The organism is Oceanobacillus saliphilus (assembly GCF_023522835.1).
Classification (GTDB): Bacteria; Bacillota; Bacilli; order Bacillales; family Amphibacillaceae; genus Oceanobacillus; species Oceanobacillus saliphilus.
Genome location: NZ_JALCZU010000008.1, coordinates 1 through 57,671, shown reverse-complemented (window position 1 = coordinate 57,671; position 57,671 = coordinate 1). Strand labels below are relative to the sequence as shown.

Here is a 57,671-nt window from a genome sequence, read left to right as displayed (position 1 = left end):
GTTTTCATCTATAGGAACTCCTTTTATTTCGTTTTCTTTCTCGCGTTTAAACTCAAGTTCGCCAGGCAAAAATGTTTCTTCTACGCCAGGTGCTTTTTTTGAATCTTTTACAAAAGAAGAAAGCATATTCATCCGCTGTTCATAATCTTCTTTCTCCATAAAAAATGAAGTGTCTAGTGCAAGCATAAAATATGAGATAGATTGTTTTTCCTCTAAACCATACATTGTTGGTATCGTTTTAGAAAAATCTCCTCCAGAAATAACACCTGTAAGAACTTCTGTTAACAGAGCTAAACCAAAACCTTTTGGACCGCCTACTGGTGATAGAAAACCTCCATTTACTACCTCGCTTGGATTGTTAGTTGTTTGCCCATTTTCGTCAACACCCCAACCATTTGGAATAGTATCACCTTTCTTTTCTGCTACTAATATTTTCCCTAACGCAACGTTACTTAGTGCCATATCAAGCACTAATGGATTCCTCTTATTATGATTTGGTGCAGCAATAGACACCGGATTATTCCCAATTACCTTTTCTGCTCCCCCGACAGCTGGCATTAAAGCTTCGGCATTACTAATAGCTAAACCAATCATATTTTCTTTTGTTGCCAAATGGGAATAATACCCTGCAATTCCAAAATGATTACCATTTTTTACAATTGTTAAGCCTAATCCATATTCTTTAGCTTTTTTAATTGAATTTAACATTGCAGACTTAGCTACTACTTGACCCGCACCATAGTCTCCATCCATTAAAGTGAGGGAGGTACTCTCTTTAACGGATTTAATAACTGCATTGACATTAATAAATCCCTTTTTTATCCGCTCAATATAAATTGGTAAACGTATGAATCCGTGACTGTGAATTCCGCGATAATCGGCAACCAACATTGTTTCTGTAATTATCTTTGCGTCTACTTCTTTCATTCCAACCTTTTTAAAGCAATCGATTGAAAACTCACTAATTTTTTCTTCAGCTATATTCATGTATTATTCACTCCAAATAATCTTATTTTCACACTATGATTTGATTTATTTTATTTATAATTTACGATTACATATTCGCTAGACTCAACACTAAATGAACTATTTATTCAAACTTCTTCGGTCGATAATCAGGAACTGCGCCAGGTGCTCCTGCATATTGTTTAGCGGCAGGACCTACTGCTTCCATATCAACCACAATTAATGATGGTTTTTCCATTGACACTGCTTCTGAAAGCTCTGTTGTAAATTCATCCACAGAACCTACTCGTTTCGATACAAACCCCATGCTCTCTCCAAGTTTTACAAAATCTGGACTTACTAGATCCACGGCAACCTGCTTTCCATAAGTAGCATCTTGGATACCACGTAAAACGCCGTACCCTGCATCATCAAACAAAATAACAGTTATTGCTAGGTTTTCCTGTGCAGCTGTTGCCATTTCACCTAAGTTCACAAGAAATCCACCATCACCTGCTATTAATACAACAGGGCGATCCTTACGTCCTACTTGAGCTCCGATTGCTATAGGCAATCCCTGCCCAATTCCTCCTCCGGCAATATAGATAGACGTTCTTGGCAATAATGTTTCTACCACACGACTTCCCCACAGATTTGCCGGAACCGTAACATCACGTACCAAAATAGCCTCGTCAGGTAGAATTTCTCGAATTCCACTTGCAAAGTATTTATAAGGTCCGAGCGTATCAATTAACTCCGCACGTACATTTTCGCGAAGCTGTTTAATTTCTTCACCATACTCCTCGTCTGGTGTATAACCTTTGATGTCAGTGTTATTTATTAATCTACTTAAAATAGATTTAGCATCAGCAACTATTCCGTGAGTAACTGGATAATTCAGATTAAATGCATGGATATTCGTATTTATACTAATATGTTCTTCCGGAACAAAGGAATCCCACAGTGCTGTTTCTGTACTACGGAATTGCGTACCAACACTTATCAATAAATCCGAATTTCGAATGAAGTCACGAACCATTTTATTAGAAGAAAAATACCCTACACATAGTGGATGGTTTTCAGGAATAGAACCTTTACCGGATTGACTCGTAATTACCATTGCTCCAAGCATTTCAGCTAGTGTTATTAATTCATCGGATGCTTCGGATTTAATTACACCACCACCAGCCCAGATTACCGGTCTGCGTGCTGCTACTATTTTAGTAATAAGATGTTCGGATAAATGAATTTCTTCTTCATTTTTATTAGAAGCGGAGGTTTTATTCATCTCTAAGATTTCACTGTTTGGGATAATTGCTGATTGAAAGTCAATAGGGATTTCTAGCGTCACCGGTCCGGTTGGGGCATCAAAAGCTTTATCAACAGCTTTTCTTATCACCGAGATAGCTTGCTCCGGTTTACGCAGACGGTATGCTTTCTTACTTGCACCTTCCATCATAGAAAGTTGATCCTTTGCTTCATGAATATAATGCCTGCCTAAATTGATATAAGGGCTTTCAATTTCACCTGTTAAATGTAGAAGCGGAGTGCCTCCACTCCAGGCTTCTACTAACGATCCCGCAGCATTCCCTGCCCCAGTTCCGGTACTCGTTATTACAACCCCAAGTTTGCCGGTAGTTCTAGCATATCCATCTGCCATATTTACCGCTCCACTTTCTCCACGGGCCGTTATCAATTGAATACTGCCATCTCGTAAGATAGCTTGGTAGATTGGCAGATTATGAATGCTAACAATCCCAAAAGCCACTTCTACACCATTTCTAACAAGTTCTTTTACTATCGCATCTGCTACTGTGAATTCTTCAATCTGTATTCCCATTGTTGAAACCTCCCTCTAAATAGTCAATCTGTATTCCATGTTATTTTGATCAAGCTCGTATTTAATATTTTAAGTAATAATTAAACATCAACGGAAAGCGTTTACAAAATATTGATTTTTTCAAAAAAGTAATTTAATGTTTCTCGTTAGATATGTTAATAAAAAACTGTCTTACTGTTTTAATTATGAATTACAATATTCAGTTCATATTGACCCCTTTTTATATCGTCAATTACTTATAGCTGTGGAAATCATTTTCATTTCCAAGTAGTCTTCTAATCCATAACGGCCACCTTCACGTCCTTGTCCGCTCTCTTTAACGCCTCCAAATGGAATTTGAGTAGCAAATGGAGCAGGATCATTAATTCCCACCATCCCATACTCTAAACTTTCGGAGACACGATAACTTCTACTTAAATCATTTGTATAAAAATACGAAGCGAGACCGTATGGCGTATTATTTGCCTTCTCAATAACCTCTTCTTCGGTTGAGAATTTAATTATCGGAGCAACCGGACCAAAGGTTTCCTCATGGGTAATAACCATATCTTCCTTTACATCTCCAAGGACGGTCGGTGAATAATAAAAACCATCTCCATAGCTCTGCTCTGTTAAGCGTTTACCGCCAACAAGAACCGTTGCACCCTTTTTAATTGCATCCGTTACTTGACGTTCAACCTTAACAACAGCTCCTTCATTAATTAGTGGACCCATATCTGAATGTGCATTCATCCCATCTCCTACTACCATTGCTGAAACTTTTTCTGCCATCTTAGTAGAAAATTCTTCGTAAATAGATTCATGAACATAAATCCGATTCGCACAAACACATTGTTGCCCTGTTGAAGCAAATTTGCTCTTAATCGCTCCGTCGACAGCTAAATCAATATCAGCATCCTCAAATACAATAAACGGTGCATGACCACCTAATTCCATCGATACACGCTTCACATTATCTGCTGATTGGCGAATTAACATTTTACCGACTTCAGTAGACCCTGTGAAAGATATCTTTTTCACCTTTTCATTTTGTAAAATTTCATCAACTATTTCTGTTGAACCGATTAAAAGATTAACTACTCCTTTTGGGATACCTACTTCTTCAAATACTTTAAATAACTCTACAGAAGCTAAAGGAGCTTCTCTCGATGGACGATATACTACTGTACACCCAACCGCTAAAGCAGGTCCTAATTTCCTTGCTGCCATGGATAAGGGGAAATTCCATGGAGTTATTGCACCTACTACACCTACTGCCTGTTTAATTACAGAGATACGCTTATTTGATGTAGAAGGCGGAACGATGTCACCATATACTCTTTTAGCTTCTTCTGCATACCACTTGAAAAAACTAATGGAACTATTTACTTCATAGCGCGCACTATTGATTGTTTTACCCATCTCTTTTGTAATTGTTTGCGCTATTATTTCTTTCTTTTCCTCTAATTTTTCAGCTACTTTTTGTAAATATTCTCCACGTTGTTCACCAGTCAATGATGACCAGCTTTTAAAAGCTTTCTCGGAATAATTAATTGCTTCTTTCGTTGCTTCTTTTCCTACAACATGAACTGTATCAACGACTTCTCCAGTAGCAGGGTTGGTTATGTTCATCGTTTCATTTGTTATTATCCATTCGCCATTTATATACATACAAGATCTACTCCTCTTTTACTTTTTATGCGAAATCCAACTTCATACTTGAAGTGTTTTCGGCAAATATTAAATTGCAAAATCTACAACTAATGTATCCTTGTGACCGATTTCCTTTAAGTAGGTTTTAACTTCCTCATGATATTGGTCTATTGCAAATTCCTTTAAGGCTTCCTCATTTTCAAATAGAATGGTCATTCCAATTGAAAATCCCTGGCTTCTTTCAGAAAAATTTATCCCAGCTTCAATATTTACAAGACCTGGAACATTCCCTTTCATTTCCCTACACCTTTTAACAGCTTCATTTTTTTGCTCATCCGTTGATTGTTCGCTAAATTTTAGTAAGACAATATGTTCAATCATTAAGATTCTCCTTTATATACTTAGTAAGTTCTCTGCACGATAAAATAAGAATGACAGGTAGTAATCTAAGTTATTTCTTTATCCTTTATAGATCACCACCTAATGATGATTGATACGTTAAAACGATGAATGATGAAGGGTTATAGATTGCAAGCTCTATTCTCATTCCAAATTGCGGAATATTAATTCTATTTTAATTAATTTAAATGTTATAATAGTGAAGCGTCTAAGTCAACCTTAATTTTTAATTTTTTAAAATTTTACAGAATCTTAACTTTTATGAAGAAAGTACATTCGTTCAAAGAATTGATGTATAACCTTATCTAATAAAATATCAGTAGGTTTGTCTTACGAATTGATTTTTATTCCTATCGTTGCTTAGCTGCATAGTTCCTTTGATATAGTAACAAAAGTAACTGTGAATTTAGTCAGTACAATATGAAGGTAGTCATAAAGGTATAATAATAAAATGAATACTTAAGTGATAAATATAAACATAAAAAAACACTCCTAAATTTTAAGGAGTGCTTTTCTAATAGAAATTGTGACACAGTGATATTTCACTAAATAATAAAGAGTTTTTTATTTGAGACAAAGAAGTCACTACCAATAGTTGCATCAAATCCAGTATCTACATCTACTTCAAAATTCGTTACTGCTTGCCGAAGAATGAATATTAATTTTTAAATGTAGTATACCTTGTTTGATAGAGAGTATTTTAGAGAGGTAATCTAGTCACTGTAGTGTCAGGAGTGGACTTTTTACTCTGAAGAACGTTTATTTGTAGTAACAAAATTGAGGAATTCAGTAAACAACCTCGAAAAATCTCAGCCAAAAAACACGCTTACATTCTCTTCTTTTTGTACTGTTGCTAAACAGTTTAATAGAAAACTCCTGATTTGTTTTTGATCCCAATTTTTGGAATCTGACAGCGCAGAATCACTATTACTATATAATTGTTTATAATCACTCAAAGCTTTTTCAATTTGTTGTATTGTAAAACTAGTACTGTCGCCTGATCCACTAACTCCCGCATAGTAATCATTTGCATCAAGTAAACTGTACAGTATAGTCGCATTATAATTCCCCATGCTAAAACGTGCATAAGCAATTTCTTCTCCAGCTTTATTGTATCCTGAAATACCATGGCCCATTTATAGTCCTCCTTTCTGCTTTAATCTGTAAACCAAAAACGATATACATACCCCTCTAGGGTGAATACATATAAGTATTTTGGGTTTATTTAGGTTTGTTTTTTCGGAACCGTTTTTATTGAAAAGTGTGGTGAATAAGGGTGTAAGTAGGCTAAATCAGAGTTTAATATTAAAAAAGAAGGTAAGAGCTAGAGGTAAATCGAGGTTGTCTACATAAATAATTCCATAATCTACTAATTTTGTCAATAGTCAATGATTCTATAAAAATGGTTACATCATGCCGCCCGTAAGATGAGAGTGTGTAATATCTTTTACGATAGGTAAAAAGTGTTCAAGGTTTTAGGGAATCTAGGAATTATATGCTTTTTCCGTATAATTCCTAGATTCATTTTTATTCCCCTAACTATGCCACACGAAATCAGAGCGCGAGTCGTCCTTATTTCCCCTTCAACCGATAAACTTCCTGCAATGGAGGAATATTTTCAAACATTCCAGCTTCAAGCTTATCCCAAATGATTCCTAATGTTGGTTTAGGATGGTTATTCTCTGTTTTTAGCAGGCGAGTTGGTGTCACGATATAATCAACAACGGTATCATATTCCTCTGGGTCAATTTCTGCATCGACAATTTGGCAGTCATGACCAAGACCAAAAACAATCGATTTTGTACTAACGATTCCTATTTCCCACATCATTCCCCACTCCAAGTCAAAGTAGCCATGCCCCTTTCCAAAACGAAGTCCATTTGGTTTCATTGCAGAAGCTCCAGTGAAAAGAAGTGGAATATGTTCGAACTCATCTTTAATTTCCTTTAACGTAATTGGAGTTAGAAAAAGCTCAATCCCGTCTAATGTGGAAGCTAATTCTTCCTTACCCTCAGGTACATCCCCAGGGCGAACAATTTGGAAACCACGGTTAATTCCGTATGTTGTCATAATTAATGTCTTCTTATCTTTTAACGTGTACTCTCTTAATTTCCTCATGTTGTTATCCGGCGTAATAAATACAACCGACGCCTGTTGATAAGCCTTCTGTTCGCGAACAATTTCCGCTCCTTGGTCACTGCCTTCATAATCTGCTATAAATTCGGCAAAATCCCAATGAAAACGAGTATCTGGCTTCCCTACTTTTCTAAGTTCTGCCCAAATTTTTTCTCTTGCTTGTTCTGCGTTCATCATCATTCTCCTTTAGCTTTCTTATTATTTTTATAATCTACTAATGTAAACCAAACCTGAAATCCAAAAACCACCAATAATCCAACAAGGGAAACCCAGATTAGTCCATTAAAAAATGCTAAAGAATACATAGATTCCATTCCTTTCCTTAATCTAGATTTTTAATCGTTTCTTTTAATTGATCAAAGTTGTATCCTGTTTTTGTGAACCTCGCACCGATAAAAATAATAAGCGAGGAAATCAAGATGGCCACTATAAAACTATTTAAATATTGTCCCATTAAATAAAGTGGAACCCCTAAAATCAACCCAAATATCGTTCCTCCTGTCGCTAATTTTCCGCTGATTCGCTTATGATACAACCCAGCAATTACTGGAACTACTGCAGCTGCTGCAACTAAGTCTGCAAAAAGTAGTATTTGCAAGATAGACGGCGCCTGAAATGCTACGAGCATTGCAGCTATTGCGAAAATAATCGTGGAAATTCGTGCAACTTTTACCGCTACTTTAGAATCCATGTTTGGCTTAAGACTTTTCACAATATCTAAAGAAGCCGTAGAAGAGAAAGCAGCTAAAGCGTCAGATCCTGTTGACGTTGTTGCAAGAACAATAATTAAAACGAACAACATCGATCCCCATTCTGGTAATACCGTATGCGCAACGAGTGCCGTACCGATAGAAGTGTGTGGTAAATCCATTGCCATCGAAATAGCAATTAAACCAAAAACACCAGCAATAATTGCCATCGGGAATGTCATAATCGATGCATTGATTAGACCTCTTTTTACAACTTGAACATTTTTAGCAGAATATACACGTTGCCACAATGCCTGGTTCAACAATTCAGCTGAAGCAACTGCAATAATAATCATAATTGCAAACTCTACACCAGGTCCGTGGAAAATATTCATCAGCTCTGGTGCATTTTCGACTACCCCTTCATACACAGCACCCGTACCACCTAGATTACGGAAAGCAAAGAAAGCAACAACGAATAATAATGGCGTTAACAAGATAGCTTGAATACTATTCGTAAAAATCGCAGCACCAAGTCCACCATATGTCGTGTAAATCATCACTGGAATCCCGATAATTAATACTCCCACGTAAATTGGCATTCCACCAAGATATTGAAATGCAATTCCTGCACCAATCAAGTTCGCAACAAGTAAACAGAATAGATACACAATAATGACAAACAATACGACAATAAACATCACATTTCCATAACGAGCTTTTACATATTCGCCAATTGTATTTCCCTCTGGAAGAAGCTCTTTAATTCTACGAGAAATCGGAATAAAAATTAGGTAAGCAATTGAAAGTGCTAGCGCATATCCGATCATTGCCGTCATACCATCTAAATAAGCTGATTCAGCTGGCGAAAAAACTAAACCTGTGCCAACTGCATATGCGATGAAAGTCGCTGTCATAAAGGAAACGGTTATGTTACGACCAGCCGTGAAATAGGAATCATTATTTTTCATTTTTCTTTTACTAAATAAATATCCAAGAATAGAAATACCAAGCATAAGAATGATGCTAAATACAATCATGTATAAACCAAATGTGTTCAAAAGTGTGCCCTCCCTAGTTGTATTCGAAAAAGTGAACGACGATTATAAAAATTTATTAATCATTCGCTTTTTGCGGAAAAAATGTATATTTATTAGAACAAAAATAATAATAACAGCTAATAACCTAACAATCAACCCAAATACTATAAATGTGAATATTTAATTTTCGCCTCTAAAATTAAATATCGAGAGTCTCTTTTTTTAGAAAACTTGGTTGTCACCAAGCCTTTCGGTGACAGCCTTAGTTGCACTTATGCAGAAAGAAAAGTTTTATACTTTCCTTTCTGCCAAGCATAAAATGTTCAAAACTACTTGACGGTTACACACCACAGTCTAAATAGAAAATAAAGGACTTTTTAGGGGTGAATTTTTTATGAAGTGATAGGACGTTTTTTCGTTAGCGCAAAATAGCCCACACTTATTTTTAGATGTGGACTATTGTTATGATTTAGTTATGTTTATTTGGAACGTGACATTCTGGAATTGTTGGAGACAATGTTAAAAGTTGATCTAACTTGCTTTAATCTGCTAGAAAAGGAAGTCGCGAAAGAGGATTATGTGGACCAAGAGGTGATTAATGAATTGATTGTTCGAAAAATATTCGCGATTAAAACAAATCTGAATGAATAGGGTGCTCACTATTGCAAGAGTAAATTAAGAATTAACACCACATAACCTATGACACACTCATACGTCACATCTCCATGGCTGGTGTCTCACTTGAATAAATCATAGCAGACTTAGTCACACCGATGATCAAATAACAAAAGATGTTTATCTCCATGTTATGCAAGAAATGAAAATGAAAAAGAAGCCTCCCAAAAGTTCAGTGAACTCATGAGAAGCCTCCGTTGATTTACTTCAATGTTAGCGAACCACTCTCATCTAACTTTAAAACCCACTCATCTGAAGGGTTTGAACGGCTTCCGTTAGCAAGATAAGCATTTACCTAATGAAATAACTCTTATATCATTTATATAACAGAAAATTATAATCAGGAATATCGATTTGGTATAAAATACACTAACTACTTAGCCTTTTACTCAATTGAGTTAATACTAGTAGTGACCAAATCAAAACAAGACTGAATCATGCATATTCAGTCTTATCCACCAGCTTTTCTATGGTAACAATACCTTATCAATAACATGAATCACGCCATTAGAAGCTTCTATATCCGCTATAACAACATTTGCTTTATTGACCATTACAGGATCTAGTGATATTTTCACTTTTTTATCTGCAAGCGTTTTGACCTTCATTCCATCTTTTAAATCTCCAGACATCACTTTATCTGGTACCACATGATACAGTAGAATTTCCTTCAAATCATCCCTTGCTAATAGCTCTTCAGCTGTTATACCTAGTTCCTTTAGTAGCATTTCAAATGCTTCATCTGTCGGTGCAAATACAGTAAAGGGTCCCTCTCCTTTTAATGTATCAACCAAACCAGCTTTTTCTAATGCTGCAATCAATGTATTGAAGTTACCTGCTTCTTTCGCAACATCGACAATATCTTTTTCAGTTTCAGAATTCTCTCCAGCAAATACACCACTTTCAAATGACAGAACCAGCATAACAGCAAACATCATCATCGCTAACTTTTTCTTTAACATAAGTAAATTCCTCCTATATTAATTTTTATAGAGCTACACAACATGACTACTATATTCCTTTATTCTAAAATTCCACCCCCAAATACGTTCGCTCTAAAAGGTAGTATTCTAATAATCAATGTATTTATTCTAATTTCAACCAACAAATTCTATAATTTTACGTCTTTTTAAGATAATTAAATAGCTGTATCAAGTTAATCAGTACTATGCTCCTCTTGTTAAACGAACAATGTCTAAAAACCTCTAACGTAAGCAAAAAGAAAAGGCTTCTCAAAAAAATGAGAAGCCTTTTTTATATACCTGATGTTAGCATTTCGTTAGCAAATTGCACATAAACCTTTATATATCAAGGGGTTGAGCAGTCATTTTTCTGGGTTCCTGTCACTTCCCGAACTATGTCGAATTTTGCGTATGGATGGAATGGGGGTTTTGCGGACGATTTTCACCTCACTTTGTAAGGGAATTTTCCAAACGTTGCTTATTATTGCAGATGAATTGAGCGACGAGTGCGGAGTTTTGAGCCTGTGAATGCGGAAGAATGAGCCACTATCTGCGGACCAGGGAGGATTGTGCTTGCATGTCATTCCCGAATGACTCTTTGAATGGTGTTTAAATCTGCCGGTGCAAATAAGGTATATAACTGTAGTGTCATCAATATATTTTTCAGATACAATAAAGCTAGGAACGATGAATATATAATCATCAGTCTTAGCTTTATTTATAAAATTATTTTAATTTTAAAGTTAAACGACCACAGCTCATGGAATATTGGGCTATGGCCGTTTAACTTTTTTATTATTTCCCTTTGTACTTGACCGGGAGCGTGACTTCGAGTTTAAACGCTCTTAATTAAGCAAAAACTTTTACTTGAACGTCCGCATCGATATGTTCTTTTTCTCCAACTTCTTGTTCAATGGAACCAAATGGCATTTGTGCAAGCATTTCGTATGATTCTGGTAGATTGAACATTTGTTTCGTTCCTTTATCGAAACCTTGTTCATAGCCAACGTTAAAGTGTTGTAAGCTTGCGCCTAAGTCCATTTCTGTAAGAGCCAACCAAACACCGTATTGTGCGTTAGCATTGTTGTTTTGTTTGTAAGCTTCTTCACGGATTCCTTGTGCAGGCATTTCTTTAACTGCATCCTTATCTTCAAAGAATAGAACTGTACCAATCCCATTTTTTGCGCCAGTCATAATTCCTGACATCATATCCCAAATTTCACCTTCAAGAACATCTTTTTGAACATCATAAATATGATCCCAGAATTTATCGTTTGCTTCATCGAATAATACAACTACACGTGTTGTTTGACTGTTGAAAGCTGTAGGTACTTGTTTAACGACCTCGCGAATTCTTTTCTCAATTTCCTTTTTTGAATACTGGCTATCCGTTCCTAATGCGTAAATCGAACGGCGTTTTTCTACTAATTCTACAAATGTTGACATAATCAATCTCCTCTAGGTTTTTAAAATGTAGTTTTCTTTCCTTGTTGGTTCTTGTCGTTTTTTGTCTTACAAAAGTAAGTATAACAAATCGAAAAGTATAATCAATTTACTTACTTCTAGTTTCATTTAATGAACTTTCCACTATACTAGACCCCACTGTGTATCATCTAATTGCACGGATATCACTAGAAAATATGTGTTCTCAAACTACAGTCCGCTCCATCTGTGCTTCTAGTATGTTAGAAGGAATATCAATCGTTATACTATTTCCATACTTGAAGAGCGGATCATGCCGCCCATAATTGACTTGGTTATTTACTGTCAAATTGATACTCTCCTGTTTCAATCATTTCTTCTGATGCTCTGTCGAATTCTAAAACAGGCTCAGCTTGCATTGATCTATCCGATATATCCTTCAATCTTTTCAGCACCCAATAAGCATCAAGTTCTAACTTCTCGGCGCGTTTGTCTTTTAACTCTTTCACGCGCGCGGAAATGTTAGCTTTTGCTAGCAACTTTGACGCTGTCACCCTTGCAGTTCTTTCACTATATCCTGCTCTAATAGCTGCTTGAGTTGCATTTAAGTCAACAATGTATTCATGACAGAACAACTCTTGTTTTGCTGTTAATTTAGCCATTAAGTCATCACCTTACCCCCTAATTTGCTGTCTTTGAGCAAAAGAAAAAGCACCTCATTGGGTGCTATTCTCTAATCTTGTTAAATTGTTCAGTATTATAATCCTGTTTAATTTTTATTTTTAGGCTACTTATCTTTTCAATAGCTTCATCAACTTTTTTAATAGAATCCTTGCACAACTTGGTATATTTATTTTGGTCAGTTAATTTCGGAAACCCACGTTCATCTACCCCTATAAGTTTTTTATACTCAGGTATAAAATATAAGGTTAAATGCGGCTCCAAGTCTTCAATTACATTAAATGTTGTTGCATTCACTTGCGAAGATTCATCTAACAGATTGTTTATAATTGCCTCGATTTTTTCTGTATTAATATTTGTGAAATTATTATCGTTGTTCAACATAATTTCATCGGATAATTGATTTAATTTTTTATTAATACTGTGCAATATTCTTATCTTTTTCGGTGCGTTATCTAAAAAATCCTGCCTTTCTTGTTTTTGAATAGATAATTTAATACCTTCAAAGGAAGCGTTAATAGTAAATAATACACCTACTAAAGTTATTAAAGCACCAACTAATGCTCCGAGAAATGATAATAAAGCTGCTCCATCTACATTTCCAAAAGACTTGTAACCTACTATTAATAATACAATAATTAATATAGCTACATAAGTAATTAAATTTAGTAATCTCTTTTCAAAATCTTTCATATTTTCATCCCCTTTATTAATATATTACGGCAAAAAGGGATGTTATCCTACTTATTTTTCCTTATATTCCGTTATCCATTGCTCATTGTGCTCACCTAATACTACCCAGCTAACACGCCATAGAATGTATTCGTCTGTCTCAACAATAATTTCTAATGATTGCTTAATTTTTAAATCGTCCATCGCACCTCCACTTGTTCTAATTCGTCAAAAGTAACTTTATTTATTCCTGCTTTTATGCAAAAGAAAAAGCACCTCGATGGGTGCTAAAATAACTATTATTCTATTTCAGTATGCTTTTTCATTTTACCTGGCATTTCATACACAAATCTAAGTAACATTTCAGTAAAATCCAGCAACTCTATTGCATCTTCTTTAGAAATGCTAGGTATTTCATGAGTTGCTTCGTTTCCTTTCTTTCTTATATGATCCACCCATTCTCTACTATCGGGTGGGATAAAATGATTATCTTCTAAAAAATCAACGTAAAATGCAAATCTTTTCCCAGGTTCTGCACCCTTCATAACCGATACGTTCATTAGTAGTTTTCGACAAGATAAAACCGATGAAGTATAGGCGTTCACTTTAATACAATTTCTCGCCTCTTCATATAGTTCTTCTATGCCATTTGGCAAGTGTTCAACTTCGTTACCGAATATTGGCCCAGGAGTTTGTTCATCTGTGTAGCTGTTCTTATAAGTAGGTCGATTGCAAGTCGGGCAAATATAAATGTACCCCTTACCACCATTGCTCTCTGTTTCATAGTATCGGGATGGTCCAGCGATGTTTCCACAATATCCACACTTATATGATACACCTAAAGTGCCAGTACTTGTGTTACGCCACATCCCCCCAAGTTTATACATTTTACGTCCTCCTTTTATCTACATTATACGATAAAAGAGGACTATTTTCCTGCTAATAAGAGGATTCGCTTATCTTATGTTGAATAGTTATTAGAGAAAGGAGGTGGAAATTATTAATATGCAATACGTTAGTTCATCAAATTTAGTTGCTGTGGGTTATGATTCATCCTTACAAACCCTTAGAATTCAATTTCGTAGCGGAACTTATGATTACTTTAATGTTCCTGTGCGGATCTATCAAGGTTTAATGAATGCTAGTTCAAAGGGAGGGTAACATGCTTCTTATATAAAAGACGCCTGATTTGTAAGTTGAGTCATTTACATACCTCCTATATGATTTGTTTTGTATGAGAAACTTGTACATTGCTACCAAATAAAAACTCAACTTCTTTGTTTAGTATCTCCGCTATCGCGATTGCAGTAGATAATGTCGGTGTCGAGTGACCTTTTTCCCAATTGGCGACTGATTGCTTTCCTTTGAAACCTAGCATTAGAGCCAATTGAGTTTGATTTAAGTGTTTTTGCTTTCGGACTTCAATCAGTCTTTGATTTTTCATGTAATCCCTCCTTCAAGTATGAGTATCTTGTACCTAAAACCCCAATACAAGTACAAGTATGTTGAATGTCAATAGTTTTTAGTACAAAATTTTCATACTTTCGTTTTAATAATTTTATACATAGAGTACAATATACTTGTACGTAGGGGATAGGAGGAATTCTGGTGTTCTCGAAAAGATTAAAAATATGTTAGGAAACTCAGAAAACTATCGCAAGAGGAACTAGGGAAAAGAATAAATACCACAAAAAGTACTATAAGTAATTACGAAAACGAGTACAGCACTCCTTCGAATGAAGTTTTAAAAGATTTAGCAAATGTCTTACATACAACAACGGATTACTTACTTGGTAGATCAGAGAGCGTAAATAACGCTGAGGAATCAGAACTAGAAAAACTTATCAACGACCCATCAACCCAATTAATGTTTGAGAATTGGAAAAACATGTCTGATGAACAAAGAGAAGAAGCTCTAAACATGATTAAGTACATAATGTATAAAAAAAAAAGGGGGATTAAAGTGGCTCAATGTAAATATTGTAGCAAGAAAGGGTTCTTTTTAAAGGTGTCTAATGCGGGTTTATGTAATAATTGCCATGGTCCAGTAGTGATGTCGTTAGAAAGTATAGTTCGGGTGTTAAACGACTCTATAAATCTAATAAACACTTCTAAGAATTTTAATACGAAGATTGGCAGAGTTGATTTAGCTATTGAAAAGTGCGACGATTTGATTAATGAGTTTTGGTCGAGAGGAATTACTGTGTTTGAACCTAACCCTCACGACGCAAAAGCTAAATTACTGAAAGAAAAAGAAGAAATGATTGAACAAGAAATCTATGTTTTAGTGGAAAAGCATATCGAAAAAGCAAAAAGAGCGAAAACTGTTAAAACGAAAATGTCGAACGCCGACAAAGCGCTTGATGAACTTCTTAAATTTAATCAAGAATTTTCATACGAAAATAAAGACTTAGAAAACTCGATACACGCTTTTGTTCACAAAGCGCAATTTGACGACTACATAGAAAACGCAGAAAAAAATGAGTTTAAATGAAATGTTAAAAAAGCAATCGATCAATACCAGGAGGCTTTATTCTTTTTAAAAAAAGATGATATTCCAGATGAATCGCAAAAACCATTGATTGATGAGTTGGAGAAAAAAATAACCCATTTGCAGTCAAATACATTGAACAATAATTTATAAGAGGGAGTAGATAATCATTTCAGAAGTCGTAAAGATACAAGTTAGCAAAGGTAAGATATCCTATTTTGATGGTGGTTTGTTGCAATTTATAGGATGGGTAATATTAGGTACGATAGTAACTGTAATTACGCTTGGCATTTGTTATCCTTGGTCAATTACCATGATCTACGGCTGGAAAATAAATCACACTGTAATTGAAGGGAAAAGAATGCAGTTTAACGGATCAGCGGTGGGCTTGTTCGGTCATTGGATAAAGTGGTGGTTTTTCACTGTAATAACTTTAGGTATATACGGATTTTGGGTATTCATCAAATTAGAAGATTGGAAAGCTCGCAATACTACATTCGTTAACTAATCCCTTTTAGGTGTGCATTAACCTGTACACCATATTTTGTACATTAAAAGGGAACATACATTCTATATAAAAAGGTGATGACAATTAATTATACATATTTGGAAGATTACATCATTTCTTTATACAAGACAATGCGAATCAGTAAACCGCATCAGTTAGAGATAAACCATATTGCTAACCATTTACAATTGAAAGTACATTACTCGTCCGTCAGCTTTAGATTAGGTAACGTTATTGTTCTCCAAAATTCAAGCAAACAGAGAGAGTGGCAGTCGTTTGGTCATGAAGTTGGTCATTGTCTTGGCCATGTTGGAAACCAATTGAAAATGTTTTATATGTTTCGTGAGCTACAGGAATGGCAGGCGAATACATTTGCTTATCACTTTTGCGTACCAACCTACATGTTAGAAGAAATAAATAACCCAACTGTCTACGAGATTATGACTCAATTCAACGTAGAGGAAGACTTTGCTCACCGTCGTTTAGAATGAAAGGGTGAACCGAAGTGTATTGTGAGGAGATAAAAACAAAATCAGGCCAAAAACGCTGGATGTGTGTAGAAGATGGACCAAGAGATCCAGCAACTGGAAAACGGAAACAAATCAGGCGTAGAGGGAAATCAAAAGGAGAAGCCAAGAAACGTGTGGAAGCTGCTATTCGGTCATTAGAAGAAGATATGTTTGATGAAAATATGGGAAAAAAAGTTCCTTTCGAAGCTGCAGCAAAACATTGGCTGGAAATATATACTTTAACCGGCGTTAAAAGAAGTACGATCCGTATACGTGAAAAGGAAATAAAGATATTAAATCGATTTATAGCAAAAACTCCAATCGCTAAGATAACGCATGCTCAGTACCAGAAGTTAATAAGTACGATTGCTCCTAAATTTGCCAGAACGACCGTGCAAGGTGTTAATACAACAGCTGGTATGATATTCAGACAGGCTATAAAAGACAGACTCATTAAACATAATCCAAGTGAAGATGTAGTTATCCCCAAAAAAGCAGGACTGTGGAAGAAATAGAAACTGACCCAATCGAACAGAAGTATTTAGAACGGGAAGAACTGGAAGAATTTTTAAAGGCTGTTCGTGAACATGGTCTTGATCTGGACATAGAGCGATTTTATTTATTAGCATTTTCTGGGATGCGGTCAGGTGAACTGTGTGCATTGAAGTGGTCCGATATTAATTTTAATACGAATGAGTTAAGGATTACAAAAACACTATACAATGAAGATAATAATTCGGAAATATGAGTTGACTCCACCAAAAACGGAAGGATTCATCCGAACTATACCGGTAGAAGATGAAATAATGGCATTACTCAAGTCACATCGAAAGCGACAGACAAAAAATTAAAATGAAATACCGCCATGAATTAGACGAGTATCACGATGCAAATTTCATATTCTGCAGATCCAATGGCTATCCGTTTATCCAGAAAAACATTATTATGCGTATGAATCGGCTTCTGGGTTACACGAAAATAGAAAAGCATGCTACTCCACATATCTTCCGGCACTCCCATATTAGTATGATGACGGAAGCTGGAATCGATTTGGCAACCATTATGGAGAAGGTTGGACATGAGGACATGAAAACAACAATGAAGATTTATACACATGTTACCAACAAGATGAAAAAGGACGCTTCCGCCAAAGTGAGAACTTTGTACGAAAACGCCCTTTCAGACATAAATATGAAATAAATGTGACTTTCATGTGACTTTTTCACTCTTTTCGATGAGTGAAAGGCTGTCAAACTTTGATAAATCAGTGTTTTATAGGCAGATGATTACATCATGCCGCCCATATATTAACCATATAAACATGAACAAACAATCTCTGGAAACCCCATTAAATCAATGTTTTTTTGCTTTCACTAAACATGAAAAAAGCCAATAATAAACATAAACATGAACAAAACATGAACAATTATCTTTATCCTATTCTTTATGTGACTACCTTAAAATCTTGTCTATTTTTGTCTACACATTAATAGAATAACAACCGAATATACGAATAAATACTGGCTTTGTTTAATCATATTATTAAAGGGTATTCAAGGGGTATTCAAAAAAATACGCTGGCAGGCTATATACCGGGAACCTATTTGATTTATTGTCTTTTTAGATTTTCTGCTCAATTCATTATAAGAATTGGAGTATCTATTTGCTTGCGTTTCTAACCTTTTTGCTGCTTTTTAAAACGACTTCTCAAAGAAAACATTTACTGCCACAAGGATATCCTCAAATTACTAATGTGCGGTATAACATCCTAGCTTCATTCTTATCCCCCAGTAACATGCTTATGCTTCACCTGTGATGAATGGTTGAGTGACCACCACCAGACATAGGAATAGACAATCTATTATTAATGTAACTGTTATTGATTGCACTACGACTATAAAACTTGCATAACCTTTCATCATGGGCGCATTTATTACGACATTACGATAAGATTTTTAAGTTGTTCGATTCATGATCAATCACGCTATAAATACGAGCAACGTTGTTCCTTTCTCTTGGCTGCATGTACTCATAAAAATGACTTACTCTCCGAATGTTAGAATGGTAATTAAAACCCACAGAGGAATATAACCATGTATGAATGTTTATTATAATATGGATATTAGTTTAATGCTAATCGAGGGAAACAAATCATCCGTGAATGATTTTTAAAAAAAGTTTGAAAAACAATATACTGAAAAATTTAGTCTGTCCCGTTCAAATGTTGATTTTCCATACCTTATTCAACATACGCAAAATGTGTGGGGAGGCTGGTTAAATGGGTTTAACGATGGAAGTCTCAAGAGCGTTGCGCTTTACGGAGATAGAGTTAATTCGAGCGATGATTACAATAGATATGAAGCTGCAAGTAAACTGAGCTCATTAAATTGTTCAATCGCTTTTGAAAAAAACAAGTTATGATTTTATGATAACGGCTAACAAAACAGTGGTTATCATGCAAAATAGAACTCCTGAAGAAGACTTGGATTTATTATTGTTTATAAGACCTATGTTATATAAAGTTATTTAAAGCCCTCACTTCGAGGGCTTTTCTCTTATTACAACCTCCCCAGACAACTCCGCACAAATCCTGTCACATTCCTCTTTACTCGGTGTATCATCATACCCACTATAATGTCTCTTGCTTCTTGAACATTCCGATTCACCATAATCTTCATAATCTACCCAGTCCTTCCAGTCGCCGATACCTGTTAAATGATTATTAAATTTTTTAGACTTTATAAATCCCCTCCTAACCATACAATCGAATCGAATGGCTAAGAGGGGGTAGAAATTTTAAAATTAATTTAACAAGGACTTTTTGCCTAACTGTAGAATAACTAATTCAGGGAGATGATAATATGTCTGTGATTGGCCGTCTGTGCTGTGGAGTTTGCCAAAACGTTGTTAATTTTAATGAACCCGTGATTATTGGTGAATTTTATACAGTAGTACATTTAAAGTGTTTCCATCTTACGAAAGAACCTGCAATGGATCGAGGAAAATTTGGATACATAGCAAATAAGTATTTTAAGTAGCCATCCCAAAAGGATGGCTTTTATGTTTGAATCGTTAATTAGCAACGTTATCTAGTGTCTGAATTAGATTACTAAAGTTAGGCTTAATGATAAAATCCTTGGCACCTAAGGATAAACATTCCTGTATAGATGAGTATTGTGCAAGTGAAGAACACATAATAACTTTAATACCCGAAAATAAATATACAAGGTGTCTTAAAGTTTGTATTCCGTCCATATCATCCATGACGAGATCCATAATTACAATATCAGGATGAAGTTCATTGTATTTTAAAATAGCCTCTCGACCATTTGAGGCTTCTGCAATTACTGTATATCGACGTGATTCATGCAGTATATTAGTAATCCATTTACGCATAAAAGTTGAATCATCTACTAGGAGTACTTTGTAAATAGACTTACATCCCTTTCTTAATACCTCATAATAATTTATTTCTTTTAATTTTGTATTTATTATTATCTTTGGTTACAAACCCTTTATTAATTAAACTACTAATGCCTTTTCTTACCTGCCAATATCCCTTTTCATTTGTAATCATTTCTTCTACAGAAGCCGCATTTGGAAATTTACGATTTAGAAAAACAAGTATACTGATTTCAATTACATTTAAGCGATTTTCTTTTGCGATTTCCAAGAAATTCATTAATGTATCTCCTTCAACTGTATTATCACTCTGGATAATTTTAACAGATTAAAGAAAGGTAGGAAAATGTAAATATTCCTACCTTAGTTTTTATATATAATACATTTTCCCCGGTATACTAGGACCACACTCAGACTTTTCGTTCAAGGTCGGTCTGATTTCAACAACTTCTTCATCATCAAGCAAGTCAAACATATCAAGTTGCTCTACTTTTACTGATACGGAATGTGTTGAAGGCTCTCCGCTATCTTTTTCTACGCTATCAAGAATTTCACCAATCGTGTATTCAGTGCGTTGAACTTTAATTGACAAAATAAACGGGTTTATCCATAAATTCAAGTAGTTGATTATTAGAATAAACTAGAACAAAAATAACGGTATAAAAGAGATAATAAAAGATAATATTCCGGAGAAAATAATAGCTAATAAGTATAGTATATAAATAATTTTATGTATATGATTGTAAAATTTTTCTATAAAAGTTATATCAATCAAACTTAATTTACTAAGGCATGTTAAGAAAGTATATGGTTTTTTGCTCAATATACCTACCAGTATCCCTGACAGCTAAGTAGACTAAAATAAAAAATGTAAATTAAAAATGTTGCTCTTTGGTGATTAATCTTCAGTTTCTAATGGTGGTAAGCCATATACAATTCTCCTCTGTTAGTGATTTATCGTTAGTTGCACGTTTTGTTCTATATCATTATCGACATCAGAACTATAACTATAAATCGGGTGTTAATCATAAATTACTTATTTTTCATTTACCAGCACTCTTCTAATTTCTTGATGTGTATCTTCTATATATTTTGCAATACTTGAATGATCGCCATAGATAAATTTACTATTAATATTTAATTTATCTAATGAACCATCTCCCCCAAATAAACTTTGGCAATGATTTATTGCTTTCTCTATAAATAGCAAAAAAGTGGTATTTTAAACCTGATAATTGCTGTAAGCTTTAGGAAGTCTACGTTACCCTAAAACAATAAACGCCAATACTATTATAATAATAGGAATCAATATCACAAATGTCATTACAATATTTACTATCGCCTGTCTTCCAATATTATTTTTTAGTTTTCTTAAATAGCTCTCTATTTGCATATAGATAAACCAGTAACCCCTATTTTTTGAAATCAAGTAATGAAGGGTATACAACAGAAATAAACAAACAATAAAAATAGTTGTATAACCCCATAAATTTTCTGAAAGGTGATCAGGAAAATAAGCAGGAGAATTATACTTAAATGTCACTTTAGATGCTATCTTGCACCTGTTTTAAGTCGATATTTTGCATGTAGGGGTGTCACCACCAACATTTCTTGAAATTTTGTACACTAAGTGAATTCCAACCTAAAAAAGTCGAATTCCCGTAAGTTAGGATTCGACTTTTTTAGATTAGCTTATTCCCCTAAAGCACCAAATAGTTCAAGTAGATTCCTTCACAACATCTAAAAATTTAAACGTTAAAGAACATATCTTATCCCTTATTTATTAAATATTACTTGAGCAATTTGTTTTTCACCATTTTTCTCAAATATCTTATATGTCTGCATTCCTAATTTTTCTGCAACCTTCTGTGATGATATATTTTCAAGTGTAGTGTATGAAAATATCTTCGGGTAATTCAAAATATCAAAAGCATAATCTTTACAGGCAATTGCTGCCTCTGTTGCATACCCTTTATTCCAATACTTCTTTATAATATGGAAACCAATCTCTGGTACTATTTCATTCTCTATTGCTTGCATTGTAATGCCACAGTCTCCAATAAATTTTTCCCCATCTTTTAAAATAACTGCCCATAAACCATGGTTATATTGTTTATAATTATCAATATTCCACTGGATCCATTTTTCCACTTTCTCCTGATTAAAAGGCTCAGTATAGTATTGCATCGATTCTGGATCTGAAAGAACTTTAGATAACTCTTGTACATCCTCCATTATTAGTTCTCTAAGATACAGCCTCTCTGTTTCGATTATTTTCTTCATGAATTATACCCCCAATACTCTTTGGCCCTTTAGTAAATAATTCAGCAAAAAAGGTGGTAATCCTTCTTTTAGGGTGGCACCATTTAGTTTATTAATATTTGAATGAAGGATTTTCTCTTATATTCAGAAAGATTTCATCTAAATCCGATGGCTGTAAGTAGGTTGTATTATAGAGAAAGCGTTTATCTATTCCTTTACTTTCAAATTCATTCACTAATTCTAAACATCTTACTCCCATCTGTTGTTCTTTAATCCTTAATGCATCTCTTCTTAACAGTTCATCACTATCGACCCATAAAACAACATATATAATTTCAACGTTTTTTACCTCAGCATAAATCTTTCGAGAAAATTTTTCTACTTCTTCTGGGAAAGCAACATAATCAATGATTACATTCTTATTCGCCTGAACAAAATTGATACTTAAGTCGGCTATATTTCTCCAAATTAATGAAGTTAATTCTTCGCTTTCCCACGGTGGAAGGTATCCACCAATAACCATATGATTGATTAAATCACCTTCAATATAAGCACTATGGTCAAACTGTTCAGCAAGCCCCTTTGAAGTTGTGGATTTACCAACTCCTGCTGGTCCAGATATAATATAAATTTTATTCATTATTTTCCACCCACTTTTTATATTCAATATTAAAAGCTTGAAGTCCTACTTAAACTAAACTGCCCCAAGAGTTTAAGTGCTTTTCCTCACAATCTCCCCTTTACATCTTCAGTTATTTATATAGGTTCAATTTACACTAATCTAATTGATTAGTTAAGAACTTATTTTTTTAAAAATTGTTCAATTTGAGTATACTCAAGTTGAACAGTAGTGGTATACTCTGTCATAAGGGTGTCACTTTAGGAGTTATTTTGCACCTCTTTTATGTGCTATTTTGCACTATAAATTATTAAAAGCTATCTCCTTTTAAAAGATAGCTTTTTAATGCTTACTTGATTCCGATTACTAAACTGTCTCGTGCAGCTTCAACAACCTCTGTTGTTATGGTTTCAAGATTATTAATTTCAAGTATCCTTTCAATTTGAGTGAACAGTCTTTGTATAAGCCTAAAATTTCCTCCAGTAATCTTTATGATGCTAGTTATTGCCTCATAATCGGAAAAGTCCTCAAGTTTTATAGAAAGTCCTAGTTCTTCCCATTTAAACTCCAAGATATGATGGGTTTCATCTTTACTGAGTTTATCAAATTCATGAGCAAATCCAATTCTAGAATAGAGTTGGGGATATCGAGCCAATCTCTTTTCAATTCCAGGCATTCCGATTAATATCATTGCTATATCATTTCGATCATATATATCCCTTAGTTGCTCTAAGTTTTGCACTTTTAGTCGATCTATCTCATCAACAATAATCAGGTCAATTTCTTCAAACGTACTAGTAGAATACTCTTCTTCTTCACCTCTGTTAAGTACTTTATACATAGTTCTAACCATACCCATTCTAGTTCCAATACTATGAATTTCATCTGTCATTTTAGTAGCCCGTACTGCTGGGGCTGTATAAAAAATCGTTCTAGCATCAAGAATCTTTTCATCTGCATTCGCACCGATTTCCTTTGCGTTTTTATAGGCTATTTGTTTTTGGATAGAGTCCCAATTTGAATAATACCTTGAGGATAATGTTTTTCCTACACCGGGCAGACCATAACAAATACCTATATATTTATATTTAATACACGCATCACAAAACTCTGCAAATCTTTTATATTCTTTTGTTTCAATAAACTTCTTTGTTTTATTCATTGAAATACCTCTTGAGTTTTGACTTTTTAGAATCAGATTTATTCGACTGGTTCTCGAAATCTTTTTGCTTTGATAAAGCTATTTCTTCTGCAACAGTTTTTCCAGTATCAAGTTGTTTCTTGAGTTTTTTTCGTACTTTATTTCGTGCTGAAACAATATCTTTTAAATCTACTTGGTAATCAGAAATTTCAGGGGAAACAGCAGTGCATAAGTATTTATCTTGATAAAACACCCGAATCTCTGCGATATCCCTTGGATCATAACGAATAATGACTGTTTCACCAATATATGCAGCTAGGTTTGTATCTATATACCTTAAACCTTGGAAGTGAATACCATCCGAATGAACCTTCCTTGGTTTTGCTACATTTAATAATAATAAATCCAGACTTTCCAAACTAGCTGGCATATTAGGGAGAAATCCAGAATTACTCCAGGATTTAATAGGTTCTTTTTTTGTTGTACCATGAACCCTATGATGATAGTTATATATGATGAAATTTGATAATTTATCGTCAAGTTCTTTAAAAGTAAGAAGTGCCGTGTTATTCTGATTTCCGAAATAGCCAGGTAAATCTTGTAGAAACAATTGATTGATGGTTGAAAAGAATCTTTCTATTTTTCCACGCCCTCTTGGAACTCCTACTGTAGAGAAAACTAGATTAATCTTTAAATCAATAGCTACTTGTTCCAAATGATTGGAGGTAAAGTCACTTCCGTGATCTGTATAAAACTTTTCGGGGATACCACATATTTGCCAATCGGGGTTTCTTTTTCTCCATATTGCTTGGTGTAAGACCAAAGATGTTTGTATAGCAGACGGGTCTTGAAAGGTTAAAAAGTATCCAGCAACTGCTCGACTATAGTCATCTAAAATAATTGTTAGCCAAGGTCTTTCTGGTTTTCCTTTTTCATTTAAAACAATTATATCTAATGGGGTATGATCAGCTTGCCATATCTCATTAGGATAATTAGCCTCTCGTCGGTGAATTAAATCATAAGTGTTTTGATATTCTTTTTTCCCTTCATAGGCTAGTTTTTTTAGTCCTGGTGATAAAGACTTTGAGATAGCATAAACCTGATAGTAACTGGGTTGCTTCCACTTATTCTTTTTGCATATCTCACAAATCTTCCTATGAATAGAAGTGACTGAATTTCTTTTGTGACTAATTATTAAATTCTTAATTTCCTCTTGTACTTCTTTTTCCACTTTAAAAATTCCTGAATCTGTTCGATTCTTTCGAATCAAACCAATTAATCCAAATTGCTGGTACTTACCAATCCAATATTGAAGTGTTCTTTTTGAAACACCAGATTCCTCAGCAATAGTTTTCAAATTTTTCTCATGGTTAAGATATGGTGAAATTAACTTGTATTTATTCATAGCCTTTTGTCTTTGATCTTCTGAATAAGAAGTCAATGGTGGAAGTTCTTTTTTCATTAAAAACAGCTCCTTCCAATAAGTGAAGCTAGTACCATTAGGTTACTCTAATTTTTATCATTATCTAAATATCGATAAAGAGTGGCTCTACTAATACCAGTCATTTCAACAATTTCTTTTATACTGTATTCTTCAGTATTATAAAGATTTATGGCTTTTGTAATATCCTTAGTTGCTACTCTTGGTCGTCCTCCTTTTCTTCCTCTTGCTCTAGCACTTTTTAGTCCTTCCTTTGTTCGTTCAACGATCAAATCTCTTTCAAACTGACTAAAAGCTTGAAAAACGGTCATCATTAACCTTCCTTGTGGAGTAGTAGTGTCAAAACTTTCTTTCACACTAATTAATTTCACATTATTTTCTTCAAAATAATTAACTAGATCAATTAAATCTTTCGTGCTTCTACCTAATCTTGAAAAACTTTCTACAACAACAATATCCCCTGGTCTCAACTTGTCTTTTAAACGATTTAACTCTGGCCGGTTTGATTTTGTTCCTGTCATTTTTTCCGTCAGAATTTCATTACAATTATATTTTTCTAATAAATCCAATTGACGTGCTAATTCTTGTTGACGAGTACTCACTCGTGCATACCCATAAATATACTGACTCATAAAAAAATACCACCTTTTCAGTAAAATTATATCACAAAAGGAGGTATATGATACATAGATTTTGAGCAATCTTTAAAGACTGAATTCCCCATAATTATAAGCCATTTAATCGTGAAAGAAAAAAGTCTCAAAAACATTCGTTTTTGAGAAGAAAAGTTTCTTATTCTACAAATTGCTTTTGTGCAGGGATGTCTCTGAATGAATTTACTAAATCAGGTAGTTTAGTGTAGACTAAATTTACAGAATAATTATAAATAACTAGTTTGTGAATAAGTTCACTTAAACTAACTGGCAAATGTAGTCCGAAAAGTAAAGGGGTAATTAAATGAAGTTAAAAAATGTAACATACCTAAATAGTAATATGAAATTTGAAACACAAAGTATTGATATCGAAAATGGTGAAATTCGTTTAAACATTAATGATGCAAACGATGAGGGGGCAATAGATTGCTCGGATTATTTTGTAATCCCTGGTTTGGTTAATGCTCATTTCCATAGTTATTCGCCTCTAACTAAAGGATTGATGAAGGAAATGTCACTTCAGGATTGGAGCAGTGGCTCGGAACAAGGAAAAATACAGGAACTGTTCTTTGATTATATCGACAATGAAGTCTCTGAAGAAGATTTTGTGTATGTTGCTCAAAAGAGCTATATTGATATGGTTAAAAATGGGGTAACCTTTGTAAGTGACTCAGATCCACAATCGCCACAATTACTAAGCGATGCAATAAACGAGATTGGAATACGAGGAATAATTGATACATATGAGGAAATTGGAGATTATTATAGTAAATCTGAAGGAAATGTTTTATTTGGCTCTCATTTATTAGAAGAAGAAGACTTTACCAATGCTGATTTATATAAATTGAAAGAAACAAAGGATGAATATAATCCTATAATGATGACGCATTGTTTAGAGAATGAGTGGAGATACAACATAGTAAAGTCTAAATTCGGAAAATCAAGTATCGACATTTACAATGAACTGGGTTTACTCGATGATAAAACAGTACTCTTTCACGGTGTTTATATGTCAAAAAATGATATAGAGTTAGTTGCCAAACATAAAAGTTCTGTTGTTCATTGTCCAATTTCAAACTTAGATACAGGAGCAGGGGTTGCAGATGTTAGTTATATGCTTGAAAATGGTGTAAATGTTTCTTTAGGTACTGATTACGGTCATACGAACATGTGGGAGTTAATGCGGTTAACTTACTATTTATTAAAAATAACTAATCCCGTTCATAAATACTCTGCCGAGGATATTTTTAAAATGGCAACTGTAAATGGAGCAAAAGCATATGATTTACAGGAAGGTATAGGACAAATAAAAGAAGGTTATAAAGCGGACTTAGTATTTATTAGGAAAAACTCGGATTTAGAACCATTGCTGAACAATGAAAACTTTTCTAATTACCTCCACAACATATTGTTTTATAGTAAAGAGGATTCAGTTCAACATGTAATGGTTGATGGTAAGTGGGTTATGAAAGATAGAAAACTGGTGACAGTGGATGAAGGAAAAGTAGAGAGTAGATATAATCAAATTGCAGAAGGTTTTTTAAGCTATTTAAAGGCCCAGTCTTATTGAATTAACGGGTGCCAATGTTTAATAAGGAAAATCACCTTTTTTTGAATTTATACAGTTTGGGTAGGATTGTTGAACAGACAAAAACACTAAAGGTAAAGGGGATATCAGCTATGTATTTAGCAAAACCCACATTTGACTTGAAATCGAAATATATTGATTTCTATCAAGAGTGGAAGGAAAGTGGAGAGGAAATGATACCTTTCGTAATAAAAAAGGACCCTAAGAACTTTCAATCAATGCTAGACTATTTATCCGACTGTGAAAAAGGGATAGAACCACCAGAAAGTTGGATTCCAGAAAGCTCCACATACTGGTTAATCGATAATAACGAAATGATCGGTGTCGTAAATATTCGCCATCGCTTAACAGAGCCACTGTTTAATGCTGGGGGGCATATCGGGTATGGTATTAGACCCTCAAAAAGAGGAAAGGGCTATGCTACTCAAATTCTGTCATTAACTTTAGAAAAAGCAAAAGATTTAAAGTTAGAGAAAGTCCTATTAGTTTGTAGCTCAACTAATAAAGCTTCAAAAAAGGTGATATTAAATAATGGTGGAATAAGTGATAAGGATTTTACTGATGAAAATAATAATACTTTAAAAAGGTACTGGATTGACTTAAATAATATGGTATCCATTGTTTAGCTATATGGTGCTTTAGGAGAATAAGCTAATCTAAAAAAGTCGAATCCTAACTTACGGGAATTCGACTTTTTTAGATTGAAATTAACTTAGTGTACAAAATTTCAAGAAATGTTGGTGGTGACACCCCCACATGCAAAATATCGACTAAAACAGGTGCAAGATAGCATCTAAAGTGACACTACATTTCCATTTGTTTAACCAGGGTGTACTCAAATTGAACAGGAGTGGTAACAAAGATGGCTTCCTTCATTTCAGGTTGTAAAGTCAAATTATTTTAGGAATGTCTCTGAATGATTTACTTAACTAGAGAGCTTAGTATAAAATGAATTTACAGAATAATTATAAATATATATTGTGAGGAATTTCACTTAAACTAACGGGGCAGATTATGGAACAAGAAAAAGGATTTAGTATAAACCGTTGTAATGAAATCGATAAGATAAAAATATCACTTCATATAAAATGTTGGTATTTTAAGTTATGTGTATTTTGAGTTAAGATTTAGAAAAGTAATACAAAAATCCTGAGATGAGGTATACAAGATGAGTATGGATTTTCATAACAAGAAAAATCAAGTTACTTATACAACTCGAGATGCTGACAAGTCGTGGATTGAAAAAATAAAAAAACTTGTACCTATTGAAAATATTTCTAACGCTTTAGATGTTGGTTGTGGCGGAGGAATCTATTCTAAGGCTCTATCGGAAATAGGTGTGGATTTTGTTACTGGTATTGATTTTTCAGAAGCCATACTTGAAGGTGCAAGAGACAATTGTAAAAGATATGAAAATATTATTTTTAAACATGGAAATGCTCTCGAAACAGGTTTAGATAGTAATAGTTATAATTTGCTACTTGAAAGAGCGTTGATTCATCACATCGAAGATCTAAAAGCCTGTTTCAAAGAAGGTTATCGAGTTTTGAAGAACGAAGGATTTTATATTATACAAGACCGTACTCCTGAAGATTGCTTATTAGAAGGTAATGATAGTCATATTAGAGGGTATTTCTCTGAACTCTTTCCAAGATTAAGTGAAATGGAGACCAAACGCAGATACACTAGTAAATATGTAATGGACTCCCTACAGGAAGTTGGGTTCAAGTCTATAGAAGAAGTTAAGTTATGGGAAACAAGAAAAGTTTACAGTGATAAAGACGAACTACTAAAGGATTTAAGTGAAAGAACTGGACGAAGTATATTACATGAGTTAAATGATGAAGAATTGCAATTACTAATAAGTCATATAGACAAATCGTTATCAACAAATACTAATATAATTGAAAATGATAGATGGACAATTTGGAAAGCAGTAAAAGTCGATCAGACATAGTTTGTGAAGAAACGTACTTAAACTATATGGTGCTTTACTTTAATAAGAAAATTGACTTGAACCTCTTAATAGAGGTTCTTTTTGTACAAATTCAAACACGAAACTTTCTCTAAATTGACAGGGCAATTGACTCACTTTATTCTAAATACAATATCGATTTCTATGTAAAAAAGAACTGAAATATCTTATGCAAAATAGTCAAATTGTAACTAAGCCAGTGGGTATTTGCATAACATTACACCAGATTTTCATAGATAGTGATCCTTTTAGTTGCAAGATATGCCTGGTTTTCAACTTAATAATTCATTACTTTAGAAACCTAACGATGTAATTATCTAATTCTAACAATATATAATCGCATCTATAAAAGGGGATAGGTTCCTTACTACCTGTTATTTCTGTCAGATGACGAGACATAGAAACCTTGAAAATAGTTATGTCTTCTTTTGCCTTTCTAACAGCTTCACCACAAGATATAATGCTCGTATCTGTCCCTTCTTTGTCATTATCTATTATGATTTTACGAATTTCTGTAATAAACTCGGCACTACTAATTTGTCCTTCAACTAGTTCAGAAACGAAAGCTGTTTGAAGAAGTAAATGATAATGTCCTGCATGTCCACCTAATTCACACACTGCTGCTTTTAATAAAAGTTCATATCCTTCACTAAATTCATCTGTGGTATGTATTGATGCAATATCGCCCCCGGTACAGTCACTGAGGTCGTCCATTAAGTCAAAATCTAGTTTTAAACATTTTTTATATATTTCAGTAAGCCATGAAACGTTTTTTGAGTATAGAATCTGAGTTGTGAATTGCTTTTTCATTAATTGAAACTCCTTTTTAACAAAGTTTAAATATATGTTGAAATTTTAATCATACTATATAAACGATCCCGAATGTACACATTAACACATTATTTTGGATTTAAAAATACTAACAAAACTAGCAATATATACCATTCAAGTGTCCCACACCATGCTCAAATGAAATATAGGTTTTTACACTAACGGATGCGATTACAATCCACGTTGCTTTACGACCGATAAGTAATATAAAGGTGTTATAATAAACCCAGGAGAGTAATCATTATGCAAAAGAAAGATTAAGAATCATCGATGACGTGAGTTGCGTTAATTGCATATGGGAAATAGCTGAAATATTCGATAAAGAAGATGATATGTATGCTGTTCCTATTGTGCAGTGACATAGCATAGAATAATAAAAAGACAATAAAGGAGTGAATCATATGTCCACAACTGCCCAAAATCCGAAAGACCCAACATTAGAAGAATTAATGGCGGGAGTCACAGAAGAAAATCAGCACGAAGAAACTGATTGGGGCAAGCCAGAAGGGGACGAAATCTGGTAATAATACTTATGTGTGATACCTCCATAGGATCATTGTGAAAATCGGCATGCCGAATAAACCGCTTTGCCATATGCATTCAATCGAAGCTTGCACAATCCCACAGAAAAAATTCAGTTATCGTATACAAGGGGGTCGTCCGAAATAAGGAAATTCTTCTTCATAAAAGCAAATGTACCACTTGTACCACTAAGAAACTACTTATTCTTTTGTATTTATATATATACTATTTTCTTTTCTTATATCTAATTAGTATAAAATAAGTGGTACAAGTGGTACAAAACACTGTAACCCTTGATATGATTACGTTTAGGCTGTACCACTTTTTGAAAATAGGCTGGTACATTTGCGGTACATTGGATGCTTTAGTGGTACAACCCCCCTCCTTTTCCCTGTGACTCCCGGAGCGATTCTGTCACTTTTCCTGTTTTGTACCATTTAGAAGTGGTACAAATCGACTTTTAGTGGTACAGAAATGCTCCGTAGTGGTACATTAATGGTACAAATTTTTTAGATTCTGATGAACCCCCGGTATTTTGTTTTTCTAGGGAATTCCCTTTTTTTCTGTGATTGAGAGCCGTTGTATGTAGGGCTCATCCAATCTGTCGGTTGTCCATTATGCTCTACCCTATCCAACCCGTACTGACTAATCAACGGTTCATCGTCATCCATTTTCCCGTTTGACCGTACCCCGGATTTACTTTGTGTTTCATCCCCCCACGGATCACCTTGCGAGCTAATCACGCTCCGTAATTGCTCCGACAATTTAGTTTTAGATATCGGCCCCGCGCTCGGGTTGTTCTTCATAATCCATTTGAGATACAAGTCGTACAAAAACTGCGTCGGTAACAGATCCCAAACAAACTCGTCTTTATGTTCGTTCCAAAAATCTAACACAGAATTGTTCCGCTCACGGTACTGATCAAGCAGTGTTGCCGAACGTGCTGGCATAATAAACTCGTCAAAGTCCATGTTTAAAGCCTTGTGTAACACGTACTCCAATACTTCTTGACGGTTAATATAGTCACTCTTGATATATTTCCGCTCCCCATTGTTCGTGAACGACTTCATAAACGGTACAGGGATAATCCTGCGGTAAAACGACTCGGACTTATCCTTGGTCTTCGGTAGACCATTCATCATCTGGATGTTTGTCCCGTTAAATTGGATACGTAATGGCGCCTTGTTTTTTATATTAATGTTGATATCATCACCTGTGATTGACGCCTTGTAGTCCTTAACGCTATCAATATGCACATCCACATCGTTTTCATCTGCAATATTCGCAGCAACATTCAGCAAAGTTTGCTTCAAAAATTCATGTTTAAAGTCCGCAACGGAAAGCGACGCGTAATTCCCTTTACCTAATAGGTTCTTAATTAGCTGACCGACAGTCCCTTTCCCGTTGTTTCCTTTTTCCGAATAGAACCATATACTCTTGTGACGTGAGTGGTTAGGCTGTAGGCAATCCGCAATAACCTGCCACATTAACGTTATCGAGTCTGCGTCATTGTCCATAATATCCCTCATCCATGAATCCACGTCCCACCGGTACCCGTCCGGCGCTGTCAAAACACGGTTAATTGGGTGTGGCTTATAATCCACAGGAATCTTTGTGAGATACACATATTTAGAATGAAACGGCATGAGCTGCTTCTTTCTCTGATTGTAGATCCCATTGTTTACCGCGAACAAGTGGCGTTCCTTCGTCTGCTCGACTGTCGGTACTGCCCGCCCGATCTTATCGATCACTTTATCCATTTCGCGTTGATCAAATTTAGGCGCCAGCCGCTCCATGAGTTTGTAAAAGTGAGCACGACTCGAATTATATGCCCCTTTTTTTGGTGAGGTTGCGTTACCGTCAAACATAGCCAGCAACGTATCCTCCTCACGGTCCGTCATCTGAATGTTTTTAAATTTGAAGATAGACATCATGATAATCGCCACGTCATCAAACTCTAATTTAGTCGGCACGCGTTTTCTCAGTTGCGCCGCGCATACCAGATTGTGTTCTTCCACTTCAGCAATCTTGCTTGTTAGCGCGCCTTCTCCGACTTCTAACAGATATTTTTTATCAATTAAGTTAGGCAAGGATAAACCGTTCAGGAAATCTGCCAGATACTTCGGAACATAAATGTCGTCAGGCACGCTTACGCGCCTGTCAGGCGGATCTCCATCATCGCTACTATCTGTTGTGCCCCCTCCATTGTTCCCGCCGCTCCCGCCAGCATCACTATCACTCACAGGTATAGCGTTATCCACGTAGTTGTTTAATATAATTTCGAATTCTTCGTTGTGTATAACCCCTTGATCCTTGATTTTTTCAGAGTTAGTGGTATTATTAGTAGTAGATACTACTTTTGTATCGATCATATGGCATGCACCTCTCTTATATTTTTGGGTGATATGTCTTTGTACAACTCAAAGCAAAGTAGTTCTGACCCTGGACCGGTCAGCAACTTAAAATCTGTGTCTAGCTCCTGTTGCGAATGTCGCATCGAGGGCTATTTTTTTGCCTCTATTTCATTTCTTTCAGTCTTTCTCGCTGAGCTACACCTGAAAAAAACATCGAGGTGTTTCGCTTGGTTTTTATTATGGCTACGCTCGAGTGATAACGCTGCCCGGAAAGATTTCCTCATGAAGTTTTTCAATTGCCAAATCCATAACGTCTTGTTTGTGTACACTTCCAAGTGATATCTGTCCTTGAAAATGTCCTATTATTTCATCGATTTTAACTGCATTTTCTTCCTTTATACGAACACCTGAAAAAACTCTACCTTTCGACATGTCTCTAACCTCCTTTTTTTCTTTGTTATACAATGATAAACTACTAGATTAACTGTTATCAATAGCTCTCCAAGAACATTTGTTCACATGGAAACACGAAATGTTTAACAAAATTTCTTGACAAATCTCTCAATCTATGAAAGATGAGATAGATGTTTTTAAAATTACCTAGGTCCGTGAAATCAAACACTTTGTGTATAACCCGCCGCATCCTGTTCTGATATCGCTGTTTACGACGTTGTAAGCACCAGAAACAAAATTCGAATCGAGCATAAAAATTAAAAAGCAGAGAGGAAACCATTTTGACTGCCGTGATACCGACACCGGCGCGCAAATCTTCGCGTCAGACGTGTATCCCGTCGGTACGAATAACCTTGGCGAATTCCTCGCAAGCCTTTAAGTTATGGTTTGGCGCAGACAACGTCCGTACTTATCAGATCGTAAAAACACCTTAGCAACTTCATTCGGAACACGTATTTGTTCGTATTGGTGACTGGTTCTGGATGGAGATGGCGTCTCGGGGTTTAGTGAGACTGGGTATATTAAACACCTATATGAAAAGACACTTACCTGAAAATACGGTGCGGGATTACGAAATGTGATAACATACATCAAAAGGGGTGAGTCGCATGCCAACTTCTCAAGACCCAAAACAAGATCCAAAAGATCCAACATTGGAAGAACTACTAGCAGGGGTCACAGAAGAAAATCGTCACGAAGAAATTGATTGGGGTAAGCCAGAAGGGAAAGAAATCTGGTAATACCTCTACATGTTTTGATAAACACCGAGCCGATAGCCTAAGCGCTATCGGTTTTTTATTGACAACTCGCATACGTCATGTTCATCCTATGCTTAACTCGTGTGTATTTCGTGTGCACGCCATGTGAACTTCATGCGCATAGTGTATCGCATAAGTTACAACGCGGTGCGGGTGCTATATGTCATTTAATGCACATACCAGTCGATTTCTGAACTATCACACGGCATGCATACCCCATGCGTATACTGTATGAATCTCATACGTATCTCGTGAACATCTCGTGATCACGCCATGTGAAAATCTTACACACGAAACACCGGACCGTTATCCCAAACCAGGAGGACGGTCTATTTTTTTTGGTCAGCAGATCCTTTTCTTTTGGAACTACTAGATTAAGTACCCCTAAAACCCTTTACTGGCAACATCCCGGAGAGAAAACAGGAGCCATTTACAGAGCGGGTCCCGCCTTTATTGAACCCGGGGCGGTGGTACTTCTTGACTCTCTCAGCATACGCTTCGTATAACCGCCCCAGGCTTCCCGCTCCGAAATGCCCCTAGAAATACCTTTATCGAAGGTCAAAACCCTTATTCTGACAGCATTTAAAGTACACCGCGCGCATTCTGGGCGGGTCCCGCGACCGTTGGTGCTTAATCCTGACTTTCTCCGCTTTCGCGTCGTATAAGCGCCCCGGTCTTCACGACCAGAATTCACGCAAAAAGCTATTGAATCAAGTGCATTCCTAGCGGGTCCCTCCTTCTGATCGGTGGTTTTTCCTGACTCTTTCGCTAACGCTCATATAACCGCTCTCAGAAGCCCGTTCGGAATACCCTTAAACTTAACTCTCTTGAAGTTCAAAAGCCTTCTCTGGACAGCAAACTGGCGTTTTTCGAGCGGGTCCCGCGTCGGTCGGTGGTCTTTCCTGACTCGCTCGCTATCGCTCATATAACCGCTCCCTCCTTCCCCCTCGAAAATCCCTAAAAGGCACCTCTTACAAACAGCGTGGAGCCTTCCTCCGCTCGGTGCTTTTTCCTGACTTTTTTAGCTCACACGTTGTGTGTACAGAGCACCATTTTTCGGCATACAAGCGCCTCGCGTCGTCCACGCTGTTTGAAGCCGTGTGGATCTCCTGAGAAGACCTTTTCCCTGACGATCCGCTTCCCGTTCGGTCCGCTGCTCTTTTCTCCAAACCTTATTTTTTGACACCTTCCCCTACACCCTTTTTTGAACAGCTCCCCTTCCTCCCTCATCTATATGTGGCTGTCTATCCCGGCGAAATCCCGCGCCGCAGCTCTGCACGAAATCCTTCCCTCAGCTACCGCAATCGGGACGGAAATCGTGCCGGAATAGGCCGAATATGTCGTCATACGCCTTTTTATGTTGAGCGTACCTGGCATATTTGCTGATTGTTGATGTGGCGCGGTTTATCGGGGGTGGAATACGCGGCGTATTCGGATGGAGTACCGCCCCGAAGTATCGCACCGCCTGTCGCGCCGGTGGTTCGGAGGCTGTTCGGTATTTGCGGCGTGGTATCGGTATGCGGTAGGGGAAAGAGCATAAGGGGGACGTATGACAAGCCTCGCTGCGCTCATTTGTCAGTCAGCATAGCTGACCGTCCCCCTTACTGCGAATAGAAATGCTTACGCATCTCTATTCTTGCCCCTGCGGGGTGCTCAATCAAAAGCTCCTATTCGTCGCTTTCTATTTCAAAATCGCTCCTTCACTATTGCGGCGATAAATCGTTATCCCCGCATCCGTTCCGGCAAAAAATCAATTGCTTAAACCGTGTGTTAGTTCACAAAGCTCACGCTTTATTCGTACACACACCAAAGACATATTTGTACGCACACCTACCCAGGAAACGGACCGGTGTGCGCCAGCTTCACCCATCAGGAATACTTTCCAGTATACGCAAAACTCCGAAATACCTTGTGGAGCTAAGTCACAGGAGTCCATGCACATGATGTTTCTGACACTCTCAAGCGAAAAAGTACGAGTATATTATTAATTCACATCGAGCATCCAAACTGCGCGCCGTATGCGAGCATGTTCCAGACACTAATCAGTAGCGCGTATCTTCGCACGCTGAATGACGCTACGAAGATTAGCCAAACTCAATCGACAGCAAACACCTTATCTGACAGGGACAAGGCTTCAGGATGCAAATAAGGGGCCATAAAGGCGTTCTTGCATCAGCTGGTTAAATCCCCATGTGAATATCCTAAACACGCACAGAAAGCCTCTCAGGACGATTTGACGGTAAAAGAAGGGTCACAAAGAAAAACCTAACAATTGCTTGTGGGAGTTTTCAACACCAAAACCGCAAATTGCGCAAGGATATTCTCGAATTTTGAAAAATGTCCCTCAGTTCCTTGTTTTTTCTAGAAAACTTTATATGCGTGACATGTGTATATATATAATATTTTATTATAGTCTTTCATTAAAAAAAGTAGGAACAAAGGAATATAACTCTGTGACCCATTGATGTAATAGTATTTGCACATTCCTTTTTGCTGTGAAAAGTCAGGGACATTGGAGGGGCATTTCTGGCAAAGCAGGAACCAATATGGCGAAAATTGCATCCATGCAAGTAAAACAAAACATGCGTTCGCTCGTAAATGAGAGCGCTTTCACATAAAAAATTACTTGCGTGCATGCAAAAATGATTCCAAAATAGGAACTTGTTTAGCGACAAGGGACATCCCCCTCCCTAAAAGGAACCAAGCAGGGGCAAGAGTATGCGTATTCATTGAAAAATAAATGCACGATTATATGTTAGCGATCCCCAATTTTTTCTGTGATTCATAGGATCAGATGATTCGTTTTCGCCAATAATTCGTACATTTATTGTTTACAAGAAAAAAACCAGGGCGAAACGCCCTGGTTTTTTTCAAAATAATTTGAATAATTTATAATGTTTCATCGGTGAGAGCTTCAAATCTTTCCTCTTGCATCTGACGAAACAAATTTATTATTGACGCACCACATCGAGTTGACGGCGGAATGAGCGCTACTTTTGGTTGTACTTTTAAAGTTCACGTTTATGGTAGTGAGACACCCACTTTTAGAGCTCGCATTTCTGGCAGCGAAACGCCCGCTTTTAGAGCTCGCACTCATGGTGGCGAAACACCGAACAAGTAACTGCGCGTCACCTTATCTATAGTTTTAGTATATTCGCTTTGCTTTATTCAATCAAGGGCTATCTTCAACTATATTCTTATTAGCTACGTTCCTCCATCGATAAGAGAATCCCTTAATAATATAATAGGAACCCTGCGTCGGGGTTCCCTTGGTTGATCTTTATAGTGCCCTGGATTCGTCGCCTAAGGCTTTGTTGTATCTATTTGTATATTAGCAAATTCTCTAATTTATTGCCACGGTAAACTTTTCCTAATTACATTTTGCAGGTCAATCTACGGTTTTAGTTTTCTCCTTTTTCTAATCAGTGCACTTTTTTCTGTTATAGACTTCTTTAAAAGTATAACTTTTAAGCACATTGATAACGTGTACTCTTTGGTGCCAAGATAATTTTTTCGTCTTCCTTCTCTAACGATAAGAGTAAAATTTACGCATTGTTCCAAACCTTATTTAGACACAATTCATCATGTGGCATAATTCATAAATAATTACATAGTACGATTACAACTTAATGAATAATTTCTATTTTTATTTTATATATGACATATTTTTATTTCATGATACGGAATATGGAGTGGGTTTTTATTATCACTTTTTATTAAGATGTAATATTACATAATATGTAATAGATAATTGTATACGTATTCTATATACAACAATCGCAAATCCATTTTCTGTTGCATAATAAGTAATATTTTTTTGTACCGAATCATTATATGACTATTTGCCTGTTACGATTTCTTCACCTGTTTATAAGAACCTATTATTCACCCCAATTCTATAATAGGTAATATTTTATGTAGACCCCATCCTGTTCAAACTTCCTGTTACTTCGACCTGTTACATAATACTTAATACACTTTCATTCAATTAATGATATAATCGATACGCTGCACGTTATTTGAAAATTTTACGTATCTTCAAAACCTTTTATAGTAACCTACGCGTTTAAGCCGTGTGATATTAATAAAATTATAGATAGCGCTAGTCGAAGTTGTTGTCGCTATTTGAACGCAAAAAAATAGCCCCCCTGTCTCCAATGGGTAAGGGCTATTTTTTCTTTTAGATTAGATAACGCCAATCCCCTATCAAAAGAATGGGTATCAATCTGGCCACAGTTCCCGCTGTGGTCGATTTGTTATTATATGTTTTGTTACTGCTATCATACCACATTTCACGAAAAATACACGGAACGAATACCTGTGAGGGGAGGGTGCTTTAAACACCGTAGGCGCACACCTCTCTATTAATAAAGAGCTGGAATAAGATATAAGAGGGACAAGGTCGGAAAAGCCACCTGTGGGTAAGTGTTTTAAAAAAGAATTCTTAAAGGTTTCTTTTGTGGATATCTCTTTTAAGAAGTATTACCACGAGAGAACGCTTTTTTAAGAGAAGCGACCCTGCCAGAGAACGGTTTTTATTGGTTATTTACGTCTATATTTATAGAAAAGTATGTCCGCCACAGCACGGTTTGGCTAAAAAGTATTACCACGAGAGCACGGCTTTTATTCAAGCATACTCAAATAAAAGAACAACTAATTTAGGCATAAAAATGCAACCCAAATTAGATTTCACTCTAACCTTTGGGGTGCTGCGCGTTATAGGGCCACTTTCTCAGCTGTCGTGCTGTTCAAACTTCGCACGAATATGGCGCGTATTTTTATCCGTACCATCGTGATCTAAACGGAACATCAAAATTAGGATGGATTAAGTACCGGGTTTTGTTTTTTTGACTTTAATAAAATGACCGCCGCCTGCTTTTTGCAAGATATCCATGTAGTTATCAATGTTTTTTCGGTTAGCATTCTCATATCCCAGGATACGACCAAATTGATAATAATCGCCCTCATTTTTTTCTGTGACCTTAGCATAGCCCAGAAAAAAACCGGGTGAAAACTGCTAACGGGTTTACTTATAAGGTGCAGAATTGTAAGTCGGAGACAAAATTACAAGGTAAATCACACAGCTTTCACACCCAAATCACAGTCGCATTGAAAAAGGGATAAAGAATGTTCTCTTCGTCCCTCTCATTAACAAAATAGCTTGTTAAACTAAAGCACCCTTTAGTTGAAGAGTAATTTTACTTATTCATTACTTGGTTTTGTCACATCTTTTGTAATATTCACATCCCAAGAAATGATTGTTGTACTATCTCGAACATTATTTTCTTTAATTGTTTGTAATAATGTCTTTATACCATCATTAATTTGATGATTTTTCATTACATTATAGATCTCTTCAGGGTTATAGAAGGGTTCATTAGGACATTCAACCAATCCATCGGTTGTTAATAACACCCGATTTATTCCTTTTCTTAGTTCTCTTATTCCTCTGCTATAACAAGGAACAATTTGATCAAATGTGTTGACTTGCCCAACCCATTCATAAAATTGTCTTTGGTTTATTTGATATTGACCAAGGTTTGCAAGTTCTGGATGAAATAGGTAGGAAATGCAATCGCCTATCGAGAACCACCACAGATGTTTATCTTTTCTCAAAACAATTAAACAAGCTGTTTCACCTCTAACTTTTCGACAATTTGAAAGAAACTGTTCATCTTGAAATAAGTTTAGGATTACTCCTTCTAATCTTAATAAAACTTTTTCATACGAAAGAGCTAACAGCTTTTGTATTTTTGTTTTATTCATTGAGAATTGCTTTATTACTATCTCAGCACTTTCTACAGAATTATGGGCATCTAAAATAACAACAAATTCCCAATCCCCTTTATCAGCCGACCAAATCAAGCAACCATCTTCGTTTTTATACTGTCCTGCAACAGAATTTCCACCGAAACATCCTACTGAGATTCGGTTAATGTTATTGATGCTTATATTGTCTACGTAATTTGTTTGACTTCCAACCCAGCTGAACTCGCTAATGGTATGATTTTCCAACTGTCAGTTATCCTCCAAATAAGCCTTCAGTCGTTTACACAGTTTTATAACCTCGTTGTTATCCCCCATAGGTGCATCTTCCCAATCGTATACTTCTGACGGTCCCCAATATTCTTTTGGTGTATTTGGATAACGAGCAACTACGTGCATATGAAGGTGAGGAACTGAATTTCCTGAAACAAATGAATAGATGTGTTCAGCGTTTTCTGAGTCCCTTAATGCTTTACTGACTTTATTCATAATCACCCCAAATGCTTTTGCTTCTTCTACCGTCATATCGGCAAGTGTAGGTGCGTGTCTTTTTAAGTCAATCATAATATGACCAAGATAGTTTGGTTTCCCATCTCTATCAATATGTCCCACATAAACAAATTCGTCTTCATAGATCATCACTCCCGAAGTTTCAATATTTCCAGCGTGCTTATTGCAGATAAAGCAATTTTCCCCCATCAACTAATCCCCCTTAATAATTATTATGATAAAAAATAATAGTCCTATCATCTCTAAAGAGACGATGGGACTATTTATCGTGGTACCACTCTTCTTGTTTCATTTCGTTAAAAATGAAACTTCTTAGGACTTGTTTACGGAAGTTAGCCGTATAGATTTACATATCAATCTATCCACTCATAGGCGAGTTGGGGAGGTTATTGACTGTCTCGCACCTTCCGACAGCTCTCTATACAATAACTATTCCTTAATACTCCTAATCACAGCGTTTGGTTTATACATTTTTAAATATTCTATATACTTTTATGACAATTGTCAATACTTCTTTTCGTTATTCAACTAAACTGCCATATAGTTTAAGTACATTACTTCACAAAGTCTGTTTATTCCCTTCATTTATTTTAACATAATACCCAAGTCCTTCTCTTTCATAGAATAATTCACATGGCAAATCACATCGAATCACAAGAAGGAAATATTATTTACACCTATACGAATAGGTTTGTGAATTACTTTGTGATTTCATGTCTATTTAGTAATAAAACATTGATAGAACAAAAAAACACTTGTGATTTCTGCTGTGAAATCGCATGTGTTTTTGCTTATGAACCTCTGAAGTAAAGCCGTTAAAAAAGTTAAACAAAACCATTCCCTTAAAATCCACTCTTTACCCTGATGACAAATGAATTTAAATTCGCCTGCCAGCGATTAAATTATTCTTTTAAGATTTTCAATTTTTTTTATATTTACTCATGAATTTTATAATATCCTCATGATCGACGAGCACCTTACCTTCTAACTCAATAACTGGTAAGCCAAGTTTTTCTAACTAAAACATGAAATGGATTATTGCCGACTAGCTTACTTAAATAAAAAGCTGAAGCTGATTTATCAAAAGAACCCAGAGCTGCTGGAAATAAATGTTCACGTCTTCCAGCATACACATGCCAGTTGGTTGTTTGCAGCCGGTGCTTCTATCAAAGATGTACAATCCCGACTCGGCCACACCGATATTCAAACTACGGTGGACATTTACACTCATGTGACCGATGAAGCGAAGGAGAAAACAGCGGAGATGTTCCAGAAGTACATGGCATTATAGCTTGGAGTATTCATTTCCAAATTTGGATACGAAAAAGCCCTCTCTGCTTTATAAGAGCAAAGAGGGCCAACCCTTGGTATATAAGGTTTATTAATGTTTTGAGAACTGAGGTGCACGACGTGCACCTTTAAGGCCTGGTTTTTAACGTTCATTAATTACCTTCACATAAGCCCTTATCTCTGGTTCATAATCTTCTTTCGGAAACATTCCTTGATATAGATTTATTGCGAGCTTGCATACGTTTTAGTTCATTGAAAGCAGGGTTCATTATTTATATCCTCGCTTGTAACTTTGTAAAGAATTTTAGATCATTATTTGTGGCTGTCATGTTGGCTGTCATATCATCCAGGAATTGGTCAACTTCTTCCTTTTTAAATAAATACTTACTCCCCACCTTGTAATAACGTAAACCGTTTTTGATAAGCCTGTCCTCGATTACTGGCTTACTGATGTTTAGGTACTCGGCTAATTCTTGATAGGTCATGAAATATTTTAATGTAGCTAATTCCTTCACTTTTTCATTAATGGCTTTTTCAAGCATGGTATTTACTGTTTTTTCATCAATTTGAACGTTGAGCATTTTTCCCCCTCCATTCGTACACGTTCTTCGTTAAGTACATTTACTGGAACACTTACTATTATTAAAACATGTACTTGTGTATTTGTCAATGTTTTACTAATTGGTACATGTTCTAAAATTGTGATATTATAAAAAGTAATAAAATAAAAGGTGATGGAGGATCTATGAATTATCCTGTTATAAGTAAATTGATTAAAGAACAAAGGGAAATTAAAGGCATGACCCTGAATGATTTGGAGAAGGTTATAGGTGTTACTGCTAGTTATCTTAGTCAAGTAGAAAATGGGAATAAATTACCTTCAGAAAAGGTTTTATTTTCAATAGCTTATTTTTTAGATATTGGTTCTGTTAAAAACAACTATCAAGAAAAATTAATAACCGAATATGCCGCTATAAAAGGATTGAATGAAAATGAACTATGGAATGATTTCCAAAAATTTCGTGCTGATTTATTACGAACTCTAGAAAAATCAATGAATACATCAATTGATACTGTTAGCAAAAATAAATTTAAATTAAAAAAAGGCACATTAAAAGTTGAACCCATCGATGAACCCTATTTTGATTTAAAATGGTTACTAACTCAAAAGGAACATGAGGTTTTTTATGGTCGTGATTACAATATAAGAGGGGAATATTCAGGGGGGGAATCAAAGTTAGATAAATTTTTTTACCATAGATTACGTGATGAAGATATAAAAATTATACATGGAATCATTGAGGCTTATATCTCTAATAGGTATGAAAAACGTAAAAAAGAAGGTGATTAAATGGCATACCTCTATAAACGAGGGAAAAAATGGGCTTATCGTGCTTACGCTGGAAAAGACCCCATAACTGGTAAGGATAAACAAACTAGTAAGTCTGGATTTTTGACAAAGAAAGACGCCCAACTTGCTGCCGCTTTATTTGAAAGACGATTCCATAATAACGAATACGTTCAACCTTCAAAGATAACATTTAATGTTTTGTGTGATGACTGGGAAAAACATTATATTTCACAAGGGGCAAAAGAAAGCAGCTTAAGGGCTAGGAAAATTGCATTAAAACATATTAGAAATGAGTTTGACCATATCGCCATACAAAAGATAAGTAAGAAATTCTATCAAGATATAATAGACAAGCTGTCAAATGAATTTAGTACAAACTATGTTTCCAGTATTCACACTTCGGCTAATATGGTTTTTGAGTATGCAAAAGATAATAAACTCATTAAAGAAGTTCCCACAAAAGATATTAAGCTACCTAAGAAAAAGAAAACTGTGGCTGATCTTGAAAAAGGTGATTCCATACAAGATAAGTTTCTCGAAAAAGAAGAACTAGAAGAATTTCTAACTGTGGCAAAAAATGAAGGTTTAGAAGGTGACCTGCTTGCTTTCACTATGTTAGCTTATACTGGTATAAGAATAGGTGAAATGATGGCATTAAAATGGTCTGATATTGATTTTGATAACCAAACTTTAACGGTATATAGAACGTATTACAATCCGACTAATAACAAGTCTAAATATACGCTGCTTACACCTAAAACACAAACTTCTCACCGTACCATAACAATAGATAAAATAGTAATTGACTTGCTGCAATTGCATAAAGAAGAACAAGATAAAATTAAGAAGGAAAATGAACCATTTTATCAAGATAGTAATTTTATCTTTGCAACTAATGAAGGCTATCCAAAAACAATAAAAGCGATCTCTATTAGGTTACAGCGATTGCTTAAGAAAACCAAGATTAAAAAAGATTTTACACCACATTCATTTAGGCATACACATACATCTTTACTAATTGAAGCAAACGTTCATATAAAAGAAATTCAAGAACGCTTAGGACATAGTGACATTAATACAACTATGGATATTTACGCTCACATGACAAAGAACATTAAAAAAGAGGCTTCCACTAAGTTTAGTAACTTAATGAAAAACCTCTCAACAAATCTTATTGATTAAAACATGAACAAAAGCATGAACATGATACATTTTTAGCGCTTGTAAACATTATCATATCAACGTTTATAGGCGTTTATTACATCATGCCGCCCATTCCACCCATACCACCCATATCAGGCATTCCGCCACCAGCATTTTCTTCTGGTTTGTCAGCTACTACTGCTTCCGTAGTCAAGAACATAGCTGCTACAGATGCTGCGTTTTGTAATGCAGAACGAGTAACTTTTGTAGGGTCAACGATACCAGTTTCAACCATGTTTACCCATTCGCCAGTTGCTGCGTTGAAACCAATACCTACAGCTTCGCCTTTAAGACGTTCTACAATGATGGATCCTTCAAGACCTGCATTGTGAGCGATTTGACGAACTGGTTCTTCAATTGCGCGAAGCACGATGCTGACACCAGTTGCTTCATCACCTTCAAGGTTAAGTTCTGCCACTTTATTGTAAACATTCACAAGTGCAGTACCACCACCTGCAACAATACCTTCTTCTACTGCTGCACGAGTTGAGTTCAATGCATCTTCAATACGTAGTTTACGTTCTTTTAATTCTGTTTCAGTTGCAGCACCAACTTTGATAACTGCTACACCACCAGCTAATTTAGCAAGGCGTTCTTGTAATTTTTCTTTATCGAATTCAGAAGTAGTTTCTTCAGCTTGTGCACGGATTTGTGCTACACGGCTTGAGATTGCTTCTGGGCTTCCAGCGCCTTCAACAACAGTAGTGTTTTCTTTTGTTACAACTACTTTGGATGCACGACCCAATTGATCGATTGTTGCAGACTTAAGATCAAGTCCAAGATCTTCTGTGATTACTTCTGCACCAGTTAAGATAGCGATGTCTTCAAGCATTGCTTTACGACGGTCACCGAATCCTGGAGCTTTAACAGCTACAGCATTGAATGTACCACGAAGTTTGTTAACAACCAATGTTGCTAGTGCTTCGCCTTCAACGTCTTCAGCAATCAATAGAAGTGGTTTGCCTTGTTGTACAACTTGCTCAAGTACTGGCAATACTTCCTGGATGTTACCGATTTTCTTATCAGTGATTAAGATATATGGATCTTCTAAAACAGCTTCCATTTTATCCTGGTCTGTAACCATGTATGGTGAAGAGTATCCACGATCAAATTGCATACCTTCAACAACTTCTAATTCTGTGCTGAATCCTTTAGATTCTTCAATAGTGATAACACCATCGTTACCAACACGTTCCATAGCTTCAGCGATCAGTTTACCAACTTCTACATCATCAGCTGAGATGGCAGCAACCTGTGCGATGGATTCTTTGGATTCAACTGGCTTTGAAATTGCTTTTAATTCTGTAACTGCTTCTGCAACCGCTTTTTCGATACCACGACGGATACCTACAGGGTTAGCTCCGGAAGTTACATTCTTAAGTCCTTCGCGAATTAATGCTTGTGCAAGAACTGTTGCAGTAGTCGTACCATCACCGGCAACATCATTCGTTTTGGATGCAACTTCAGATACTAGTTGTGCACCCATGTTTTCAAATGCATCTTCCAATTCGATTTCTTTGGCAATTGTCACACCATCATTCGTGATTAGTGGTGAACCGAATTTCTTATCAAGAACGACGTTGCGTCCTTTAGGTCCTAAAGTTACTTTTACTGCATCTGCTAAAACGTCCACACCACGAAGCATGGCACGACGAGCGTCTTCACTAAATTTAATATCTTTAGCCATTTAAAAATTCCTCCTTCAATAAATCATAAGTAATTTTATTTATTATTTAAGTAGTTAATTTTGTGATTGGATTAGCTAACTACAGCTAAAATGTCATTTTCGCGAAGAATTAAGTATTCTGCACCTTGGTATTTCACTTCGGTACCAGCAAATTTAGAGAAAATTATGCGGTCTCCTTCAGAAACCTCTAATGCCACTTTTTCTCCGTTTTCAGTTACTCGACCAGATCCCACTGCAACAACGCGGCCTTCCTGTGGTTTTTCTTTCGCAGAGTCTGGAAGTACGATTCCGCTTGCAGTTGTTTCTTCTTGCTCAACAAGTTCGATAACAACACGATCTCCTAATGGTTTAATCATGTGAATGCCTCCTTAATTCCATATCTTTTTATTTTATTAGCACTCTCATACGGTGAGTGCTAACTCTAATTTATATAATAATTAATTCATCTGAAAAATGCAAGCAATGTATGCTTTAATTTTCCATTTTTTTATTTTAGATAGATTTGTATATTGTTTCCATCCTAGTCATACGATTATAGTTCAGCATCCAAATTATGTTAGAATGAGAATTACGGGAAATAGTGAAAATCTAATGATTGGATAGTTTAAAGGAGACGTTTAATTTTGGCTAAAAGATACTGGTATGTCATTCTTACTTATATAATTGTTCAATTCTCGGGACTTCTAGGTGCCCCTTTGCTTATAAATTTATTTCCAATTTCACCTTTTGACGCTGTCGTTTATTGGACGATATTTAGCTTTATCGCTGGTCTCATTGTAATTCTTATTATAATGAAACCGGACATGCAAATGGGAAGTACACGTGATGCTTCATCTCTAGGTTCTGTCATTCTTTGGTCCATACTTGGTATATTTATGGCTTTATTTGCACAGGGTATCGCCGTAACAATTGAGATGGAATTGTTTGGCATTGACCCCGGATCGGAGAATACCCAGCAGATTATGGATATTACGCGGGCCGCTCCATTATTCATGATTATCCCGGCAATTATTGCCCCGATATTGGAAGAACTGATTTTCCGTAAGATTATATTTGGCTCCCTGTACAAACGAATGAATTTCTTTTTTGCGGGCTTGCTTTCCGCCCTTATTTTCGGATTCATTCACGGTGAGCCGCAGCACATCTTAATATATGCTTCGATGGGGTTTGTATTCGCGTTCTTATATGTAAAAACGAAACGGATTCTTGTTCCGATTATCGTTCATGCAGGAATGAATACACTCGTAGTACTTGCACAATATTCCCTTTCACCCGAAGAAATACAAAGACAGCTTGACCAATTACAGATGATTTTCATGGGAGGTTAATGTATGGGCAATTCCATTTTAATAAAAGCACTCGTATATTTCATCATGGGTATTGTGTTTATTTTCATTGCAATCCAGAGTAAAGGTGATACAGTCTGGAATCCTGTGACACTTATTTTTGCAGCAGTTGCAGCCATGGATTTCTGGGTTGTGTTTAAACTGCTTTCTCAATATTCTAAGGTCAAAAATAAAAAGGAGTAGAATGGTTAATATTCTACTCCTTTTGTTTACTTTACGTTATTCAGTTTTTCCAGCCATTCTTCCTTGTCCTCTATCGTTTTTTCCAATGTTGTATAACGGATGGCGAATAAATCAGTATCTTTTATAAAAACCCTTGCAACTTCTTCCTGATCATACTGAACGTCATCTCCTGACAGGGAAAACTCAAATATACCTTGTTCTGTTGACTGCTCCAGCGTATCGAACTGGAGATTACCTGTTGTCACTTCGGCTAGATTAGACTCCATCATTGATATGAAAGTGTCTATACCGATTAGATTTCCTCCATCCTCATAATAATGAATGGTCAGCAAATCTGTAAAATTACTGAAGTCCTGCTCGGCTGGAAGAAATTCTGTAATTGCTTCCCCTTCAGCTTCCTGATAATTAGCAAGTTCCCATCCTTCTCCATTAAAAGGCATCTCCAACCCGGTAATGATAGCTGCATAAGTACCTTCAATCGTTACATTATCATCTAAAACATCTTCCAACACATTGCCATCTTCATCAAGCGCTAAGATCTCTGTTTCCTCCGTATGAAAGATTTTCCATTCCCCATTTTCCGGCCTTAACACATATACTCCTGATGTTTCATTATTTTGGAATTCTGGCCCTTCCACTTTCATGGTTGTCTGGGAGAAAAATACCCTTGCCTGCTCATCCGCTTTTTCTTCCACTATCAAATCTGAAAGCTGCATATCAAGTTGATATCCGGATAACTGATCAATCGTCTCATCCATTAATTCATATGCTGGAGATTCACTATGTATCGTATCCATATATTTTTCCTTATCCCTATTTAGTAATGCCTCCAGATTTTTCTCAATAACATCGAATAATTCCTCATCAGTTGGTTGTACACTTTCTTCCTCCGCTGCATTTGCTTCCTCTGCTTCTTCCGGATGAATTGCTTCTTCGACTGGTTCCTTATTTTCATCATTTGAACAGGCCGTAAGTAGTAATACAATAAATAGGATAGAAACAATGCCCCCAAAACCTTTTCTCTTCATTAAATCTCTCCCCAAAAAAGTTAATAAGATATAAAATTTCTTACACACCTGTACTAGCATGCATTAGAAAACTAGGAATTCGCCAAACCTTTAGCGGCTTCCCTCGTTGCATTCATACAGTAAAAATAAGCCATTGAAATAATTAAATTTCAACAGCGTTTTTAAGCTAGTTATCCAATGAATAGTGCTTAAGGAAATAAACCAATGCCTGCAATTCAACGGCAAGGTCGATATGATGTACACGAATATGTTTAGGTACGGTAATCCTAGCAGGAGTGAAATTCAGAATACCTGAAATCCCTTTCTCAACTAGTTTATTCGTAATTATATCTGCCTCTGCAGCCGGAACAGTTAAGATGGCTACTTTAATGTCATTCAGTTTTTCATCCAATTCATCAATATGGTGAACTGGTATCCCCCCGATATCTTTTCCGACTTTTTCAGTGTCTGCATCAAATGCGATCGTAATCCGGATATTATTATTTTTCATGAAATTATAGTTGAGGAATGCTGTTCCAAGGTTACCTACCCCTATCAAAGCAACCTCTGTAATTTCATTCTGATCCAGTGTACTTCTGAAAAAGCCAAGTAAATACTCAACATTGTAACCGTAACCTTTTTTGCCCAATGCTCCAAAGTAGGAGAAGTCTCTCCTGATTGTAGCAGAATCAACCTTAACCGCTTCACTCAGTTCCTTTGAGGATACTCTGTTTTTACCTTGCTGATTTAAATTATTTAAAAAACGGTAATATAATGGCAGGCGTTTTGCTGTCGCTTGTGGAATTTTATTTTGGTCCATGAACTTTCCCTCTTTCAATCCTATAATCAATAAAGCCTTTCATCTATTCTAACAGAAATCGACAAAGAAGTCGTGATAATTTTCACAATGGAGTTGCCACTTTAAATAACTATAAGATACACTAGGAATGATGGGGTGAATAAATATGATACTGATGCAATTGAATGGACTTTCAAAATCCTTCGGTGCAGAAGAGATTTTATCGAATATAAAAATTGAAATAAAAGATAAAGACCGTGTCGCGATAGTAGGGAGAAACGGTGCAGGCAAATCAACTTTGCTTAAAATAATGGCCGGAGAATTATCTTATGATGAAGGGGATTTTTTCAAGCCAAAGGATTTAACTTTCGGATACCTGTCACAGCATATGGTACTTGAGTCCGGGAAGACCATCTGGGATGAAATGCTTGAGGTGTTTTCACAATTAAAGCTTCAGGAAAAGCAGCTTCGTTCACTAGAAACCAAAATGGAAGAATCTTCCAATCTAATTGGCGAGGAATATGAAAAACTGCTCAAAGATTATGATACCCTTCAGCTCGCCTATCAGACTGGCGGAGGATATACGTATGAATCAGATATAAAAGCTGTGCTGACAGGGCTTAACTTTGGAGACAATGACTATGATACACCAATTATGGAACTAAGCGGTGGTCAAAAAACAAGGCTCGCACTAGGGAAATTGCTGCTTCAGAAACCGCAGCTGCTTATCTTGGATGAACCGACAAACCACTTGGATATTGAGACACTGTCCTGGCTTGAAAATTATCTGGTCAGTTATCCTGGAGCAATTGTAATTGTCTCCCATGACCGCTATTTTCTAGATAAGACTGTTTCGATTATATATGAAATATCTCGACATAAAACGAACAAATATCACGGAACCTATAGTAAATATCTGGAACAAAAGGCATTAAATTATGAACAGGAATTAAAGGAATTTGAAAAACAACAAACTGAGATAAAAAAAATGGAAGATTTTGTTCAACGGAATATTGTACGAGCTTCCACGACAAAAAGAGCACAAAGCCGGAGAAAACAACTTGAGAAAATGGACAGGCTCGATAAGCCACTTGGGGACGAGTCTTCTGCATCATTTTCCTTTCAAATTGAAAAAAGAAGCGGGAATGATGTTCTGAAAATGGATCAAGTTAGTCTAAGTTACGAGCATGAAGCGGAACCAATTTTTTCGGGTATCAAGCTGCATGTAAATCGTGGAGAAAGAATTGCACTGGTCGGTCCAAACGGTGTTGGCAAAACGACGCTGCTTAAGGCGATATTGGGTAATTTAGTACCAGACAGTGGCTCCATCCAGCTCGGTACCAACGTACAAATCGGCTATTATGATCAGGAACAGACAGAATTGAACGCTTCCAAAACCATTTTGCAGGAGTTATGGGATGATTACCCTACCATAACGGAAAAGGATATACGTACAATCCTCGGAAATTTCCTATTTTCCGGTGATGATGTTCTTAAACCGGTTCATACGTTGAGCGGTGGAGAAAAGGCTCGGCTTGCACTAGCAAAGTTAAAAATGCAAAAAGCGAATCTGCTTATATTGGATGAACCGACTAACCATTTGGATATTGATAGTAAGGAAGTGTTAGAAGCTGCACTGAATGATTTTCCAGGTACCATTATTTTCGTATCCCATGATCGTTACTTTATCAATAAAATCGCAGACCAGGTTGCCGAGATGCAGCGGAATGGGATTACCGTTTATCTTGGAGACTATGACTACTATCTGGAAAAAAAGGCAGAAGAAGCCGAGCTGAAGAGACTTCAACAGGAAAAAGCAACTGTTGATGTATCGGAAAAGAAAAAGCTCAGTTTTAAAGAAGGGAAGCAACTTCAAAGTGAGAAGCGTAAAATACAGCGCCGAATCACGGAGCTTGAAGAGACCATCGACCGTCTTGAATCCGAGATCTCTGGGATGGAAGAAGAAATGACCAAACCTGAAGTCTATCAGGATCATGAGAAATCACTGGAACTTACACAGAAAGTGAGCAGTACAAAACAAGAGGTAGAGCAAATGATGGAAGAGTGGACATCTCTTCAGGAAGAAATATAGAAAGAGCAAAAGCGCAAGCGCCCGTTAAGGGACGTACGGACTGGACTGAGGCGTAGGAGATAAAGGAAACACGACGAACGGAGAGAGTCGATGTTGACTTATCGTACGGAGGTGAAGGAAGTCTCGCTAGTCCCTGGGCGCTGGAGCTGGACGTGGCCGTTTTAGAAAAAAACAGAAGGATCGCTTTCCGGCGACACTTCTGTTTTTTTATTTAAATAGATAATCATTTTGTATCGTATATTCTACGGCAATACGGTAGACAATTCCTAACCCAAGCATGGTGGACAATATGGAACTACCCCCATAGCTAATCAGTAACAATGGGATACCAGTAATCGGCATTATTCCAAGCGTCATTCCTATATTTTGAAAAACATGAATCAACAGGAGACTTAAAAATCCGAAACAAAAGTACGAACCGAATGACGAATGTTTGTATATTGTGAGTCCTAACGTCACAAGCTTATATAAAAGCATAAAATACAGGAATATTACGAGAGCACTGCCTATAAACCCAAAGCTCTCCCCTATCACGGAAAAGATAAAGTCGGTATGTGCCTCTGGATAGTTCACCTCTAGGCTGCCCATCCCCTTACCAAACAGTTGCCCGGACCCAAGTGCCAAATAAGCACGGTCAAAATGGTAAGTTGCATCACTGGACTGCTGCGTAGGATCAAACCAAGTGAGAATTCGGTTGACCTGATATTGTCTAATTCCAATCAATTCCTGGGCAAGCGTTGGAAATCTTATAATAAAGCCAATAACTGCAGCCGAAGCTGTCGAAATAATAACGATTAAGCTCGTAATTAGTTTCCAGTTAATCCCGGATAATATAATCATCATACCAACAATGAATAAATAAACCATTGCTGTACCAAAATCCGGCTGCATTAAAATCAACAGAACCGGAACAGCAGTAATTAGCAAAAGCTTAATTAATAAAAAGATATCTGTCTTTACATTACTAACTTCAAATTTTACTTTATGCCTGCTTATAACAGCAGACAAATAGAGGATTGTCGTAATTTTAGTGAACTCTGCAGGCTGCAGAGACAGCCCTGGAAGCGTAAACCAGCTTTTTGCTCCATTAATTGTTTTTGCGATTGATTCAGGACTTATCAACAATAAGATAAGGACGAAAATACTGGCACCATATATATAAATACTTGCTTTATAGAGTTGTTCTAAATCGAGAAATTGTATAGCTGCTACGAAACAAACTCCAATACCAAACCATAAAATCTGTCTCAGAACAAAATTTGTCCCTTCATACTGTTCGAGTTGCTGAGCATTATAGATTGCCAGTAAACTTACACAGACGAATAAGACGAATATAAAAATTAAATCAGTCTGTATAAAATAGGACTGTTTTTTATTCATGACATCATCACCTAAATTTCTTTCCTGCTCATCCATTTGTCTTATTTTCTAAAGATTTTGGAGCAGAAGTAATTATCCACAACTTTCCTATTCAATAAAAAGCTGAATATAAGGTTATTAACAAAGTTATGCACATTATCCACAGGGTTAAATGTGTTTATCAACATTTATCATCCACAGTAGAAAGGTATATTCCATAAGTTGCCCTGGAAATTACCCACAACCCTGTGAATAACCTGTGATTATTTTAATAGTAATGATGCATTTGCATTCAGATCCATCCCTGAGCGTCTTCCCGCTTCAAAAGCAATTGTACCAGCTGCAGCTATCATTGCTGCATTATCGGTACAAAGCTTCATATTTGGGATCAGCAAAGGGATATCCGTTTTACCGAACGCTGCTTTCAGTTCTTTTCTTAAGCCTTTATTGGCAGCTACACCACCTGCAACAATTACCTGGCTTACATTATATTCTTTTGCCGCTCTCAGTGTTTTTGCAGTTAAAACCTCTACTACACTGGCCTGAAAACTCGCAGCGATATCCTCATTCTTCAGTGTCTCCCCACGTTGCTTGGCATTGTGGATTTTATTGATAACAGCTGACTTTAATCCACTGAAACTAAAATCATAACTGCCATCCTCCAGCCATGCTCTCGGAAAATCGATTGTTTCTTCCCCAATTTCCGCCAAACGGTCAATATGTGGTCCACCCGGATATGGCAGATTAAGCATTCTGGCCACCTTATCATATGCTTCTCCTGCAGCATCATCACGCGTTTCCCCGATTAATTCATAGGATCCATGTTCCCTCATTAAAACAAGCTCAGTATGTCCACCTGAGACGATAAGGGCAAGTAATGGGAACTGAAACTCCTTTTCCAATCGATTCGCATAGATATGACCTGCAATATGATGAACTCCTACGAGAGGCTTTTGTTTAGCAAATGCCAATGCTTTTGCTGAATTCACCCCAACAAGCAGTGCACCAACAAGGCCTGGGCCCTCTGTCACTGCAATGGCATCTATTTCATCCCATGTCACCTGGGAGCCCTTAAAAGCTTCCTCAAGCACGTGTGTGATTTGCTCAACGTGATGTCTTGATGCTATCTCAGGAACTACTCCACCAAAACGTTTATGGCTTTCGATTTGAGAAGCCACTACATTTGAAATAATCTCTGTTCCATTTTTCACAATGGCGACGGCAGTTTCATCACAACTGGTCTCTATTCCTAATATTAACGTATCTTTTGTCATATTAAATTCACCCACATAACGATAGCATCTTCTTGATTATCTGTATAGTAATTTTTTCGAATTCCACCAGGTACAAAACCAAACTTTCCGTACAATTTCTGTGCGGGAATATTTGACTGCCTAACTTCCAATGACAGTCGCTTTACTCCCATTTCCAGAGCATATTGCACCGTATATCCGAAAAGCTTCTCACCTAGCTTATGGCCGCGGTAATCGGGCATCACAGCAATATTGGTAATCTGAGCATCATCGAGTACGATCCAAATGCCAATATAGCCGGCCACCGTCCCATCCAATTCCAGCACAAAATAATGGGCATGCTTATTATCAATCAATTCCTGATAAAAAATATCTGTTGTCCACGGTGTAGCAAAAGATACACGCTCTACTTCCAATACCTGATTTACATCCGAAAGCTCCATCTTTCTTATTATAACGTTAGCCATGATTTTCTTTATCCTTCTGTTCCTTCAGCCAATTTGCTTCAGCTTCAGCAAGTCGCAAATAATTAGGCGTCAATTCATGTGTGGAAGTTACTTCTTTCGCCATCCCGGCCAATCCTAAATGGCCAGCTTGTGGAACATGGTACGGTCCCTCAGGAATAACAGCAAGTTCTCCAAGAGATTGATGAATGGCTTCTTTGTAAACTGAAATATCGGGACTTAGAAAAAGAACTTTTTTTTGCTCTTTCTCTAGTTTTTTCAAAACATCATCCATCAATAGATTATTTTCATCCAACACGTTAAGAAGCTGATTATTTTTCCACTTATATAAGCCAGTAAAAACAAGCCCTCTTCTAGCATCAAAAAATGGACAGATATAATCATTAAAAAATCGCCCTTGATAGGCAAGTACTTCTAGACTGGATACACCGACAACCGGGATATTTAAAGCCCAGGCCATTGTTTTAGCTGTTGAAATACCTATTCGTACCCCTGTATAGGAGCCTGGCCCTTTAGCAACCACAATTTTATCTAGCTCCTCAGGTTTCAGAGAGACCTCGCCCATCAGTCTTTCAATTGCAGGCATTAATCTTACTGAATGATTTTTGGACAGATTTGTCATTATTTCTCCAATGATTTGGTCATCTTTCAGTAATGACACACCAAGAACCTGATTGGAAGTATCTATTGCAAGTATATTCATTCAAACTACTCCTAACTCGTCAATTCATGAACAATCCATTTGAAATGCGTACCGGTTGATGTAAATTCCAGTTCTCTTTTGTTTTCATCAATATAGCTGATGTTTATATTTAAGCGTTCTTCAGGAAGAAATTCCTCAATAAACTGTGCCCATTCTACAACGGTTATACCATTTCCATAAAAATATTCATCGAAACCGATATCCTCTTCGGAATGTTCAAGCCTGTAAACATCCATATGATACAAGGGAAGCTCTCCCTCATACTCCTTTATGATAGTAAAAGTAGGACTGCTGATGTTCCGTTTTACTCCAAGTCCATTTGCGAGACCTTTGGTAAATGTCGTCTTGCCCGCACCTAATTCACCTTCTAGTGTGATCACATCTCCAGGTTTAAGCAGCAATGCAAGCTTTTCTGCCACGGATATTGTCTCATGTTCTGTATTTGTCTGAATTTTTTTCAAAGATTCTTCACCTACTTCAAATGTCTGTAACCTTTTTTCTCCAATATTATATCATTTTTACGATTGCTTTTTAATATTACCTGCCCATCTCGTTTCGTTTCCGCAACATAACCTATCCTTGTCACCTTTGTATTTGTGAGATGTGCAATTTTCTTTAATACTTCCCAGTCTTCAGAGGCTATTGTGCCCAATAGTTCAAAATCCTCCCCACCATATAATTTCCACTGATTCTGTAACTCTAATGGAAACTGGTCATAAGAATCACTTGTAGGAAGGGTCTCTTCATTCAGTATTATCGTAACATGCGATGTTTCAGCGATTTCATTCGCTTCACTGGCTATCCCATCACTAATATCATTAAATGCTATCCTGGATAGATCTATTAATTTATTTGCAAACGTAACTCTGGGAGAAGGCATACGATGTCTATTTATAAAATAATCGGCATCTCTATAGCTACCAGGATTGGTTAAAATATGGAATCCTGCTTGAGAGTCACCGAGAGTTCCTGTGACAAATACGATATCTTCTGGTTTTGCCGAACTTCTATACCGCGCTTTATCCCGATTTGTATAGCCTATTGCTGTGATTGATACCGTCAGTTCACTTCCCGAAACAGTATCTCCTCCAATCAAGTCCATCTTATGTTGTTCAGCTAGACTTTTCATACCTGCATAGATTTGGAGAAGTTCTTCCTCCTCCCACCCTTTAGGAATGACAATCGATACAAGATAGAAGACAGGTAAAGCTCCCATTGCGGCAAGATCACTGATATTTGCAGCCAGTGCACGATACCCGATATGAAATGGTTCCATCGTTTCTCTTGAAAAGTGAACATTTTCCACAAAAGTATCCACAGCTGTAATGATATCGTTTGATGTTCTAAAAACAGCTGCATCATCACCTATACCTTTAACTAATGATGGCTGATTGTTACTGTCCTGTTTAATTGAATCTATAAATGAGAATTCGTCCATTTTGTTCACCATTTCCTTTTAGCAACTACAACTATGATAGCAAAAACATAAGAAAAAGGAAAAAAAAAAATTTAAAAAACAAAAAACACACGATTCGAATATCCGAAATCCTGTGTAAATAACTATATAGTATAAAGTGGCGGTCCGGACGGGACTCGAACCCGCGACCTCCTGCGTGACAGGCAGGCATTCTAACCAACTGAACTACCGGACCATTATATAAATAAAAAAGCATCCAGCATGTCAATTTGAATCTGGATTAGTAATGTTTGAAAAATGATACCGATTTATTATTAAATAAAAATTTGGTTGCACTTTTCAAGTACTACTGATTTTAAATTAACAAAGAAGTCTATTCAACGTAGTTAATTGAAATATTTTGGTTGCGGGGGCAGGATTTGAACCTACGACCTCTGGGTTATGAGCCCAACGAGCTACCAGACTGCTCCACCCCGCGATATGAAAGAAAATGTTAATTTGTTGCGTTCATCTTACCTAAGCTGATGCTATATAATAAACTGAAGCCTGGCGGCGTCCTACTCTTGCAGGGGCAAAGCCCCAACTACCATCGGCGCTGAAGAGCTTAACTTCTGTGTTCGGGATGGGAACAGGTGTGACCT

Annotated in this window: 57 protein-coding genes, 2 tRNA genes, 1 rRNA gene, 2 pseudogenes and 1 other annotated feature (1 of these 63 running past the window's edge); of the genes and pseudogenes, 20 read left to right on the top strand and 42 right to left on the bottom strand. The window is 36.3% G+C overall.

What is annotated here, in order from left to right:
* From MN204_RS13660 to MN204_RS13630, 7 genes are all read right to left on the bottom strand, one after another.
* Positions 1-987, bottom strand: partial view of an Ldh family oxidoreductase gene (locus MN204_RS13660; RefSeq protein ID WP_249871636.1) — the 5' portion only. It extends 57 nt beyond the left edge of the window; 987 of the gene's 1,044 nt are visible here — the first part of the coding sequence; its start codon is at positions 985-987; its stop codon lies beyond the left edge, outside the window.
* Positions 988-1,090: 103 nt separating this feature from the next.
* Complete coding sequence (locus tag MN204_RS13655) at positions 1,091-2,785, bottom strand: thiamine pyrophosphate-binding protein (RefSeq protein WP_249871635.1); 1,695 nt, start codon at positions 2,783-2,785, stop codon at positions 1,091-1,093.
* Positions 2,786-3,013: 228 nt separating this feature from the next.
* Positions 3,014-4,435, bottom strand: a complete 1,422-nt coding sequence (locus MN204_RS13650; protein WP_249871634.1) for an NAD-dependent succinate-semialdehyde dehydrogenase — start codon at positions 4,433-4,435, stop codon at positions 3,014-3,016.
* Positions 4,436-4,504: 69 nt separating this feature from the next.
* Positions 4,505-4,798 carry a Dabb family protein gene (locus tag MN204_RS13645; protein WP_249871633.1) on the bottom strand — a complete coding sequence of 98 codons (294 nt, stop codon included), beginning with the start codon at positions 4,796-4,798 and terminating at the stop codon, positions 4,505-4,507.
* A gap of 827 nt (positions 4,799-5,625) precedes the next feature.
* Positions 5,626-5,952 carry a hypothetical protein gene (locus MN204_RS13640; RefSeq protein ID WP_249871632.1) on the bottom strand — a complete coding sequence of 109 codons (327 nt, stop codon included), beginning with the start codon at positions 5,950-5,952 and terminating at the stop codon, positions 5,626-5,628.
* Positions 5,953-6,388: 436 nt separating this feature from the next.
* Positions 6,389-7,126: a 5-formyltetrahydrofolate cyclo-ligase gene (locus MN204_RS13635; protein WP_249871631.1), complete on the bottom strand. Its 738-nt coding sequence runs from the start codon at positions 7,124-7,126 to the stop codon at positions 6,389-6,391.
* Between the two features lie 148 nt (positions 7,127-7,274).
* On the bottom strand, positions 7,275-8,702 hold the full coding sequence (locus MN204_RS13630) for a sodium:solute symporter family transporter (RefSeq protein ID WP_249871630.1): 1,428 nt from the start codon (positions 8,700-8,702) through the stop codon (positions 7,275-7,277).
* Between the two features lie 495 nt (positions 8,703-9,197).
* Between MN204_RS13630 and MN204_RS21340 the strand changes: the two genes are divergently transcribed.
* Positions 9,198-9,332, top strand: coding sequence for a hypothetical protein (locus tag MN204_RS21340; protein WP_306798713.1), 135 nt, complete (start codon positions 9,198-9,200; stop codon positions 9,330-9,332).
* Between the two features lie 491 nt (positions 9,333-9,823).
* Here MN204_RS21340 and MN204_RS13625 read toward each other — a convergent pair whose 3' ends face one another.
* From MN204_RS13625 to MN204_RS13605, 7 genes are all read right to left on the bottom strand, one after another.
* The gene (locus MN204_RS13625; protein WP_249871629.1) at positions 9,824-10,318 is read right to left on the bottom strand and encodes a fasciclin domain-containing protein; all 495 of its coding nucleotides are present in this window, start codon (positions 10,316-10,318) and stop codon (positions 9,824-9,826) included.
* A gap of 849 nt (positions 10,319-11,167) precedes the next feature.
* On the bottom strand, positions 11,168-11,764 hold the full coding sequence (locus MN204_RS13620) for a nitroreductase family protein (RefSeq protein ID WP_249871628.1): 597 nt from the start codon (positions 11,762-11,764) through the stop codon (positions 11,168-11,170).
* A 202-nt stretch (positions 11,765-11,966) separates the two neighbouring features.
* The gene (locus MN204_RS21335; RefSeq protein ID WP_306798712.1) at positions 11,967-12,089 is read right to left on the bottom strand and encodes a hypothetical protein; all 123 of its coding nucleotides are present in this window, start codon (positions 12,087-12,089) and stop codon (positions 11,967-11,969) included.
* Positions 12,076-12,402: a terminase small subunit gene (locus MN204_RS13615; protein ID WP_249871627.1), complete on the bottom strand. Its 327-nt coding sequence runs from the start codon at positions 12,400-12,402 to the stop codon at positions 12,076-12,078. The genes MN204_RS21335 and MN204_RS13615 overlap by 14 nt, the downstream gene beginning before the upstream one ends.
* Positions 12,403-12,466: 64 nt before the next feature.
* Entirely contained in the window at positions 12,467-13,114 is a 648-nt protein-coding gene (locus MN204_RS13610) for a hypothetical protein (protein WP_249871626.1), read from the bottom strand.
* 51 nt (positions 13,115-13,165) lie between these two features.
* Positions 13,166-13,297, bottom strand: coding sequence for a hypothetical protein (locus MN204_RS21330; protein WP_306798711.1), 132 nt, complete (start codon positions 13,295-13,297; stop codon positions 13,166-13,168).
* A 95-nt stretch (positions 13,298-13,392) separates the two neighbouring features.
* Positions 13,393-13,980: a DUF4145 domain-containing protein gene (locus MN204_RS13605; protein WP_249871625.1), complete on the bottom strand. Its 588-nt coding sequence runs from the start codon at positions 13,978-13,980 to the stop codon at positions 13,393-13,395.
* 118 nt (positions 13,981-14,098) lie between these two features.
* On the opposite strand from MN204_RS13605, the gene MN204_RS13600 reads away from it, so the two are divergent.
* The gene (locus tag MN204_RS13600; RefSeq protein WP_306798710.1) at positions 14,099-14,254 is read left to right on the top strand and encodes a KTSC domain-containing protein; all 156 of its coding nucleotides are present in this window, start codon (positions 14,099-14,101) and stop codon (positions 14,252-14,254) included.
* Between the two features lie 55 nt (positions 14,255-14,309).
* On the opposite strand, the gene MN204_RS13595 is transcribed toward MN204_RS13600, so the two are convergent.
* Entirely contained in the window at positions 14,310-14,537 is a 228-nt protein-coding gene (locus tag MN204_RS13595; protein WP_249871624.1) for a helix-turn-helix transcriptional regulator, read from the bottom strand.
* A 183-nt stretch (positions 14,538-14,720) separates the two neighbouring features.
* On the opposite strand from MN204_RS13595, the pseudogene MN204_RS13590 reads away from it, so the two are divergent.
* The 7 genes and pseudogenes from MN204_RS13590 to MN204_RS21315 all read left to right on the top strand — a co-directional run.
* Positions 14,721-14,888, top strand: a pseudogene (locus MN204_RS13590) (helix-turn-helix domain-containing protein); the annotation flags it as partial.
* A gap of 93 nt (positions 14,889-14,981) precedes the next feature.
* The gene (locus MN204_RS13585; protein WP_249871794.1) at positions 14,982-15,587 is read left to right on the top strand and encodes a hypothetical protein; all 606 of its coding nucleotides are present in this window, start codon (positions 14,982-14,984) and stop codon (positions 15,585-15,587) included.
* Between the two features lie 166 nt (positions 15,588-15,753).
* Positions 15,754-16,092, top strand: coding sequence for a YjgN family protein (locus MN204_RS13580; protein ID WP_249871791.1), 339 nt, complete (start codon positions 15,754-15,756; stop codon positions 16,090-16,092).
* 77 nt (positions 16,093-16,169) lie between these two features.
* Positions 16,170-16,583 (top strand): ImmA/IrrE family metallo-endopeptidase, encoded by a 414-nt coding sequence (locus MN204_RS13575; protein ID WP_249871623.1) that lies wholly within the window; start codon positions 16,170-16,172, stop codon positions 16,581-16,583.
* Between the two features lie 14 nt (positions 16,584-16,597).
* Entirely contained in the window at positions 16,598-17,116 is a 519-nt protein-coding gene (locus MN204_RS21325) for a phage integrase central domain-containing protein (RefSeq protein ID WP_368858669.1), read from the top strand.
* The gene (locus MN204_RS21320) at positions 17,104-17,349 is read left to right on the top strand and encodes a tyrosine-type recombinase/integrase (protein WP_368858668.1); all 246 of its coding nucleotides are present in this window, start codon (positions 17,104-17,106) and stop codon (positions 17,347-17,349) included. Before MN204_RS21325 ends, MN204_RS21320 begins: the two co-directional genes overlap by 13 nt.
* Positions 17,350-17,453: 104 nt before the next feature.
* Positions 17,454-17,801: a tyrosine-type recombinase/integrase gene (locus MN204_RS21315; protein WP_306798708.1), complete on the top strand. Its 348-nt coding sequence runs from the start codon at positions 17,454-17,456 to the stop codon at positions 17,799-17,801.
* 1,872 nt (positions 17,802-19,673) lie between these two features.
* On the opposite strand, the gene MN204_RS13565 is transcribed toward MN204_RS21315, so the two are convergent.
* From MN204_RS13565 to MN204_RS13530, 8 genes and pseudogenes are all read right to left on the bottom strand, one after another.
* Entirely contained in the window at positions 19,674-20,033 is a 360-nt protein-coding gene (locus tag MN204_RS13565) for a response regulator (RefSeq protein ID WP_368858673.1), read from the bottom strand.
* A gap of 25 nt (positions 20,034-20,058) precedes the next feature.
* Positions 20,059-20,283 (bottom strand): hypothetical protein, encoded by a 225-nt coding sequence (locus tag MN204_RS13560; RefSeq protein ID WP_249871621.1) that lies wholly within the window; start codon positions 20,281-20,283, stop codon positions 20,059-20,061.
* Between the two features lie 90 nt (positions 20,284-20,373).
* Positions 20,374-20,595 (bottom strand): hypothetical protein, encoded by a 222-nt coding sequence (locus tag MN204_RS13555; protein WP_249871620.1) that lies wholly within the window; start codon positions 20,593-20,595, stop codon positions 20,374-20,376.
* 1,184 nt (positions 20,596-21,779) lie between these two features.
* Positions 21,780-22,286 carry a GNAT family N-acetyltransferase gene (locus MN204_RS13550; protein ID WP_249871619.1) on the bottom strand — a complete coding sequence of 169 codons (507 nt, stop codon included), beginning with the start codon at positions 22,284-22,286 and terminating at the stop codon, positions 21,780-21,782.
* A 91-nt stretch (positions 22,287-22,377) separates the two neighbouring features.
* Positions 22,378-22,905, bottom strand: coding sequence for an AAA family ATPase (locus MN204_RS13545; protein ID WP_249871618.1), 528 nt, complete (start codon positions 22,903-22,905; stop codon positions 22,378-22,380).
* Between the two features lie 328 nt (positions 22,906-23,233).
* Positions 23,234-24,046 carry an AAA family ATPase gene (locus MN204_RS13540; protein WP_249871617.1) on the bottom strand — a complete coding sequence of 271 codons (813 nt, stop codon included), beginning with the start codon at positions 24,044-24,046 and terminating at the stop codon, positions 23,234-23,236.
* Positions 24,039-25,487: a TnsB C-terminal domain-containing protein gene (locus tag MN204_RS13535; RefSeq protein ID WP_249871616.1), complete on the bottom strand. Its 1,449-nt coding sequence runs from the start codon at positions 25,485-25,487 to the stop codon at positions 24,039-24,041. Before MN204_RS13535 ends, MN204_RS13540 begins: the two co-directional genes overlap by 8 nt.
* A gap of 53 nt (positions 25,488-25,540) precedes the next feature.
* Positions 25,541-26,098: pseudogene (locus tag MN204_RS13530) on the bottom strand (recombinase family protein); the annotation flags it as partial.
* A 325-nt stretch (positions 26,099-26,423) separates the two neighbouring features.
* Between MN204_RS13530 and MN204_RS13525 the strand changes: the two are divergent.
* The 3 genes from MN204_RS13525 to MN204_RS13515 all read left to right on the top strand — a co-directional run bounded on the left by MN204_RS13525 (position 26,424) and on the right by MN204_RS13515 (position 29,664).
* Complete coding sequence (locus tag MN204_RS13525) at positions 26,424-27,689, top strand: amidohydrolase family protein (RefSeq protein WP_249871614.1); 1,266 nt, start codon at positions 26,424-26,426, stop codon at positions 27,687-27,689.
* Positions 27,690-27,799: 110 nt separating this feature from the next.
* Positions 27,800-28,333 carry a GNAT family N-acetyltransferase gene (locus MN204_RS13520; protein ID WP_249871613.1) on the top strand — a complete coding sequence of 178 codons (534 nt, stop codon included), beginning with the start codon at positions 27,800-27,802 and terminating at the stop codon, positions 28,331-28,333.
* 542 nt (positions 28,334-28,875) lie between these two features.
* Positions 28,876-29,664 (top strand): class I SAM-dependent methyltransferase, encoded by a 789-nt coding sequence (locus MN204_RS13515; protein ID WP_249871612.1) that lies wholly within the window; start codon positions 28,876-28,878, stop codon positions 29,662-29,664.
* A 306-nt stretch (positions 29,665-29,970) separates the two neighbouring features.
* Here the strand turns inward: MN204_RS13515 and MN204_RS13510 are convergent, their stop codons facing one another.
* Positions 29,971-30,492: a hypothetical protein gene (locus tag MN204_RS13510; RefSeq protein ID WP_249871611.1), complete on the bottom strand. Its 522-nt coding sequence runs from the start codon at positions 30,490-30,492 to the stop codon at positions 29,971-29,973.
* Between the two features lie 422 nt (positions 30,493-30,914).
* Between MN204_RS13510 and MN204_RS21310 the strand changes: the two genes are divergently transcribed.
* On the top strand, positions 30,915-31,037 hold the full coding sequence (locus MN204_RS21310; protein WP_306798707.1) for an AbrB/MazE/SpoVT family DNA-binding domain-containing protein: 123 nt from the start codon (positions 30,915-30,917) through the stop codon (positions 31,035-31,037).
* A 507-nt stretch (positions 31,038-31,544) separates the two neighbouring features.
* Here MN204_RS21310 and MN204_RS13505 read toward each other — a convergent pair.
* Together MN204_RS13505 and MN204_RS13500 are read right to left on the bottom strand one after the other, a co-directional pair.
* Positions 31,545-33,407: a DNA primase family protein gene (locus MN204_RS13505; protein ID WP_249871610.1), complete on the bottom strand. Its 1,863-nt coding sequence runs from the start codon at positions 33,405-33,407 to the stop codon at positions 31,545-31,547.
* Positions 33,408-33,632: 225 nt separating this feature from the next.
* Entirely contained in the window at positions 33,633-33,821 is a 189-nt protein-coding gene (locus tag MN204_RS13500; RefSeq protein WP_249871609.1) for a hypothetical protein, read from the bottom strand.
* 629 nt (positions 33,822-34,450) lie between these two features.
* Here MN204_RS13500 and MN204_RS21305 point away from each other — a divergent pair.
* Complete coding sequence (locus tag MN204_RS21305; RefSeq protein ID WP_306798706.1) at positions 34,451-34,582, top strand: AbrB/MazE/SpoVT family DNA-binding domain-containing protein; 132 nt, start codon at positions 34,451-34,453, stop codon at positions 34,580-34,582.
* 5,220 nt (positions 34,583-39,802) lie between these two features.
* On the opposite strand, the gene MN204_RS13495 is transcribed toward MN204_RS21305, so the two are convergent.
* Together MN204_RS13495 and MN204_RS13490 are read right to left on the bottom strand one after the other, a co-directional pair.
* Entirely contained in the window at positions 39,803-40,615 is an 813-nt protein-coding gene (locus MN204_RS13495; RefSeq protein WP_249871608.1) for a PP2C family serine/threonine-protein phosphatase, read from the bottom strand.
* A gap of 3 nt (positions 40,616-40,618) precedes the next feature.
* A complete protein-coding gene (locus MN204_RS13490; RefSeq protein ID WP_249871607.1) occupies positions 40,619-41,065 on the bottom strand; it encodes an HIT family protein in 447 nt (148 codons plus the stop codon).
* A gap of 54 nt (positions 41,066-41,119) precedes the next feature.
* Positions 41,120-41,338: a binding site (T-box leader), on the bottom strand.
* Positions 41,339-41,906: 568 nt separating this feature from the next.
* Between MN204_RS13490 and MN204_RS13485 the strand changes: the two genes are divergently transcribed.
* Complete coding sequence (locus MN204_RS13485; RefSeq protein ID WP_249871606.1) at positions 41,907-42,167, top strand: tyrosine-type recombinase/integrase; 261 nt, start codon at positions 41,907-41,909, stop codon at positions 42,165-42,167.
* A 271-nt stretch (positions 42,168-42,438) separates the two neighbouring features.
* Here MN204_RS13485 and MN204_RS13480 read toward each other — a convergent pair whose 3' ends face one another.
* Entirely contained in the window at positions 42,439-42,747 is a 309-nt protein-coding gene (locus tag MN204_RS13480) for a helix-turn-helix domain-containing protein (protein WP_249871605.1), read from the bottom strand.
* A 164-nt stretch (positions 42,748-42,911) separates the two neighbouring features.
* Between MN204_RS13480 and MN204_RS13475 the strand changes: the two genes are divergently transcribed.
* Together MN204_RS13475 and MN204_RS13470 are read left to right on the top strand one after the other, a co-directional pair.
* The gene (locus tag MN204_RS13475) at positions 42,912-43,517 is read left to right on the top strand and encodes a helix-turn-helix domain-containing protein (RefSeq protein ID WP_249871604.1); all 606 of its coding nucleotides are present in this window, start codon (positions 42,912-42,914) and stop codon (positions 43,515-43,517) included.
* A complete protein-coding gene (locus MN204_RS13470) occupies positions 43,518-44,699 on the top strand; it encodes a site-specific integrase (protein ID WP_249871603.1) in 1,182 nt (393 codons plus the stop codon).
* A gap of 76 nt (positions 44,700-44,775) precedes the next feature.
* Here MN204_RS13470 and groL read toward each other — a convergent pair whose 3' ends face one another.
* Both groL and groES read right to left on the bottom strand, forming a co-directional pair.
* Positions 44,776-46,407 carry a chaperonin GroEL gene (groL, locus tag MN204_RS13465; RefSeq protein WP_249871602.1) on the bottom strand — a complete coding sequence of 544 codons (1,632 nt, stop codon included), beginning with the start codon at positions 46,405-46,407 and terminating at the stop codon, positions 44,776-44,778.
* A 71-nt stretch (positions 46,408-46,478) separates the two neighbouring features.
* On the bottom strand, positions 46,479-46,763 hold the full coding sequence (gene groES, locus MN204_RS13460; protein ID WP_249871601.1) for a co-chaperone GroES: 285 nt from the start codon (positions 46,761-46,763) through the stop codon (positions 46,479-46,481).
* A 267-nt stretch (positions 46,764-47,030) separates the two neighbouring features.
* Between groES and MN204_RS13455 the strand changes: the two genes are divergently transcribed.
* Together MN204_RS13455 and MN204_RS13450 are read left to right on the top strand one after the other, a co-directional pair.
* Complete coding sequence (locus tag MN204_RS13455; protein WP_249871600.1) at positions 47,031-47,735, top strand: CPBP family intramembrane glutamic endopeptidase; 705 nt, start codon at positions 47,031-47,033, stop codon at positions 47,733-47,735.
* Between the two features lie 3 nt (positions 47,736-47,738).
* A complete protein-coding gene (locus tag MN204_RS13450; protein WP_249871599.1) occupies positions 47,739-47,936 on the top strand; it encodes a YdiK family protein in 198 nt (65 codons plus the stop codon).
* A gap of 26 nt (positions 47,937-47,962) precedes the next feature.
* Here MN204_RS13450 and MN204_RS13445 read toward each other — a convergent pair whose 3' ends face one another.
* Both MN204_RS13445 and MN204_RS13440 read right to left on the bottom strand, forming a co-directional pair.
* On the bottom strand, positions 47,963-48,964 hold the full coding sequence (locus MN204_RS13445) for a hypothetical protein (protein WP_249871598.1): 1,002 nt from the start codon (positions 48,962-48,964) through the stop codon (positions 47,963-47,965).
* A 166-nt stretch (positions 48,965-49,130) separates the two neighbouring features.
* Positions 49,131-49,763: a redox-sensing transcriptional repressor Rex gene (locus tag MN204_RS13440; RefSeq protein ID WP_249871597.1), complete on the bottom strand. Its 633-nt coding sequence runs from the start codon at positions 49,761-49,763 to the stop codon at positions 49,131-49,133.
* Between the two features lie 145 nt (positions 49,764-49,908).
* Between MN204_RS13440 and MN204_RS13435 the strand changes: the two genes are divergently transcribed.
* Entirely contained in the window at positions 49,909-51,834 is a 1,926-nt protein-coding gene (locus tag MN204_RS13435; RefSeq protein ID WP_249871596.1) for an ABC-F family ATP-binding cassette domain-containing protein, read from the top strand.
* A gap of 207 nt (positions 51,835-52,041) precedes the next feature.
* Here MN204_RS13435 and MN204_RS13430 read toward each other — a convergent pair whose 3' ends face one another.
* The 9 genes from MN204_RS13430 to rrf all read right to left on the bottom strand — a co-directional run.
* Positions 52,042-53,214, bottom strand: coding sequence for an FtsW/RodA/SpoVE family cell cycle protein (locus tag MN204_RS13430; RefSeq protein WP_249871595.1), 1,173 nt, complete (start codon positions 53,212-53,214; stop codon positions 52,042-52,044).
* A 242-nt stretch (positions 53,215-53,456) separates the two neighbouring features.
* A complete protein-coding gene (tsaD, locus tag MN204_RS13425) occupies positions 53,457-54,467 on the bottom strand; it encodes a tRNA (adenosine(37)-N6)-threonylcarbamoyltransferase complex transferase subunit TsaD (RefSeq protein ID WP_249871594.1) in 1,011 nt (336 codons plus the stop codon).
* Positions 54,464-54,916 (bottom strand): ribosomal protein S18-alanine N-acetyltransferase, encoded by a 453-nt coding sequence (gene rimI / locus MN204_RS13420; protein WP_438804708.1) that lies wholly within the window; start codon positions 54,914-54,916, stop codon positions 54,464-54,466. The genes tsaD and rimI overlap by 4 nt, the downstream gene beginning before the upstream one ends.
* Positions 54,906-55,613, bottom strand: coding sequence for a tRNA (adenosine(37)-N6)-threonylcarbamoyltransferase complex dimerization subunit type 1 TsaB (tsaB, locus tag MN204_RS13415; RefSeq protein WP_249871592.1), 708 nt, complete (start codon positions 55,611-55,613; stop codon positions 54,906-54,908). The genes rimI and tsaB overlap by 11 nt, the downstream gene beginning before the upstream one ends.
* Before the next feature lie 11 nt (positions 55,614-55,624).
* The gene (gene tsaE, locus MN204_RS13410) at positions 55,625-56,074 is read right to left on the bottom strand and encodes a tRNA (adenosine(37)-N6)-threonylcarbamoyltransferase complex ATPase subunit type 1 TsaE (protein WP_249871591.1); all 450 of its coding nucleotides are present in this window, start codon (positions 56,072-56,074) and stop codon (positions 55,625-55,627) included.
* Positions 56,075-56,085: 11 nt separating this feature from the next.
* On the bottom strand, positions 56,086-57,051 hold the full coding sequence (gene thiL / locus MN204_RS13405; RefSeq protein ID WP_249871590.1) for a thiamine-phosphate kinase: 966 nt from the start codon (positions 57,049-57,051) through the stop codon (positions 56,086-56,088).
* Between the two features lie 137 nt (positions 57,052-57,188).
* Positions 57,189-57,265: transfer RNA gene (locus MN204_RS13400), tRNA-Asp, on the bottom strand.
* A 166-nt stretch (positions 57,266-57,431) separates the two neighbouring features.
* Positions 57,432-57,508: transfer RNA gene (locus MN204_RS13395), tRNA-Met, on the bottom strand.
* A gap of 66 nt (positions 57,509-57,574) precedes the next feature.
* Positions 57,575-57,671: ribosomal RNA gene (gene rrf, locus MN204_RS13390) — 5S ribosomal RNA — on the bottom strand; the annotation flags it as partial.

Excerpts from the sequence above, each read along its gene's own strand:
- MN204_RS13655 (WP_249871635.1), bottom strand. The coding sequence starts at position 2,785 with ATGGGAATACAGATTGAAGAATTCACAGTAGCAGATGCGATAGTAAAA.
- MN204_RS13650 (WP_249871634.1), bottom strand. The coding sequence starts at position 4,435 with ATGTATATAAATGGCGAATGGATAATAACAAATGAAACGATGAACATA.
- MN204_RS13645 (WP_249871633.1), bottom strand. The coding sequence starts at position 4,798 with ATGATTGAACATATTGTCTTACTAAAATTTAGCGAACAATCAACGGAT.
- MN204_RS13640 (WP_249871632.1), bottom strand. The coding sequence starts at position 5,952 with ATGGGCCATGGTATTTCAGGATACAATAAAGCTGGAGAAGAAATTGCT.
- MN204_RS13635 (WP_249871631.1), bottom strand. The coding sequence starts at position 7,126 with ATGAACGCAGAACAAGCAAGAGAAAAAATTTGGGCAGAACTTAGAAAA.
- MN204_RS21340 (WP_306798713.1), top strand. The coding sequence starts at position 9,198 with ATGTTAAAAGTTGATCTAACTTGCTTTAATCTGCTAGAAAAGGAAGTC.
- MN204_RS13625 (WP_249871629.1), bottom strand. The coding sequence starts at position 10,318 with ATGTTAAAGAAAAAGTTAGCGATGATGATGTTTGCTGTTATGCTGGTT.
- MN204_RS13620 (WP_249871628.1), bottom strand. The coding sequence starts at position 11,764 with ATGTCAACATTTGTAGAATTAGTAGAAAAACGCCGTTCGATTTACGCA.
- MN204_RS13615 (WP_249871627.1), bottom strand. The coding sequence starts at position 12,402 with ATGGCTAAATTAACAGCAAAACAAGAGTTGTTCTGTCATGAATACATT.
- MN204_RS13610 (WP_249871626.1), bottom strand. The coding sequence starts at position 13,114 with ATGAAAGATTTTGAAAAGAGATTACTAAATTTAATTACTTATGTAGCT.
- MN204_RS21330 (WP_306798711.1), bottom strand. The coding sequence starts at position 13,297 with ATGGACGATTTAAAAATTAAGCAATCATTAGAAATTATTGTTGAGACA.
- MN204_RS13605 (WP_249871625.1), bottom strand. The coding sequence starts at position 13,980 with ATGTATAAACTTGGGGGGATGTGGCGTAACACAAGTACTGGCACTTTA.
- MN204_RS13600 (WP_306798710.1), top strand. The coding sequence starts at position 14,099 with ATGCAATACGTTAGTTCATCAAATTTAGTTGCTGTGGGTTATGATTCA.
- MN204_RS13595 (WP_249871624.1), bottom strand. The coding sequence starts at position 14,537 with ATGAAAAATCAAAGACTGATTGAAGTCCGAAAGCAAAAACACTTAAAT.
- MN204_RS13585 (WP_249871794.1), top strand. The coding sequence starts at position 14,982 with ATGTCTGATGAACAAAGAGAAGAAGCTCTAAACATGATTAAGTACATA.
- MN204_RS13575 (WP_249871623.1), top strand. The coding sequence starts at position 16,170 with ATGACAATTAATTATACATATTTGGAAGATTACATCATTTCTTTATAC.
- MN204_RS21315 (WP_306798708.1), top strand. The coding sequence starts at position 17,454 with ATGAAATACCGCCATGAATTAGACGAGTATCACGATGCAAATTTCATA.
- MN204_RS13560 (WP_249871621.1), bottom strand. The coding sequence starts at position 20,283 with ATGAATTTCTTGGAAATCGCAAAAGAAAATCGCTTAAATGTAATTGAA.
- MN204_RS13550 (WP_249871619.1), bottom strand. The coding sequence starts at position 22,286 with ATGAAGAAAATAATCGAAACAGAGAGGCTGTATCTTAGAGAACTAATA.
- MN204_RS13545 (WP_249871618.1), bottom strand. The coding sequence starts at position 22,905 with ATGAATAAAATTTATATTATATCTGGACCAGCAGGAGTTGGTAAATCC.
- MN204_RS13540 (WP_249871617.1), bottom strand. The coding sequence starts at position 24,046 with ATGAATAAAACAAAGAAGTTTATTGAAACAAAAGAATATAAAAGATTT.
- MN204_RS13535 (WP_249871616.1), bottom strand. The coding sequence starts at position 25,487 with ATGAAAAAAGAACTTCCACCATTGACTTCTTATTCAGAAGATCAAAGA.
- MN204_RS13525 (WP_249871614.1), top strand. The coding sequence starts at position 26,424 with ATGAAGTTAAAAAATGTAACATACCTAAATAGTAATATGAAATTTGAA.
- MN204_RS13520 (WP_249871613.1), top strand. The coding sequence starts at position 27,800 with ATGTATTTAGCAAAACCCACATTTGACTTGAAATCGAAATATATTGAT.
- MN204_RS13515 (WP_249871612.1), top strand. The coding sequence starts at position 28,876 with ATGAGTATGGATTTTCATAACAAGAAAAATCAAGTTACTTATACAACT.
- MN204_RS13510 (WP_249871611.1), bottom strand. The coding sequence starts at position 30,492 with ATGAAAAAGCAATTCACAACTCAGATTCTATACTCAAAAAACGTTTCA.
- MN204_RS21310 (WP_306798707.1), top strand. The coding sequence starts at position 30,915 with ATGTCCACAACTGCCCAAAATCCGAAAGACCCAACATTAGAAGAATTA.
- MN204_RS13505 (WP_249871610.1), bottom strand. The coding sequence starts at position 33,407 with ATGATCGATACAAAAGTAGTATCTACTACTAATAATACCACTAACTCT.
- MN204_RS13500 (WP_249871609.1), bottom strand. The coding sequence starts at position 33,821 with ATGTCGAAAGGTAGAGTTTTTTCAGGTGTTCGTATAAAGGAAGAAAAT.
- MN204_RS21305 (WP_306798706.1), top strand. The coding sequence starts at position 34,451 with ATGCCAACTTCTCAAGACCCAAAACAAGATCCAAAAGATCCAACATTG.
- MN204_RS13490 (WP_249871607.1), bottom strand. The coding sequence starts at position 41,065 with ATGGGGGAAAATTGCTTTATCTGCAATAAGCACGCTGGAAATATTGAA.
- MN204_RS13485 (WP_249871606.1), top strand. The coding sequence starts at position 41,907 with ATGGATTATTGCCGACTAGCTTACTTAAATAAAAAGCTGAAGCTGATT.
- MN204_RS13480 (WP_249871605.1), bottom strand. The coding sequence starts at position 42,747 with ATGCTCAACGTTCAAATTGATGAAAAAACAGTAAATACCATGCTTGAA.
- MN204_RS13475 (WP_249871604.1), top strand. The coding sequence starts at position 42,912 with ATGAATTATCCTGTTATAAGTAAATTGATTAAAGAACAAAGGGAAATT.
- MN204_RS13470 (WP_249871603.1), top strand. The coding sequence starts at position 43,518 with ATGGCATACCTCTATAAACGAGGGAAAAAATGGGCTTATCGTGCTTAC.
- groL (WP_249871602.1), bottom strand. The coding sequence starts at position 46,407 with ATGGCTAAAGATATTAAATTTAGTGAAGACGCTCGTCGTGCCATGCTT.
- groES (WP_249871601.1), bottom strand. The coding sequence starts at position 46,763 with ATGATTAAACCATTAGGAGATCGTGTTGTTATCGAACTTGTTGAGCAA.
- MN204_RS13450 (WP_249871599.1), top strand. The coding sequence starts at position 47,739 with ATGGGCAATTCCATTTTAATAAAAGCACTCGTATATTTCATCATGGGT.
- MN204_RS13445 (WP_249871598.1), bottom strand. The coding sequence starts at position 48,964 with ATGAAGAGAAAAGGTTTTGGGGGCATTGTTTCTATCCTATTTATTGTA.
- MN204_RS13440 (WP_249871597.1), bottom strand. The coding sequence starts at position 49,763 with ATGGACCAAAATAAAATTCCACAAGCGACAGCAAAACGCCTGCCATTA.
- MN204_RS13435 (WP_249871596.1), top strand. The coding sequence starts at position 49,909 with ATGATACTGATGCAATTGAATGGACTTTCAAAATCCTTCGGTGCAGAA.
- MN204_RS13430 (WP_249871595.1), bottom strand. The coding sequence starts at position 53,214 with ATGAATAAAAAACAGTCCTATTTTATACAGACTGATTTAATTTTTATA.
- tsaD (WP_249871594.1), bottom strand. The coding sequence starts at position 54,467 with ATGACAAAAGATACGTTAATATTAGGAATAGAGACCAGTTGTGATGAA.
- tsaB (WP_249871592.1), bottom strand. The coding sequence starts at position 55,613 with ATGAATATACTTGCAATAGATACTTCCAATCAGGTTCTTGGTGTGTCA.
- thiL (WP_249871590.1), bottom strand. The coding sequence starts at position 57,051 with ATGGACGAATTCTCATTTATAGATTCAATTAAACAGGACAGTAACAAT.